The organism is Streptomyces sp. N35, from assembly GCF_016464295.1.
Lineage (GTDB): Bacteria > Actinomycetota > Actinomycetes > Streptomycetales > Streptomycetaceae > Streptomyces.
Genome location: NZ_JAEIMH010000032.1, coordinates 1 through 57,671 on the forward strand (window position 1 = coordinate 1; position 57,671 = coordinate 57,671).

The window sequence follows — 57,671 nt, forward strand, 5'->3', positions numbered from 1 at the left end:
CCGCTGACGGTCCTGATGACAGCCTCGGCCGCGACGACCTCGGCATGCCCCGGTCCGACCTGAGCGCGCGGCCGTCCACCCTGGCGGGCCGGAGCCCCGCCTACTACGCCGCACTGGCCGAGGCCGGTGCGCGGCGCCTGGACCGCTGCGCCGAGCAACTCGCGGCCTGCGCACGCCAGTCCGGATGGAACCACGACAGCTTCGGCGAGGCCTGCCGGATGACGCTGCTCGAACATGCGAAGCGCTGCGCGCGAGCGGCGGCCGACACCCGTAAGGCCGCCGAGTGGCTTGCGCGTTGAACCCATCCCTCGCGGCCCGGACGACCGCGATGGTCCCCGGGGCCCCGGCAACCCGCGCTACCCGGCTACCAGAACGGCGTGGCCCGGCGGCGCCGGTCACGGTCGACCATGCCCTGCACGGTGAACCAGACCTCGTCGCACAACCGCCGTGCCACCGCGGCCCGTTCGGCGTACGAACCGGGGCAGGCGGGTGCCTGGATCGGCTCACCGAAGGAGATCAGCCACTTCGCGGGCAGCGGCAGCGGCGTGGTGACCGGGACGTAGGGCAGCCCGAACCGGCCGGCCAGGCCCGCGATCTCGCCGAGCTTGGGATACGTCTCCTCCGCGCCCACGATCGACACGGGCACGACCGGCGCCCCGGTCAGCACCGCGGCGCCCGCGAACCCGGGGCTGAACGGGCGCAGCCGGTAGCGCCGCGAGAAGGGTTTGCCCACCCCGTCGAACCCCTCGGGGAACAGCGCGACGAGCTCACCCGCGACCAACTTGTCGCGGCCCAGAGACGGGTCGTCGGTGACGATGCGGTGCCGTCGTACGTAATCGGCAAGGAGCGGCACGCGCAGGACGAGCTCCGACGCGTAGAAGTGCACGGGGCGGGCGAGCCTGTGCAGCAGCAGGTGGTGCAGGACGAAGCCGTCGAATCCCCAGGCCCCCGAGTGGTTGGCCGCGAGCAGTGCCGCACCGGAGGCGGGGATGTTGTCGAGGCCGCTCACCTCGATACGGAAGTAGTCCTCCGACAGCCGCCGGAGCAATTCGCCCACCCGGTCCGGCACCGTCATGTGGCCCCGCTTTCAGATGAAAAGGTGAGAAACCAGGGCTAATAATGTCACGCCGCTTGTTCTTCGACTATCCGCACAAACACCCATACAGACCCTAAGGCGTGCCCATGAGTACCTCCGCGACCCCCACGACCAAAGACCTGATCACCGGCCTCCTCGTCGACAAGTTCGAGGTCGATCCGGCGCGGGTGCAGCCCGGCACCCCGATGACGGAACTGCTCGTCGACTCGCTGATGGTCGTCGAGATGGCCATCTCCCTCAAGGACGAACTCGGCGTCGCCGTCACCGAGGAGGAGATCCGCGACCTCGCCTTCGCCGAGTTCTCCGACCGCGTCGACCGAAAGCGCGTGCTGTGACCCGCAACGGCTCCGTCGCCGTCACCGGCATCGGTCTGGTCACCGCGGCCGGATCCGATTCCGCCGCCACCTGGGACGCCGTCCGCGCGGGCACCGCGACCGCGGCGCCCGACCCGGAGCTGAGCGGACTGCCCGTGACCCTGAGCTGCCGCGTCCGGGGCGCCGCGGACCTGCCGCTGCGTCAACGCGGCGCCGTACGGCTCGATCCCGGCGCACGCATGGCGCTCGCGGCCGCGAGCGAAGCGCTCGACCGGGCCAAGCTCGACCCCGCCGAATGGGACGGCTCCCGCGTGGCCGTGGTCACCGGCGGAAGCCTCGGCGGGATGCACGCCGGGCAGCAGGCCGCCCGGCGGTTCACGGACGACGGTCCCGCGGCCGTCTCGCCGTACTTCCTCACCGGCTATATGCCCAACATGGTGTGCGCGACCCTGGCCCTGCACCTCGGCGTCACCGGCCCCACGTTCGCGGTCAACACCGCGTGCGCCTCGGGCGGTACCGCCATCGGTGTGGCCCGCGACCTGCTCACGTCCGGGCAGTGCGACATCGCTGTCGTGTGCGGCGCCGAAGCGGCCGTCACCCCGCTCGTCGTGGCCGGGTTCACCCAGCTCGGGGCCCTGTCCGATGTCGCCTCCCGGCCGTTCGACGAAGGACGCGACGGGTTCGTCATCGCCGAGGGCGCCGGTGTGATCGTGCTCGAACGTCCCGAGCACGCGGCCGCCCGTTCGGCCCGCGCGCTCGCCCAGCTCCTCGGCCACGGCCTCAGCAGCGACGCCCACCACCTCGTCAGCCCGCACCCCGAGGGCCGCGAGGCCGAACGTGCCCTGCGCACCGCGCTCGCCGACGCCGGCCTGACCCCGTCCGACGTCGGCCACGTCAACGCGCACGGCACCTCGACCCCGCGTGGTGACGCCACCGAGGCGGCGCTCATCGCGCGGGTCCTGCCGCACCGCCCGCCCGTCACCTCGGCCAAGGGCGCCCTCGGCCACACGCTCGGCGCGGCCGGCGTCATCGAGGCGGCCCTGACCGTACTCGCCCTGCGCGAGGACGTGGTGCCTCCGACGGCGGGTCTGGTCCGCCCCGATCCCGCGTTCGACATCGACCTCGTCACCGGACGCGCCAGGTCCCACACCTCGCCGATCGCCGTCAGTACGTCCTTCGGCTTCGGCGGCCACAACGCCGTCGTGGTCCTGGCCCGCGGCTGACCCTCCCCCACACGCGAAGACGCCGCCGGGTTCCGAGAACCCGGCGCCGTCCCGCTGTCCGTCAGCCGTTACGCGGAGAGCCGCTCCCTGCGTGCGGCCGCCCACCAGATCACCGCGCCGGACGTCAGCAGGGCCGTGAGCAGCGCGCCGATCAGCGCCCAGTCACCCGCACCGGTGTCCGCGAGGTGCTTGCCGTCCTTGTCCTTGTCGGGACCGTCCGGGTCCGGCGGCGGCGGGAACGTGTTGGTCACCGTCACCGTGGCCGAGCCGGTCACGTCCACCGCACCGCCCTTGGGCGAGTAGGAGACCGTCGCCTCGGCGGGGACGTCCACCTCCTTGACCGTGCAGTGGGCACCTTCAGGGACCGTGACCGTGCGCTTGCCGCCGGCCGGGAGGCTGAAGGCCCGGTCCCCGGCCGCGAGGGCCACGTCGCCCTCGGCCGTCGTGCAGACCAGCGTGAAGGAGTACGAGCCGGCCTCGTCCTCGCCGATCACCTTCTTGTTGATCACGAGCTTCGCCGCGTCGAAGGTGTTGGTCGCCGTGATGGTCGCCTGCGTGCCGCCGTCCTCCGTGACGATCACCGCGGTACGCGGCGTGCCGTGGTCGACGACCACGCTGTCGGCGCCTCCCGTGTCGACCTCGGAGGCCCAGCAACGGGTGTTGACCGGCAGCGGCTTGACGGTCACCGGCTTGTCGGCCGTCACCGTGTACGTCCTGCTCAGGATCTGAGCGGTCGGCTTACCCGCTTCGTCCGGCAGCGAGCAGGTGACCTTGACGTCGAAGGCACGGTCCTTCGCGTACGAGGCGGCGTCGCCGTCCAGCTCCTTGACCAACTGCAGCGAGCCGAAGCGGAAGGCGTTGGTGATACGGGCCGTCTCGACGGTCGTCGTCCCCATGCCGGGTTCGATGGTGACCTCGGCCGGGTTGTCCTTGGTGTGCGTGGCCTCGCCGCCGCGCGCCGAGGTCTCCCACACCTCGCACTCCGCGCCCGCGGGGATGCCCGTGAGGGTGACCGGCTTGTTCGCCGAGACCATGTAGTCCGCGTCGATCACCTTGCGCGGCAGTCCGCCCTGCGGGTGGATGACGCAGGTGACGTGGAACGGGAACGGGACTCGGGCCAGGACCGGGTCGAGTACGTCGGGGCTGGACCCGATCCGCTTGACCAGCTTCAAGTCGCCGTAGGCGAGGGCGACTCCGACCTGGATGGGTTCGTTGGGCTGCAGAACCCGGGGGCTGCCCGCACGGTCCGTGGTCTCGTTGTGGGCGTAGGAGTTCCAGGCGATCGTCGGGTCGCCGTTCTTCTTGACGTCGAGCGGGGTGTCCATCGCCCAGCTGATGTCCACCGTCTCGCCCGGTGCCATGGCCGGGGAGAACACCAGGTCGTACCGGGCTCCCACGGCCTGCGCGCTGTACGCGTCGTCCCAGGTGGAGGTCGGGCACCGCGGTGCGCTCGAACCCGCGCCGCCCATGTCGAGGTCGTCGGTGCACAGGGGCTCGGAATTCTCGTACGAGACCGTCATCGTGCCCGGGCCGTCGAGCTGCGGCCGGGAGGCGAGCGTGGGGCGCTTGTCCCAGGCCGTGCCGCGGGCCTGGTCGAGGATGACGCCCTTGTCGCCCTGCACCGGGAAGCGGTCGACGATCCGCATCGCGGTACCCGACTCCGTACCGGCGTTCTGGATGCGCATCAGGTAGTGGTACTCGTCGCCCGGATCGACCAGCGCGATACAGGGGTTGGCGGTGTAGCGGCGGCCGGCCGCGTCCGTGGTGGTCAGGCAGGAGGAGTCGCCGACCGGGACGGTCTTCTTGTCGCGGGTGTTGAACCAGCCGAGCGAGTCGTTGCCGGAGACCCACTTGCGGGCGGCGAAGGCCGCGCCCGACTTCGCGGTCAGGGTCGCGGTCGCCGTGCAGTACAGGCCGCTGCCGAAGGCGCCGTCCGTCTCCGAGGCGGCCTCGCAGGCGAGGTCCGGGTCGGAGGAGGTGGCACCGGTCTTGTTGGTGACCACGTCACCGGCGTTGATGCCGGGTTCGAGCTTCACGTGGATCTCGATGGTGAGGGTCGCGCCCGGGGCGAAGACCCAGGGCTTGCCGTCCGCGTCCTTCGAGAAGTCCCACGTCAGTCCGGAGATGCGGTCGCCGGACGTGGTCTGCGTGAAGTCCGGGGCAGGGACGGGCTCGGTGCCGTCCGGGACCGCGGTGTTGATGACCTTGTACGGTTCGCCGTTGTCGCCCGCGAAGGTGTCGACGAACTCGATGCCCTCGGGCAGCGCGTCCTTGACGACCAGGTTCGGGACGTTCGCCGTACCGGTGTTGGTGACCTTCAGGTAGAAGGGCGCGTCCTCACCAGGGGCGAGAACGGTGTCGGGGACCTTGCTGATGGTCAGCCGGGGCGTGCCCTTGACCAGGTCGAGGGTGGCGCTCACCGGGTCGATCGCCTTGGGCTTGTCCGCGGGCTGCAGCTTGGTGAGGAACGATCCGCTGACCGTGTCCTCCAGGTGGCTGGGGACCGGTTCGCCGTTGGAGCGCAGGGATTCACGGGGGCTGACGTCCAGGACGAGGATGCCGGAGCAACTGCTGCTCGCGCACTCGGGCTTGATGACGTACCCGTCGTTGGTGGTGCTGGTGGAGCTGTATGTGACGCGGATGCCGGTGACGTCGGCGGGGTTCACGCCGGCGGGCAGTGCGGCCGAGGAGGACGGGGTGCCGTTCACCCAGGCGCCGTTCACGTACGCGTCGATCTGTACGCGGTTGGCGCCGGCCGGCATCTGGTTGGACTTGACGGAGACGAGGTCGACGGCGTCGAAGAAGTCCCCGTCGCGGTCGGTCATCTGCAGGGTCTTGGCGGACATGTTGCCGGTGTTGGCGATGGTCAGCGCCATATCGGCGTGCTGGCGCGGCAGGCCCGGCACGTACTCGGGCAGCGAGCCCGGGCTGATCGACTTGTTCAGCGAGGCCGAGTCGGACGCGGGCGCGGTGTCCATCGAGGGACCGCAGACCGGGGCGCCGGGCGTGTAGTCGCCGCCCGCGTCGATCGAGTAGCAGTTCTGCAGCGTGGTGCCGTCGGGCACCCCGGGGCGCCGCTCGGCGACGACGGTCAGGGTGAAGCCGCTCTGCGGGGCCAACTCGCCCTGGTAGCTGCCGCGGACACCGGTGGCCCGCTCGAGCAGGGCCGTGTCGCTCGCGTCGTACGCGACCCAGGCGCGCGCGCCGCCCCCGGCGGGCGGGGCCCACAGCTCCATCTTCACGGGGGCGGCCGCCGGGCTGGCGGGGTGCCCGGGGTGAACTGGAGGACGAGGAGGGGGGGGGTGGGGGCGGGCGTCCCGTCCGGGCCCCCCGCCGGGTCGGTGACGACCGGGGAGACCAGCGGCTTGTTGCCGTTGTTGGTCACCTTCAGGTTCATCGTGATCGGCTGGTCGGCCGGGATCTCGTGCTGCGAGGAGTCCTTGGTGCCGCTGCCGGAGGTGTTGGGCGCCTCGATCGGCAGGTTCTTGCAGGCGTCGCCGGAGGCGGTGCCGCTGCCGTCGGTGCGGCCCGCGTCGCCCTTGTACGAGGCGCAGTTGTCGACGCCCGGGCTGGTGCCCGAGGGCAGGTCCTGCGCGGTGACGTCATCGGTCAGCGTGCCGTGCAGGTCGAGGCCGGCGGTGGCGCCTTCCGCGATGGTCGGGTTGCCGTCCGCGTCCACGCCCGTGTAGGTCACCTCGACCTTGGTGACGGTGGTGCCGCGCTTGGCGACGTCCACGGTCGTGTTCTCCGTGTACGTCTGCTCGAAGGTGGACCCGTCGGCGTACGTGACGGTCAGCTTCGCCTCGGTGGCGCCCTCGGGGAAGCGCAGCCGCACCTTGTCGACGTCGAGCTTGTCGAACTCGCTGGTGGTGTCGGCGGACGGCTCGGTGATGGTGATCGACTTCACCGGGAACGGCGAGGCGTTCTTCACGTCGACCTCGGTGCTGACCGGCGAGTTCTCGCCGAGCACCGCGTGCTCACCGGTCTCCTGGGCGAAGTCCCCGTCGGTGTCCGGGTAGAAGCGCTTGGTCGGCTGGAGCACCAGGATGTCCGGGAGGATGTCGTACGGGGCGCAGGCCTCGGTGCCTTCGACCTCGCCCTCCGTCTTCTCCTTGACGGCGGGGGTCGCGCAGTTGTTGACGGTGATCTTGTCCGTGGGCCGCAGCGGGGAGCCGTCGGAGCGCTTGGTGTCGCGGAGCTTCATCTCCACGTCGACGGTGCCGCCGGTCTCGTCGTACGGGAGCGGGTCACCGTTGCTGTTGGTGAAGACGACCTCGAAGCCGACCACGTCCTCGGGGTCCACACCGCGGGGCAGCGGCAGTTCACCGGGCGCGGTGATCGCGGCGCCGGTGTGGGTCCTGCCGTCGGCGGTCGTGACCACGAGACGGGCGGTGTCGGCGCCCTTGGGGAACGCGGTGACCGAGGCGCTGACGAAGTCGAAGTTCTCGAAGGTCTCCGCGCTGGTGTCGGACACCGACAGCTCGCCGACCTCGGCGGACGAGGAGGAGTTGTTGCGTACGCCCAGGGTGATCGTGCTGGTCTCATCGCTGCCCGCGACGGCCGAGCCGTCCTTCCAGGTCTTGGTGGTGACGGGCTTGACCACGCGCGGGATGGTCACCGTGACGTCGGTGTCGGCGGTCGCGGGGTCGGCGTTGTCGGCCTTCACCTCGGTCGTGTTGGTGATGACCGTGCCGTCTTCGAGCGGGGTGTCGGCCGGCACGCGCATGCCGATCTCGATGCTGCCCGCCTGGCCCGCCCGCAGGCCGGTCTTGCCGGCGGGGTTCTGCAGGGGCTGCTTGTAGGTGACGGTCAGCAGCCGGGTCGACTCGTCATAGGTGACGTCCCGGCTGCTGGTGGACTGCGGCAGGGTGGTGACGTCCAGGCCCTCGGGCAGGGTGTCGGTGACGGTGAAGTCCACACAGTCGACGGTCAGTCCGGAGCACTGGCCGGTAAGGGTGTAGATGAACTCGTCGCCGGGCTCCAGCGGATCGCCGCCCGTGTCGTTGGTCTTGGTGATGCTGACAGCGCTCCGCGGATCGTCGGGCGGCGCCGGCACCGCGGGCACAGCGGCCGCCTGCGAGCCGTAGAGGACCGCGAGCGCCGTCGTCGTACTGAGAGACAGGCGTGAGAGCCCGCGGAGATGTCCCGGCATGGAGGTCCTTCGTCCGGCTGCCTGATGCGATTGCTCAAGGCAACGTAAAGACCTGCGCCAGGACGGGCGGCAGTCCCACGCCACAGATCTAACGATCCCTCAGCGAGATGCGGCCGAATGCAGCAGCCTTCCACCCGATGGGGTGGCGGGCGTCAACTGCGGGGTGACTCCTGCACCGTGCACGTGTCGGTGTCCGCCGGACACCAGTGTGTACGGCCGCCGACCAGGTGGAGTTCGAGGTCGGCGTCGCGCATGCCGTGGCGGTCGAGCGCGGTGCGCAGGGCGGCGGGGGCCGGCTGCGGCGGCAGGCCGAGGACGCCGATCACGATGATGCCGTTGCGGGCCTCGACGGAGGCGATCTGCCACTTGCCGGTGGCCGCCCACGCCTCGGCGACCGGCCGGGCGCCGGCGGCGAGCGAGCGGTCGCGGGCCACGGTCACCGTGCCCGTGGTGAGCGGGACGGCGATCAGGACCACGACGCCGAGGATGACGGGCAGGGTGCGGCCGCTGAACTCGCCGACGTGCAGGCCGGCTTCGGAGGCCGCGTCCCGTACCCCGTACACGAGGAAGACGATGGTGCCGGTGGCGACGATCGCGGCCACGTTGGTGGCGAAGAGCAGCGCCGACTCACCGGCGTCGTGGTAGCGGTGCGCGGTGATCAGCAGGCCGGTGACCACAAGGGGCGGTACGAGGGAGATCGCGATGGCGACGCCCGGCAGGGTGTCCGAGATATCGGTGCGCACCAGGGCGAACGCGCCGACCGTGCCGGTGGCCAGGGCGGCCAGCAGATCGATCAGGCGGGGGCTGATCCGGGACGAGACCTGGCTGTTGGAGGCGAACGCGTCGGGCGGCGAGACGATCCAGCCGAGCAGCATGCCGATCACGACGACGGCGCTCGCGCCGAGCAGGACGAGCAGCACGCTGCGCAGCACGTGGTCCCGGTCGGCGAGGACCAGGGCGAGGGCACTGCCCAGGATCGGGGTCATCAGCGGGGCGACGATCATCGCGCCGATCACCGTGGCGGTGGAGTCGCCGATGACGCCCGCGCCGGCGATCACCGAGGCGAGCACGAGCAGCGCCCAGAAGCGGGTGGAGGAGGGGCTGCGCAGGGAGCGCTCGATGAACAGCGCCTCGGTCATCCGCCGGGCGGCGTCCGCGTCGACTCGTGCCATGTCCGGGTGTCTCCCTTCTGTTCCGTACGGTGCGGGCACCCGCTCAGGGCGCGTTCGGCAGCACGGCCTGCTGATCGCGCGCCGGTACGAGCTGTGCGGCGACCAGGGCCACGACCACCGCGATCACGATGAGCGGCATCTGGTTGTGGGCGTCGTTGCCGAGCAGCAGCACCGTGAGCACGGAGGCGCTCAGGGGCAGACCGGTGACGACCGCGCTCGCGGCCGCCATGCCGAGCGCGAGCCCCGGTGTGGCGCCGAGCCCCGGCAGTCCCGAGCAGGCGATGCCGATGGCGCCGCCGAGCAGGATCGCCGGGAAGATCGGGCCACCGCGCAGGCTGCCGAGGCAGAGGCTCCACGCGAGGCCCTTGCACAGGAACAGCAGGAGCAGCGCCACCACGGACCAGTTGTGCGGATCGGCGGCGAGTGCCCCGAGGGCCGACTGCCCGGAGAGCGCGGCCTCTTCCGGAGAGCGGTCCGTGAGCAGCGCGTACAGCGTGAGCAGCACTCCGGCCCCGAGGGCGCACAGGACGATGCGGAAGGCGGTCCGCTCGCCGAGCCAGCGCTCGACCAGGTAGCCGAGGCCGCGCAGATAGGCGACGGCCACGCCGATCAGGGCGGCGACCGGTACGCCCCACAGGAAGTCACCCGCGTCGGGCGTCATGTCCGGCGGCACCTTCGGCAGATGGAGCGCGCCGATCGAAAGGCCGGTCCAGTCGCCGAACCCGGTGAAGACCAGCGCCCCGGTGGCGCTGGCGATCAGGCAGGGCAGCAGCAGCATCACGGGCGCCGCGCCGCCGAGGCCCGCGCTCTCGACGACGAGGGTGGCGGCGGTGATGGGGCCGCCGAAGATGCTGGAGATCGCGGCGGTCGAGCCGGCGGTGGCGAGCAGCATGGGCGCCTTCGCGGCTACCGGGCCCTGCCCGGCCTGCTGCTTCATTCCCCTTACGGCGAGCAGCGCGAGGCCGCCGCCGATCGCCATCAGGGGCGCCTCGGGGCCGAGGACGACACCGAGCGGCAGGGCGGCGAGCGCGGCGAGGACGACGCTGGGCAGGTCGAGCGGTCCGATCGGTGCACCGCCCAGACCGTGGACGGGGACGTGGCCGCCGTGGCCGCGCATCCGCGTGATGATCGGCGCGAGGATCAGGCCGGCGAGCAGCAACGTCGGCAGCGCCCACCACCAGGGGGCGCGGTCGTAGCCGAGCTCTTCGGGGAGCTTCTCCCAGACCAGGTGCTGCAGTTCGTGCTCGGCGGTCAGGAAGAGGAAGCACGCGAGGGCGACCGGGATGCCGATCAGGGCGCAGAGCAGCAGCAGCCGGAGGTAGCCCGGGCTGAGCAGCGTGCTGCGGAGCAAGGCCGTGCCCTTCTCGGTCGAAGGGCTCTGCTCCGAGGTGCTGCTGTCCACGTCGTCACTCCCCTGATCGGACATCGGCCGCCGGTCGGAAACAGCCGGTGGTCAGGGACCGGCTGCCGGAACCCGGCTGTCAGGCGAGGAACTTCTCCTTGGCCTTCGCGAACTCCTCCTCGGTGAGCGCGCCGCTCTCCTTGAGCTGGGCCAGCTTGGCGAGTTCGTCGGTCTTCGACGGCCCGGCTGCCGCGCCGCCCTCGGTGCCCGCGGCCTCGCGTACGTACTCCTTGAAGGCGGCCTCGGCCTTCTTGGCCTGGGCGACATCGCGTTCGCCCATGGAGCGGCCGCGGGCGATCACGTAGACGAAGACACCGAGGAACGGCAGCAGGATCGTGAAGATCAGCCAGCCGGCCTTGCCCCAGCCGCTGAGGGAGTCGTCGCGGATGATGTCGCCGATGATCTTGAAGAGCAGGAAGAACCAGAGCACCCAGAAGAACAGCAGGAGCATGGTCCAGAACAGGTTGAGCAGCGGGTAGTCGGCGGCGATGGTCATGGCGCTCTCCTTTGGTGGGCTGTCAGGAAACCGGGGTCTTCGGGGGGTCCGCGGGCTGCGCGGTCCCGGTGTCGGTGTCGATGCCGCCGGAGGGTCCGGCGAGGAAGTCCACGACGGCCAGCGCGAACAGCAGCGCCAGTGCCAGGCCGATGACGACCAGGCCCGTGGGGTAGCTCCAGAGCAGATACGTGAGGACGGCGGCCGCGATCAGGACCCAGACGATCCACTTGCGGTGTCCGGCCACCCAGGGACCGACCGGTCCGAGGTTCATCCCCGCGCGGTCCGCGGTGCCGCGTACGGCGCCGATGCCCGAGAACCACAGGTTCCGTACGAGCCCGGCCCGCCGGCCCGTGCCGGTCAGCCAGGTCGCGAGGGCGACGATGACGCCGAGGGCGACGGTCATCCGTACGGTCGTGCGCAGGAAGTGGGTCAGCGCGTCGTAGACCGCACCGGCCGCGGGCTGCGAGACGCCCTCGGGAAGGGCGTCCAGGTAGACGGGCCGGAAGACCGTGAGCGCAAGACCGAGCAGGGCGACGGTGACGGCCACGCACAGGGCGGCGGTGACCACGGCGCGGCGGCGGTTGCGGGCGAGCAGGACGCCGCCGGCGATCAGGAGCAGGGCGAGCACGGGCAGCCAGTTGCCGACGAGCTGGAGCAGCCGGAAGCCGGTGCGGGCCTTGGTGATGTCCTCGGACTTGGCCACGGCGAAGTCCGTGTGCACCTCGGGGATCTTCTCGGCGAGGGTGAGCCCGTTGTCGACGAGGCGTTGCTTGACCTCCTCGACGACGGGTGCGAGATCGACGGTGACCGTGTTCCCGTCGAGCTTCACCGCGCCGCCGCCGTCGCCCGTGAGGGCCTTGTTCATGGCGGCGTGCGCCTTGCGGTTCAGCTCGGTCCACAGCGTCTCGAAGGCGTCGGAGGCGACGACGTCGCGGGCCTTGTCGTTGACGAAGCTGCGGACGGCGTCCTCGAGGGAGTTGCCGAGCTTGCCGAGGGCCTTCTCCAGGAGCGGGCGTTCGTCGCTCGCGGCCGAGGAGAGGAGGTCGTTGAGGTCGATGTGGTCCATCGCCGCGTCGGTCACACGGGCCGCCACGGCGTTCTGGACGTCGGGGTCGGAAGCGAGCGGCTGCACGGTGGACACGTAGCGGTCGGTGTCGCCGATGACGCCGGAGGCCCAGGCGGCCACGACGCTCAGGGGCGCGAGGAGACAGCCGAGGACGATGAGGACGGTCGCGAGCGTGGAACGGCCGCGCCGCCGGGGGCGTCCGGCCGGCTGCGCCTGGGCCTCGGCCTCGAGCGCCGCGACGCGTGCGCGCAGGCGCGCGACTTCGCCGTCCGCGCTCGTCCTGCCCGTCTCATCCGGCACGTGGCCACCTCCAGGTCGTAACGGACAGCGAAACCCGGGGGCGGGGTGGCAGCGATCCGCACGCGGCCGTTCGAGTGAACGCGGAGGTCACGCGGAGGCGGCAACCTGCGGGCCCCTCAGCGGCGACCGGAGTACGTCAGCAGTCCCCAGCCCCCACCCGTGAGGTCCTGATGCCGCAGCTCCCCCCGCCCGGCCGGCGCCACCGCCGCCGTCCGAGACATCTGCTCGCCGCGCTCGTCGCGACCGCCGTGCTCGGTGGCGCCGGGTCCTTCGCCGTCGACCGGTTCGCGAGTGCCGCCGCGGACGAGCCGTCCGCGCCCGGGAACAGTGCCGCGAAGGCGCGCGCCGCGGCGCGCGTCGCCGGACGGCTCCGCCGCGGGCTGGTCGCCCGGCCGGCCTCCGGTGGGGTGCTGGTCAGCTGGCGGATGCTCGGGGACGATCCGGCGGCCGTGACGTTCCGGCTCTATCGCGGCGGCTCGTTGATCGAGGAGACAGCGAAGACCAACTTCCTCGATACGAGCGGCAGTTCAGGCGACTCGTACGAGATCCGGGCGGTCGTCGGCGGTGTGGAGCGGCCCGGCGGGAAGGCCGGGGTGTGGAGCGCCGGGCGCAAGGACATCCCGCTGCGGAAGCCGGCCGGCGGCACCACGCGCGACGGGGTGGCCTACACCTACGCGGCCAATGACGCCTCGGCCGCGGATCTCGACGGCGACGGACAGTACGAGCTGGTCCTCAAATGGGCGCCGTCCAACGCCACGGATGTGGCCAACTCCGGTACCTGTACGGGTCCGACGGTCTACGACGCGTACGAGCTGAGCGGCGAGCGGCTGTGGCGGATCAACCTGGGCACGAACGTGCGCAGCGGTTCGCACTACGACTCGTTCCAGGTGTACGACTACGACGGCGACGGCAAGGCGGAGCTGGCCGCGCGGACCTCGGACGGTTCCAAGGACAGCGCGGGCACCGTCATCGGGAGCGCGACCGCGTCCCATCTGGACGGCAACTGCGCGGTGTTGAGCGGGCCGGAGTATCTGTCGGTGTTCAACGGACAGACCGGCCGGGTCATGGATTCCGAGCCCTTCCAGCCGGCGCGCGGATCGGTCGCCGACTGGGGTGACACCTGGGGGAACCGGGAGGGCCGGCTGCTGTCCGCCACCGCGTACGTGAGCGGGTCGCGGCCGAGCATGATCTTCAGCCGGGGGATCTACGAGCGGATCGCGATCGCCGCGTACGACTGGAACGGCTCGCAGATCTCCCGCCGCTGGACCTTCGACACCAACAGCTCCAGCAATTACGGCAAGGGCTATGACCGGCAGGGCAACCACAACCTCGCCGTCGCCGATGTGGACGGGGACGGCAAGGACGAGATCCTGTACGGCGCCATGGCCGTGGACGACGACGGCAGCGGGCTGTGGACCACGAAGCTGGGGCACGGCGACGCGCTGCACGTCGGCGATCTGGATCCGGCGCGGCCCGGGCTCGAGTCCTTCAACGTGCATGAGCACACCGACTCCGCGTACGGCTTCGAGATGCATGACGCGCGTACGGGGCAGATCCTGTGGGGCAGCCGCACGGGGACGGATGTGGGGCGCGGGATCTGCGCGGATCTGACGCGTGCGCACACCGGGGCCGAGTGCTGGTCGAGCGGCGGCGGTCTGTACGCCGCGAACGGTACGAAGATCAGCGACGCGGTGCCGGGCTTCGGTGGCGGCGCCTCGTACAACTCCGCGATCTGGTGGGACGGCGATCCGCACCGCGAACTGCTCGACCACCGCTGGTCGGGGTCGGCAGGGTCGGGCTACGGGCAGATCCTCAAGTACGACGGCGACAGCGAGCTGACCCGCATCTGGGCCGACACGGACGCGCGCTCCAACAACTGGACCAAGGGCAGCCCGGCCCTGAGCGCGGACCTGCTCGGTGACTGGCGCGAGGAGATGCTCTGGCGCAACGCCGACTCCACCGCGCTCCGGCTCTACACGACACCCCATCCCACCGAGTACCGGCTGCCGACGCTGATGCACGACCCCGTGTACCGGCTCGGGGTGGCGTGGCAGAACACGGGCTACAACCAGCCGCCGCAGGTGAGCTACTACCTCGGCAGCAAGTAGGGGCGCGCACGAGGGGCGGGTGGCCCGGCCACCCGCCCCTTCGAGCTGTCCTCAAGTTCCCTGGCAACGGACCTGGTTGTGACCATTGACACCTCCCCGAACGCATCGGTTACTGTCACGCCAGCATTTCGAACGTGTGACGAAATCTCGAACAACCGGGAAGGTCAACTGCCGTGCGCATCACCGGCATCAGCACCCACGTAGTCGGCACCCCTTGGCGCAATCTCACCTATGTACAGGTGCACACCGACGAGGGCCTCACCGGCGTCGGCGAGACCCGGATGCTGGGACGCACCGACGCGCTCGTCGGATATCTGCGCGAGGCCGCGGCCAACCACATCGTCGGCTCGGACCCGTTCGCGATCGAGGACCTCGTCAAGCGCATGAAGTACGGGGACTACGGGCGGGCCGGCGAGATCGTGATGTCCGGTATCGCCGTGATCGAGATGGCCTGCTGGGACATCAAGGGCAAGGCGCTGGGCGTACCGGTGTGGCAGCTGCTCGGCGGCAAGGTCACCGACAAGGTGAAGGCGTACGCGAACGGCTGGTACACCACCGAGCGGACCCCGGAGGCGTACCACAAGGCGGCGCAGCAGGTCATGGCGCGCGGGTACAAGGCGCTCAAGATCGATCCGTTCGGCACCGGGCACTTCGAGCTCGATCATGAGCAGAGCCTGTACGCCGTCTCGTTGATCGAGGCGGTACGGGACGCGATCGGGCCCGACGCCGAGCTGATGCTGGAGATGCACGGCCGGTTCTCGCCTTCCACGGCCGTACGGCTCGCCAAGGACCTGGCTCCGTTCCAGCCGGCCTGGCTGGAGGAGCCGGTGCCGCCGGAGAACCTCAAGGCCCTGGAGAAGGTGGCCGCGAAGGTGGACATCCCGATGGCCACGGGTGAGCGGATCCACGACCGCATCGAGTTCCGCGAGCTGTTCGAGAGCCAGGCCGTGGACATCATCCAGCCGGACGTCGGCCATATCGGCGGCATCTGGGAGACCCGGAAGCTGGCCGCGACCGCCGAGACGCATTACATGCTGATCGCGCCGCACAATGTCGGCGGTCCGGTGCTGACCTCCGCCTCGCTCCAAGTCGGCTTCAGCACCCCGAACTTCAAGATCCTGGAGCACTTCAACGACTTCGCCGACGCGGAGATCAAGAAGGTGGTCAAGGGTGCGCCCGAGGTGGTCGACGGCTACTTCCACCTCAGCGACGCACCTGGTCTCGGCGTCGAGCTCGACGTCGACGCGGCCGCCGAATTCCCCCAGCAGCAGGCCCGGTTCGACCTGTGGGCCGAGGGCTGGGAGAAGCGCGATCCGGCCGGGGCCGACCGGTGACGCACGAAGCGGTCGTCCTGGAGGGGCCCGGCGCGTGGCGTCTGGAGCGGCCGGCCACCGAGGGCCCCGCAGCCGGTGAGGTGCGCTGCCGGGTGGACGCGGCCGGGATCTGCGGCAGCGACCGCGAGCTGTTCGACGGCAACCGGCCCGAGGGCTATGTCCGTTACCCCGTGACCCCCGGCCACGAGTGGGCGGGCACCGTCGAGGCCGTGGGCGCCGGAGTCGATCCGGCGCTCGTCGGACGCAAGGTGGTGGCGGAGGGCTTCCGCAACTGCCAGACGTGCGAGCGGTGCCGGACCGGCGAGACCAGCCTGTGCACGGCCGCCTACGACGAGACGGGCTTCACCCGGCCCGGGGCCTTCGCCGCGTACGTGACCGTGCCGGCCCGGCTCCTGCACCTCCTGGACGACGCGGCCGATCTGCGGGCGGCCGCCCTCCTCGAACCCGCGGCGGTGGTGGCCTCCGCGGTCATGAAGGGCGCGCCCCGCCCGGCCGAGCGGATCGCGGTGGTCGGCGGCGGAACCCTCGGGCTGCTCGCCGTACAGCTGCTCGCCGCGTACACCCCGGGCGAACTGGTCCTGATCGAACCCAGGCGGCAACGGGCCGAACAGGGGCGGCAGTTCGGAGCCACCGGACATCTGCACCCCGCCGAGGCCGAGGCACAGGCCGGCCGCTTCGACCTGGTCGTGGAGACCGCCGGCGTCGCGCGCTCGGCCGCGCTGGCGGTCGCCCTGACCCGCCGCGGCGGACGGGTCGCCCTCACCGGCATCCCCGCTCCGGGCGCGCAGGGCGTCGACCCCGTCGCGCTGGCCATGCGGCAGACCACGGTGTACGGCGTGTTCGGAGCACCGTCGGCGGCCTGGTCGTACGCCGTGCGCGCCTTCGGCTCCGGCGTCCTCGACCCGGCGCCCCTGATCACCCATGAACTGCCGCTGAGCGCCTACGACAAGGCCGTCGCCTTGGTCGGCAGCGGGGACCCGGAGGTCGGGAAGGTGCTGCTCAGGCCGTAAGGCCTGACCGGTGGACGCCCGCGCCCACCCCGTACGCCCCTCTCCCCTCCCTCCATCCCTCTCTCCACCCCTCCTCCGACCTCCGAACGTCGCCCGAGATTTCGAACAACCGAAAGGATCGCCGTGCCCCACTCCCCCGGAGAACCGGCCCTGAGCCGCCTCGGCTTCGGCGCCGCCGAGCTGCGCGAGGCCGACAGCTCGCCGTATGCCTTTCCCGACGGCGGGTGCTGGCGCACCGAGATACCCAGCGTCGAAGGGCCCGAGGCGCTCGCCGTCGTGCTCAAGGAGAGCGAACAGCTCGACGTGCCCATCCACCGCGTCAGCCAGGGCAGCGGCATCTGGATGCTCACCGACGGCGAGATCGCCGAGATGGTCGCGGCCTGCGCCGAACGTGACATCGAACTCTGCCTGTTCACCGGCCCCCGCGGCACCTGGGACGCCGGCGCCGCGACCCGCACCCCCTCCGGCGGCGCGGGCCTGCGGGCGCGCGGCCATGATCAGCTGGCCGGCTGTGTCGAAGACGCGGTACGGGCCGCCGAGTTGGGCGTGAAGTGCCTGCTCGTCGCCGACGAGGGCGTCCTTTGGCTCCTGCACCGGATGCGCGCGCAGGGCGTGCTGCCCACCGACACCACCTTCAAGGTCTCCGCGCTCGTCGGCCCGGTCAACCCTGCCTCGTACAGCGTCTGGGAGCGCCTGGGCGCCGACTCGCTCAATGTGCCGTCCGACCTCAGCCTCCAGCAGCTCACGGAGATACGGCGGGTCAGCAGCGCCCCCGTCGACCTCTATGTCGAGGCGCCCGACGACCTCGGCGGCTATGTGCGGATGTACGACGTCCCCGAGCTGATCCGCAGGGCCGCGCCGGTCTATCTCAAGTTCGGTCTCAGCAAGGCGCCCGGGATCTATCCGTACGGCGCCCATATGCGCGACACCGCGCTGGCCACCGCACGCGAGCGGGTCCGCCGCGGCCGGCTCGTCCTCGATCTGCTCGCCCGCCTCGGCGCCGACTCCGGGATGTCACCGCTCGGTTCGCGCCTGCCCGGTGCGCTGCGGCGCTTTCCCCTGCCGCAGGACCCCGAGGCACGGGACTGATCCGCCCTCCCCCCACCGACCCCGCATACGTACGCCCCGAGAGGACCCACCGCCCATGCGCAACCACCGCAGTACCCGCATCCTCACCTCCCTCACCGCACTCGCCGCGCTCACCGCCCTGTCCGCCTGCGGCCAGGACAGCGAGGGCGGCTCCAAGGAGCAGAAGTCCGGTGACGCCAAGGGCGGCACCGTCGGGATCGCCATGCCCACCAAGTCCTCCGAGCGCTGGATAGCCGACGGCAAGAACATGGAGAAGGAGCTCGAGGCCAAGGGCTACAAGACCGATCTGCAGTACGGCGACGACAAGGTCGAGAACCAGGTCGCGCAGATCGAGAACATGATCGCCAAGGGGCACAAGGCCCTGGTGATCGCGGCCATCGACGGGTCCTCGCTGACCGACGTGCTCGGCCGCGCCAAGGAAGCCGGGATCCCGGTGATCTCCTACGACCGCCTCATCCGCGGCACGGAGGCCGTCGACTACTACGCCACCTTCGACAACCACAAGGTCGGCGAGCTGCAGGCCCAGTACATCGTCGACGCCCTGAAGCTGGACGAGAAGAAGAGCGAGAAGTTCAACGTCGAGCTGTTCGCGGGCTCGCCCGACGACAACAACACCAAGTTCTTCTTCGACGGCGCGATGGAGACCCTCAAGCCCTATATGGACAAGGGCCAGTTGGTGGTCAAGTCCGGGCAGAAGGGGCTCAACCAGGTCACCACGCTGCGCTGGGACGGCGGCACCGCGCAGAAGCGGATGGACGACCTGCTCAGCAAGAACTACGGCACCGATGACGTCGACGCGGTCCTCTCCCCGTACGACGGCATCTCGATCGGCATCCTGTCCGCCCTGAAGGGCGCCGGCTACGGCAGCGGCGGCAAGGCCCTGCCGGTGGTGACCGGGCAGGACGCCGAGCTGGCCTCGATCAAGTCGATCATCGCCGGTGAGCAGACGCAGACGGTCTACAAGGACACCCGCAAGCTCGCCAAGCAGGCCGCACAGATGGCGGACGCGATGCTGACCGGGGGCAAGCCGGAGACCAACGACACCAAGTCGTATGACAACGGTGCCAAGACCGTCCCGTCGTACCTCCTCGACCCGGTCAGCATCGACAAGACGAACTACCAGACGCTGGTCGACGAGGGCTACTACACCGAGGGCCAGCTGAAGTGAGCGCGCCCGCCACCGACACGCACGAGGTGCGGGCCCCGGTCCTTGAGATGCGGGCCATCTCCAAGACCTTCCCCGGCGTCAAGGCGCTGTCCGGGGTCGACCTGAGCGTCGCACCCGGCGAGATCCACGCGGTCTGCGGCGAGAACGGCGCCGGCAAGTCGACGCTGATGAAGGTGCTCAGCGGGGTTCATCCGCACGGGAGTTACGAAGGGGAGATCCTCTTCGAGGGGCAGAGCTGCGCGTTCAAGGACATCGGGGCCAGTGAGCGGCGCGGCATCGTGATCATCCACCAGGAGCTCGCGCTCGTCCCGTATCTCTCGATCGCGGAGAACATCTTCCTCGGCAACGAGCACGCGAGCCGCGGCATCATCTCCTGGAGCGAGACGCTGCGGCACGCCTCGGCGCTGCTCAAGCGGGTGGGTCTCGGGGCCGAGAAGCCGCAGACCCGGATCGCCGATCTCGGCGTCGGCAAACAGCAGTTGGTGGAGATCGCGAAGGCGCTCTCCAAGCAGGTCAAGCTGCTGATCCTGGACGAGCCGACAGCGGCCCTGAACGACGAGGACAGCCGGGCGCTGCTCGATCTGATCCTGGAGTTCAAGGCGCAGGGGATCGCCTGCATCCTCATCTCGCACAAGCTGAACGAGGTGCGCAGGGTCGCCGACCGGGTCACGATCCTGCGCGACGGCCGCACCATCGAGACGCTCGACGCCGTCGAGGCGAGCGAGGACCGGATCATCCGCGGGATGGTCGGCCGCGATCTCGACCACCGCTTCCCCGAGCGCACCGCGTACGAGGGCCCGCACTCGGTGGCGCTCGCCGTCGAGGACTGGACGGTGCGCCACCCGATCGACCATGAGCGCAAGGTGGTCGACTCGGCCTCGCTCGAGGTGCGGCGCGGGGAGATCGTCGGGATCGCGGGGCTGATGGGCGCGGGCCGCACCGAGCTCGCGATGAGCGTGTTCGGCCGCTCCTACGGGGTGTACGACGGGGGTCGTGTCCTGGTCGACGGCCGGGAGGTCTCCACCCGTACGGTCCCGGACGCCATCAAGCAGGGACTCGCGTACGTCACCGAGGACCGCAAGACCTACGGCCTCAACCTGATCGACGACATCAACCGCAACATCTCACTGGCCTCGCTGCCGAAACTGGCCCGGCGCGGAGTGGTCGACGAGCACGCGGAACGGCGGGTCGCCGAATCCTTCCGCACCTCGCTCAAGATCAAGGCGCCCACGGTGTACGAGACGGTGGGCCGGCTCAGCGGCGGCAACCAGCAGAAGGTCGTGCTCGGCAAGTGGATCCACGCCGACCCCGAGGTGCTGATCCTCGACGAGCCGACCCGTGGCATCGACGTCGGCGCCAAGTACGAGATCTACACGGTCATCGACCAGCTCGCGGCGCGCGGCAAGGCGGTGCTATTCATCTCCTCCGAACTCCCCGAACTGCTCGGCATGTGCGACCGCGTCTACACCATGGCCGCCGGCCGGGTCACCGGTGAGGTGGCGCGGGCCGAGGCCACCCAGGAAGTCCTCATGCGCCAGATGACCCAGCACGCAAGGAACGAGTCATGAGCCCCGTCACCACCGACCAACCCCCCACACCGAGCGCCCCGTCGAAGGACCGCTCCGGCGCACAGCTGACCGGTGCGCTGATGGCGGCGATGCGCGGCAACATGCGTCAGTACGGGATGCTGATCGCGCTCGGCCTGATCGTCGTCCTGTTCCAGATATGGACCGACGGCACGCTGCTCATGCCGCGCAACGTGTCCAACATCGTCCAGCAGAACAGCTACATCCTGATCCTCGCGATCGGCATGATGATCGTCATCATCGCCGGCCACATCGATCTCTCGGTGGGCTCCCTTGCCGCGTTCGTCGGTGCGATCGCCGCGGTCCTCATGGTCGAGCAGGGCTGGTCCTGGCCGCTCGCGCTGGCCGCCTCGCTCGTGATCGGGGCGATCGCCGGTGCGTGGCAGGGCTTTTGGATCGCGTACGTCGGGATCCCGTCCTTCATCGTCACGCTCGCCGGAATGCTGCTGTTCCGGGGCGCCACGCAGATCGTCCTGGAGGGGCAGTCCATCGCCCCGTTCCCCAAGGGCTTCCAGAACATCAGCCAGGGCTTTCTGCCCGAGGTCGGTCCTGACACGAACTACCACAACCTGACGCTGTTCATCGGCGCCGCGGTCGCCGTTGTGGTGCTCTGGCAGCAGTGGCGTGACCGGCGCCGCCAGCTCGCGTACGAACTGGAAGTGCTTCCGCTGAAGCTGTGGGTCGCCAAGTGCGCGGCGATCGCGGCCGCGGTGATGGTGTTCACGATGCTGCTCGCCAGCTACCGGGGCGTCCCGATCGTGCTGCTCATCATGTCCGGGCTGCTCATCGCGCTGGGCTTCGTGATGCGCAACGCGGTGGTCGGGCGGCATGTGTACGCGCTCGGCGGCAACAAGGCCGCGGCCAAGCTGTCCGGCGTCAAGGACAAGCGCGTGACCTTCCTGGTCTTCGTGAACATGGGTGTGCTCGCCGCCCTGGCCGGCTGTGTGTACGCGGCCCGGCTCAACGCGGGCACCCCGCAGGCCGGTATCAACTTCGAACTGGAGGCGATCGCGGCCGCGTTCATCGGCGGTGCGTCGATGTCCGGCGGCGTGGGTACGGTACTCGGGGCGATCATCGGCGGTCTGGTGCTCGGCGTGCTCAACAACGGCATGTCGCTCGTGGGCATCGGCACCGACTACCAGCAGGTGATCAAGGGGCTCGTGCTGCTCGCGGCGGTCGGGTTCGACGTGTGGAACAAGCGGCGGGCGGGTGCCTGACAGCCTTGCTCGCCGAAGCGCGCACGGGGCCCGCGGGCCGGGCGGCCGGGCGCCCCCCCGCCCCATGGGTCCCGGGGCGCTTCGACTCCCGCGTCCTCGGGCTCAGCCCGCGAAGGGCGCCTGGGGCAGACCGAGGCCCGCGTCCCGTACGACGAACAGGGAGCCCGCGAGCGGGTGCGGATCGCCCACCGCCGCCGTCGTGATGTAGAGGTCGGTGAGCCCGGGGCCGCCGAACGCGCAGGCCGTGGGCCGCCCGACGGGCAGCTCGACCACGCGGTCCAGGGTCCCGTCCGGCGCATGGCGAAGGACCGCGCCGCCGTCCCACAGCGCCACCCAGACGTACCCCTCGGCGTCCACGCACAGGCCGTCGGGGAAGCCCGTGTCGATCCGGGCGAAGGGGCGGCGGTCCGTGGCCCGGATGCCGTCCATCGTGAAGACGTCGATACGGCCCGTCGGCGAATCGGCGTAGTACATCAGCGAGCCGTCCGGGCTCCACCCCGTGCCATTGCTCACGGCCACGTCGTCGAGCACCGTCGTCGCGGTGCCGTCGGCGGCGATACGGGTGAGGGTGCCGCCGCCGGGCTTCTCGTCGTAGCGCATCGTGCCGTACCAGAGCGCACCGTCCGGCGCGACGGCCGCGTCGTTGCCGCGCCGGCCGGGGACCGGGTCGCGGTGCAGCCAGCGGAAGGCCCCGTCGGCCTCGTAAAGCCCCACGCCGTCACGGAGGTTGACCACCGTGCCGCCACCGGCGCGCGGTTTCGCGGCGCCCACGTGCTGCTCGGTGAGCTGTACGGTGCGGCGCCCCGAGACCGGGTCGAAGCCATGGATACGGGAGTTGAGGATGTCGACCCACAGGAGCCGCTGACCGGCCGGGTCCCAGGTCGGTCCCTCCCCCAGCCGGGCCCCGGCGCGCAGGGCGACCTCCACGCGCGTCACCGGCGTCCCCGTCCGAACCCGAGCCGCTCGGAGAGCTCCTGGGCGCCCTTGGCCGCGAGCTCCGTCAGCTCCTCCTGGCGCTCGTCGCTCCACCGGATCATCGGTACGGAGATGCTGAGCGCGGCCACGACCTGGCCCGCCGCGTTGCGTACCGGGGCGGCGACGCAGGAGACATCCGGGTTCGACTCCCGTTCCTCCACGGCGATCTGCTGCTCGCGGATGCCCGCGAGATGCCGCAGCAGGGCATCCGGCTCGGTGATGCTCCGGTCGGTCAGCGCGGCGAGGGGCTCGGCGCTCTCGACACGGGACCGCAGGTCCTGCTCCGGCAGCGTCGCGAGCAGCATCTTGCCGACGGCCGTGCAGTGCGCGGGAAGCCGGCGGCCCGCGGCGGACACCATCCGTACCGCGTGGGTGGAGTCGACCTTGGCGACATAGATGACATCGGTGCCTTCGAGGATCGCCACATGGACGGTCTCGTCGCAGGTCTCGGCCACCTTGCGGGCCACCTCGCGGCCCTCGGCGGCGAGATCGAGCCGCTCGCCGTAGGTGCTGCCGAGTTGGTACGTGCGCACACCGAGGCGGTAGCGGCCCGTCTGACCGGGTACGGAGTCCAGGTACCTGCGGGCTGTCAGAGTCGCCACCAGTTCGTGCACAGTGGTACGCGGAAGCCCCAGCTTGCGGGTGATCTCGGGGGCGGAGAGGGTGTCGTCCGGCCCGAGGAACAGCTCGAGAATGTCCATGGCCCGGGTCACAGCCGGCACGAGGCGTCCCATACGTCTCCCCTTCCCTCGCCCCCTCCGGTGGTTGTCCGGGATTTCGGGCGGCTTTCGAAACTCCGGACAAGCCTAGCGGCGGAACGAGGGTCTGAGAAGAGCGGGGCGGCGGCCTGGACGGGCAGGTCAAATACCGCCGCCTCGCGGCTACTTGGCGTACAGGAGCGTCCCGAACCCCAGCTGGTCGAAGCCGCCGCTGTTCGGCCCGTAGTCCCCGCCGCCGCCCTCGGCCCGGCCCTTCTCGGCGATCGCGGTGATGTACGGGACGGACAGGCGCCGCCTGCGCGCGTAGTGGAAGTGGAGCAGGTCCCAGACCGGGCGGGCCTGGCCGCGGGCGACGTCCGAGATCACGGTGTGCTCGCGGTGGGCGCAGTTCCGGCCGGTGCCCCAGGTGTACTCGGTGAACGGCACGTCCTGGCCGAGGTTGTACTTGGCCACGTACTGGGCGGCCTTCATGAAGCGGTTGTCGTCGTACCCGTAGAGGTCGTCGCCCTGGTTCCAGGCCATCTCGCAGAGCGCGCCGAGCTGGCCCATGCCCATCATGGTGTGGCCCTGGTCGCGGCCGGACTCCTGCCACTGCGCGAGCCCTTCGTCCTCGTACACGAAGGGGATGGCCTTGGCGAACGCGCCGTTGCCCTCGCCGGTCTTCAGATACGTGAGGGCCTGGTCGTAGAGGGCCTCGTCGTCGCAGAAGATGCCGATCGCCATGAGCGAGGCGAGGGTGCACAGGTCCCAGTTCGCCCAGTAGTTGGTGATGCAGGCGTCGTTGTGACCGGACAGGAACTGCTGGTTGAGGGGGAGGAAGGCGGTCTTGAGCATGTTCTGGAAGCGGGCGAGCTCGAAGCCGGGGTAGTCGCGGACCAGCTCCGCCGCGTTGGCGAACTGCCAGCCGTAGAGGCCGGCGGCGAGGAAGCGGTCCGCATTGCCGGTGACCGTGGTGAGCGTCGCGGACCAGGCGTTGAGGATGTCGCGGGCGCGGTCGCCGTGCTCGCGCGAGCCGGCGATCTTCCAGCGCAGGGCGTTCTGGTAGGCGGCGTGGATGTCGCGGTAGAGCTGCACGTAGTTCTGGCCGGTGCCGCCGCGCACGACGGTGGCGACCGGGCGCGGGGTCCAGGTGGACTGGGCGTGCGGGTTGGCGGTCAGGCGCTGCCAGCCGGTCAGCCACGGGTCGGCGCCGGCGGCGACCTTGACCTTGGCGCGGTTGAGCTCGCCGTGGGCGTTCATGAGGCCGGGGTGCGAGAAGGTGCGGGCCTTCGGGGTGGGCGCCGCACCGGCGCGCGGTCCGCCGCCGAGGACCCCCGCGGGACCGGCCGCGGCTCCGGCGGCGGTGGGGCCCCCGGCGGTGCGCCGCAGGGTGCGGCGGGGGGGGGCGCCTCTGTGGGAGTTGTGGCGAGGCATGAAACGTCCTGTTTGTGGGGGGATGGGGGCGTGGGGGATGTACGGGATGGACCGGACGGATCCGCACCCCCGCGCGTCCCAGCGCGAGGGCACGGATCCGTCCGGCCACCTGGGGGTTGCCGCCACCCCACGGAAGGTTGCCGGGGTCAGCAGACCTTTCCGGCGCCCGCCTTCGCGGCCAGCTTCCCGGCCAGCGAGCGCGGATCGTCGACCTTGGTGCGCAGCGTGGGCGTCCAGCCGGCGCCGGACTGCAGCTGCTCGGCGGGGATCTCCGCGTTGTGCACGGCGATCAGGTCCGTCGCCCGCCCGTTGACGTAGTTGCCCTCGGCCGTCAGCGGGGCCTCCTTCCACTTCTTGAGGATGAGGCCCGCGCCCACGCCCGCCGGCAGCGAGAAGGAGTTCTTCTCCGCATGGATCCGCGACTCCATACCGACGCCGAAGCTGTACCCGTACTTCTGGCCGGGCTTGACCTCGAAGTGGTTGTTGTAGATGTCGACCTGGCCGAAGCGGACGCGGGGCGCGCGCTCGACGACGTTCGTGAAGCGGTTGTGGTGCAGCGTGACCTTCAGCTTGCCCGCGTCGGTGGCGGCCGCGCTGTCGCTGTTGCCGATCATCAGCGTCTTGTCGTGGTCCTCGAAGGAGTTCCAGGAGGCGGTGACGTGGTTGGCGCCGCGCACGATGTCCAGGAGGCCGTCGTGCTGCTGGTAGGTCTGCCCGTAGTACGAGGGCAGTGAGCTGTCGGGGTAGCGGCCGTCGGTGAAGGTGTTGTGGTCGACCCAGACATGGGTGGAGTTGTAGACCACGAAGGCGTCGTACTCGGAGTTCCAGGCGCCGGTCGCACCGTCGGTGGGGTCCCACTGCGGGAAGCAGTCGAGGGGGCTCTCCACGGTGAGATTGCGGACGATGACGTTGTCCACGTCCTTGATCTGGAGACTGGCGCCGACGATCCCGGCGTCGCGGCCCACGCCGATGATCGTGGTGTTGGACGGGACGAAGGCCTTGATGGCCTTGTCCTGAGCGGCGGCCGACGCGGCGCGCAGCTCCTCCTGGGGACCGCTGACCGGGGTGTCGAGGCCCCAGACCGCGGGGTCGTAGTCGGCGAGGTACTTCTCGAAGTCGTAGCCCTCGGCCTCGAAGGCCTCGCAGCCGCTCGCGGTGGCGTTCAGGGTGCCGCGCACCTTGATGATCCTCGGAGCCGTGCCTTCGTGGGAGAGAGCGGTACGGAACTCCTCCCAGGTGTCGACGGTGTACACGTGCTCGCGGGCGGCCTTGGACCCACCGGTGGTACCGGCACCTTCGGAGCCCCAGCCGTCACCGGCGGGGAGGGTCGCGCGGGCGGGGTCCGGGCTCTTGGGGTGCGCCTGAGCGGGGGCGGCTCCGGTGAGGCCGAGGGTCACGGCGGTGGCGGCCGCCAGGAGGGCGGTACGTCTGGCGGTACGTCTGGCTGTACGGGACATGACGGGCAGCTCCTTGTCAGTTCACGGGTGCGGGCTCGCGGGGAGTGGAGCGTCAGTTCGCGGGCACGGTCGGCCAGGTGATCCACGAGGTGGGGATCTCGTCGTCCAGGCGGCGCAGTTCGCGGGCGGCCAGGACGCGGGTGCGCAGCAGTTCGCCGGCGACCATGCGGGCCACCTCGACGGCGCCGAGCGGGCTGAAGTGGGTGTTGTCCTGCTTCTCGGGCGTCCAGTTGAAGTACGCCTTGGCCGGCTCGGCGCCGAGCTTGTCCCACAGCTCGATGGACAGCGCCTGGATGTCGAGGAGCGGGACGCGCTGCTCGGTGGCGAGCGCCGTCATCGCCGCCGGGTACTCGCCGTGCGACGGCGCCGCGTGGCCCGCGGCGTCGAACTTGCGCCGCTCCACGGAGGTCGCGAACACCGGCCGCGCGCCGGCCGCGCGCGCACCGTCCACGTAGCGGCGCAGATAGTCCTGGTACGTCGACCACGGCTCCGTGTAGCGGACGGGATCGGCGGCCTTGGAGTCGTTGTGGCCGAACTGGATGAGGAGCAGGTCGCCGGGAGCGATCGCCTCGAGGATCGCGTCGAGGCGGCCCTCGTCGAAGAAGCTCTTCGAACTGCGGCCGTTCGTCGCATGGTTGGCGACGGTGAGCCCCCGGCCGAGGAAGAAGGGCAGCGCCATGCCCCATCCGGTCTCGGGTGCGGCGTCGGTGTACTTCTGGGCGGCTGTGGAGTCACCGGCGATGTAGAGGGTGCGGTGCCGGCGGCCCTTGGCGGCCCCGGAGGCGGCGGAGGCCGCACCGGCCCCGGTGGCCACGGTGGCCGCCGCGAGGACGGTGGCCGCGACGAGCTGTCTACGGGTCAGGGACATGTCCTGGTGCCTCGCTTTCGCAGAAGGGATACGAGAGGGGGCGGCCGCACCCCTTGCGACGCGGCCGCCCCGTACCGCGGAGAAGGAGCCCTACTGCTGCTGCTTCCACTCCGCCTGCGCCTCGTTCAGCTGCTCGGCGAGGGTGTCCAGGAAGTCCTTCGCCGACATCTTGCCGAGCAGGACCTTCTGGAAGTTGGGCTCGTTGTCGGCCTTGGAGAGGGAGTTCCAGTCCGGCAGGTAGTACGGCAGCTGGACGACCTTGACCTCGCCGCTGTTGAGTACCTCGGCCGCGAGCTTGGTGGCCTCGGCCTGCTGTATCCAGTCGTCACCGGCCGCCTCGGTGTTCGCCGGAATGGCGCCGGCCGACTCGTTCCACTTGCTGTTGGACTCGTGGCCGGCGGCGAACTCCATGAACTTCCAGGCCGCGTCCTTGTTCTTGGACGACTTGAACAGACCGAGACCGTCGACCGGGTTGGAGACCTGGACCCGGGTCCCGTCTTCCTGGGTCGGAGCCGGGATGCCGCGGAACTTGCCCTCGAGCGCCTTCAGATGGTCCTGGTACGAGCCGAGGTTGTGGCTCAGCATGCCGATCTGGCCGCTGTCCCACTGGGCGACCATCTTCTTGAAGTCGTTGTTGACGTCGGCGGACGGCGTCGTCTTCTTGTAGAGGGCCGCGTACTTCTCCAGGGCCTCGACGTTCCTCGGGTCGTTGACGGTGGTCTTGTCGCCCTCCCAGAACGAGGTGATCCCCGACTGCCCGTAGGCCGCGTCGAGCGCCTGGGCGATGGAGCCCTCGCCGCCGCGGATCGTGTAGCCGAACTTGTTCTTGCCGGCATCGGTCAGCTTCTCGGCGGCCTCGTAGAACTTCGGCCAGGTCGAGGGCTCTTCGAGATCCGCGGCCTCGAACAGGTCGGTGCGGTACCAGAGTGTGCCGTTGTTCGCGGAGGTCGGGACGGTGTACAGCTCATCGCCGCCGCCTGCGGCGCGCACGCTGTCCACCATCGTCGGGCTCAGCTTGCCCTTCAGCGGGCCCTTGTCGATACGGTCGCCCACCGGATCGAGCGCGCCCTGCGCGACGTAGCTGGCGAGCATCGCCGTGCCCATACCGCCGACGTCCGGCAGGCCGCCGCCCTGGAGGGCCGTGTCGTACTTGGACTGGACCGACTCGGACGGGATACCGACGTACTTGACCTTGATGTCCGGGTTGGCCTTCTCGAAGTCGGCGATGATCTCCTTCCAGATGTCGGTGCGCACACCGCCGTTGTTGTCCCAGAAGGTGATCTCGCCCTTGCCGGAGCCCTCGTCGCCCTTGTCGCCTGCCTTGCCGCTTCCGTCGTCACCGCAGGCCGCGGCGGTCAGGGCGAGCACGGTGGCGAGGGCGAGGGCGCCGGCGCCGCGGCGCCCACGTCCGGTGCGGAACGGGTTACTGCTCATGATCGGCTCTCTTCGTGTCGAGGGTGTGGCCTTGCGGGTCGGGTGTGGGGGGCGAGGGGCGGCGAACAGGAGTTCACCGCCGGGGACTTGGGGCTCAGCACGGGTTCCAGCCGCGCAGATAGTCGGCGCGCTCGAAGTCGTCGGCGAGCGCGGGATCGAGGTGCGGGCGGTCCGGTCCTTCGGGTGCGGCGCCGGGACCGTAGTTGCGGTGCTCGAAGAAGCGGGCCTCACGCCAGGAGAAGCCGCTCATGTCGGTGTAGGGCGCGGCCTTGATCGCCGCGGGCAGCTTCGTCTCGCGGATCACCAGCTGGCCGATCGCGTCCGGGTTGCCGCCCGGGTGCCAGGGGCGGGCGAGGTGGAAGCTCCCGTCGGGGGCGTCGCTGATCACCTCGGAGTCGGTGATGAGCATCCCGTACGGGTTGTCCTTCCAGGTCGAAGGGGCTGCCAGCCAGCCGTTGTTGGTGGTGGAGCCACGGCTGATGGCCTTGATCACCGAGTCCTCGATGACGGTGCTGGCCCGCCCGTAGATGAAGTCGACATCGCCCTCGATGTAGGAGTCGCGGATGTAGACCCGGGAGACCTCCGTGAGCGCCGGGGTGTCGGTCATCAGGGTGTCCTGGTTGCCGAGGAAGGCGACGTCCTCGAAGAACTGCCGGTCCCCCGTGGTCTTCACGGCGAGCGCCTGCTCCCCGCTGATCTCGTGCGCGGCCTCGTCGAAGTCGTTGACGAAGGTGAGGTTGCGGGCGGTGAAGTCGTCGCCGCGCACCATCACGGTGGCGCTGCCCGAGGAGCCCTGCGTCCCGCCCTCCGGCTTCGGCTCTCCCGAAGGGGTGTCGAAGACGATCACGGTGTCGTCGCGGTCGCCGCCGGTGCCGACGAGGCTGATGCGGTGCTGCTCGTCACCGATTCTGACCTTCTCGCGGTACGTGCCGGGCGCCAGCTTGATCGTCACGGGCCGGGTGTTGCCGGCGGGGACCGCGTCCACGGCGGCCTGCACGGTGGGGTACTGGGCGGGGACCTTGAGGACGGCGGGGCGGACGCCCTTGCCGGAGGCGGCGGCGGACGCGGGGAGCGTCGCGGCGCTCGCCAGCAGGACGGTCATGGCGCCGACTGCGGCCACTCGGCGGTGTTTACGTACGGTTTTCGGCATCACGGCTCCTGAAAAAGGCATGCGTTGTACGGGAGTTGGCGTGCGTGAGGTGGTGCAGTCGTACGCGAGGGCGGCCGAACAGGTGTGGGCTGCGCGGACGGCCGGCCCTCAGGCGGCCCGTATCCGGAAGTGCGTGAACACCGCGGACCCGGTGCCCTCAGAGGCCTGCGCCGAGCTCTCCGGAGCGAGCGCGAACAGTCCGAGCAGCGCGCCCACCCACCTCCAGGGAGCGGCCACGAACTCGGGCCCTGCGGCGCGGAATCCGTCCCCGGTGTCGGCGAGGAAACGACACCGGCCGCCCTCACCCGCCTCGATCCGCAGCCGTGCGCCGGCCCCATGGGCCAGGGTCCTGGCGTACGCGGCGTCCCGCTCGTGCACCGCCACCGTCTCCCCGAAACGGTGCACGAGCGAGACGGCCCCGTCCGCGCCCCGCTCCAGGCCCACCCATCGGTAGGCGTCGCCGAGCAGTACGAGCCCGGCGCGCGCACCCGGCGCGCTGGAGTGGAGGTCGAGGTCGACGGTGATGGTCGCGGGAGCGCCGGGCAGCCGCTGCGTGAGCACGCTCGGCACCCGCCGCAGATCGCCGGCCGCCTCTGTCGGCACGCAGCCGAGCCGCAGCCCGTCCGCGGAGCCGTGTCCGCCCCCGGCCCAGGAGGTGTCCGGGTTGCCGGTCCACTGCCACTGCGGTCCGAACCGCCCGCCGGGGAAGTCGTCGTCCATGTCCGGTACGGAGAGCGGCTGTTCGGGCAGGTCGGGCTTCGGGTGGACGGCGACGGGCGCTCCGCCGTCCCCGATGACCGGCCAGCCGTCGGTGCTCCAGCGCATCGGCTGGAGGTGGACGACCCGTCCGTAGGCGCCGCGCTGCTGGAAGTGCAGGAACCAGTCCTCACCGTTGTGGGTGCGCACCCAGCCGCCCTGGTGGGGGCCGTTGACCTGGGTGTCCCCCTGGGACAGGACGATGCGCTCCTCGTACGGGCCGAAGAAGTCCCGCGACCGCAGCGCCCCTTGCCAGCCGGTCTCCACTCCCCCGGCGGGCGCGAGGATCACGTACCAGCCGTCGTGCCGGTAGATCTTGGGCCCTTCGAGGGTGAACCAGCCGGGGATGGCGTCCCCGTCCACGATCACCTTGCCCTCGTCGAGCAGCCCGGTGCCGTCGGGGCGCATCCGGTGGCCGGTGAGCCGGTTCTTCACGCCGGACCGTGAGCGCGCCCAGCCGTGCACGAGGTACGCCTCGCCGCTCTCCTCGTCCCACAGCGGACAGGGGTCGATGAGCCCCTTGCCCTCCTTGACGAGGTGCGGGGAGGTCCAAGGGCCTTCCATGGACGGGGAGTTCACCTGGTGGATCCCCTGGTCGGGATCGCCCCAGAAGATCCAGAACCGTCCGTCGTGATGGCGCAGGGACGGCGCCCAGACCCCGCAGTCGTGCCGGGGCACGGCGAAGGACTCCTCCGGTACGAGGCGGTCCAGGGCGTGCCCGATCAACGTCCAGTTGACCAGGTCACGGGAGTGCAGCAGGGGCAGACCCGGGACGCGGCCGAAGCTGGACGCGGTCAGGTAGTAGTCCTCGCCGACGCGCAGCACGTCGGGGTCGGACCAGTCGGCGTTCAGGACCGGATTGCGGTACGTGCCGTCGCCGAGGTCGGCGCCGAAGGCGGTGTTCACCGGCCCACCGCCTCGGTGGCCTCGCCGACGAGCTCGGCGGCCGCGTCCTTGCCGACCCGGCCGTCGGCGACGACGGTGAGGATCCGGCGGACCAGCGTCTTGCCCGCACCGAGCGGGAGCCGCTCGTCGAAGGCGAGCGAGGAGCCGACGCCGGGGTAGCCGGCTGCCCGTACGAACCAAGGGTCCTTGCGCGTACGGTCGGTGCCCGCCGCGAAGACCAGCGACCAGGTCGAACCGGCGAACGCCACCCAGTCGGCGCGGGTGCCGTGCACCTCCACCTCGCCCTCGGCCCGCGCGGTGAACACCCGGGGCGCGATGGCCTCCTTGGGCGCCCGCCAGAAGAAGCCGCCGTACGCGGCGCCGGAGCGCCCGTTGGTCTGCGGGCTGCCGAAGCTCAGCGCGGAGCCGGTGGCGTTGAGGAGCGAGAACGTGAAGTCGAGGACCCAGGCGCCGGAGCCGAGCTGCACGGCGGCGACGGTGCGGTGCTCCCGCAGCAGGACCTGCCCGCCGCCGGTCGTCCAGTCGAGCTCCTCGACGAATCCGTCCTCGTCGCGCAGCGAGTACCCGGTGTGCACCTGCGTGCCGTGGTTGTCGAGCTCGGTCGGTCCCCGGCCCGGCACATAGGTGGTGCCGCCCCAGAAGTTGTGCCCCTCGACATCGGGGATCGCGACACCGACGCCGAGGTGGTGCAGATGGTCCTCGGGCCGCTCCTCGGTGACGAGGGTGCCGGCGAGGGTGCGTACGGGGTGCAGGTAGGGGCGCGGCGACAGGCGCTTGGGGACCTCCGGATAGGTCCGGTAGCGGGCCACCTTCAGCTCGCCGCACTGCAGGTCCAGATCGCCCAGTACGTCCATGGTCATCGTGCCTCCACCTCCGTCTGCCGGGAGTTCGGCGACAAACCGGGTTCCGTGCCCGGGGGAACCGGCGCCGGGACCGTGGCCCAGTCGGCGCCGAGCTCCGAGTACAGGGCGAGCCGCTCGGCGGACTCGGCCGTGAGCGTGTCGATCCCGGGGACGACGCGACGCCCGTCGGGCGCGAACCGCCAGGCGGAACCGGGGAGTTGCCGTGGTGCGGGAGCGAGCCGGATCGCTTCGAGCGCGCGCATGAACGCCCCGGCCCGCTCCGGCGGCACCAGGAGCTCGGTGCCGTCGGTGAGGTGCTCGACGAGGTTCTCCAGGAGGTCGATCCGCCCGTAGTGGATCTCCTCGGGGCCGCAGTCCGGCCGCTGGAGCAGTACCAGGTCCTCGCGGTAGTAGAGGGTGACCCGGCCGCGGGTGCAGTGCACCATCACGTACGGCTCCGCGCTCTGTTCGGCGCACAGCGTCGCCGCGACGGTGATCCGGCGGCCCCGCGCGGTGGTCAGGCGCAGACAGGAGGTGTCGTCGGCCTCGATGCCGTACGCGTGGAAGAGCTCGGTCTCCACGCCGGCCACGTCCTCGGCGAGCGTGGAACCGTCCAGGGCGAGCGCGGTGGCCAGGGCGTGGGCGAGCGGATTGGTGAGCACTCCGTCGATCACGTCGACGCCGTCCAGGCGGCGTCGTCCGGCCCAGCGGGCCCGCTGCCAGTACGCCTCGTCGCGGCACCAGTTGCCCGCCGCGCCGATCCCGGTGACCTCGCCCAGTTCACCGGCGGCGAGCAGGGCCCGGATCGCGGGGATGGCGCGCGAGCCAAGGGACTGGAAGCCGATCTGGCAGGCCACACCGGCCTCCCGTACCCCGTCCTGGATCCGCCGGAAGTCGGCGTACGAAGCCGCCGGGGGCTTCTCCAGGAGCAGATGGACACCGCGCCGGGTGCAGGTCAGCGCCAGGTCGGCGTGGGTCGGGATCGGGGTGCACAGGATCGCGAGCTGCGCGCCGGTGGCATCCAGCAGGGCGGCGAGATCGGCGTCCTGCCGTACGCCGTCGAAGCCTTCGAGCTCCGCGGAGGTCAGCGGCACGGGGTCGCAGATGCCGACGAGTTCGACCCGGCCCTGCTCGGCGAGGCGGCGCACGTTGCGCAGATGCCAGTTGCCGTGGCCACGTGCGCCGGCGAGTACCACCTTGAGGGCGCTCATCCCTTCACCGCCCCCGAACTGAAGCCGGTGATCAGCCACTTCTGGATGAACGCGAACACGATCACCACCGGGACGGCCGCGATGATGCCGCCTGCCGCGAGTGCTCCCATGTCCACGCTGTCCGCGCTGAGCAGGGTGTTGAGGCCGACCGGGATGGTCTGCTTCTCCTGGACGCTCAGGAACATCAGGGCGAACAGGAAGTGGTTCCAGGCGTGCACGAAGGCGAAGGAGCCGACGGCGATCAGGCCCGGGCGGAGCAGTGGGAGCACCACCGTGAGGAAGGCGCGCAGACGGCTGCAGCCGTCCACCCAGGCGGCCTCTTCGAGGGAGTACGGAACGTTCTTGATGAAGCCGCTGATGAGGATCATCGACAGCGGCAGCTGGAACACCGTCTCCGCGATGACCACGCTGACAAGCGAGTTGATCATCTGGAGCTCGGCGAAGATCTGGAACAGCGGGACCAGGAGCAGCGCGCCCGGCACGAACTGCGAGCACAGCAGCGCCAGCATGAAGCCCCGCTTGCCCTTGAAGTCGAAGCGGGCGAGCGCGTAGCCACCGATCAGCGCGACCACGGTGGTCAGGATCAGGGTGGCGACACCGGTCCAGACGCTGTTCACGAAGTACGTGCCGAAGCTGCGCTCGGTCCACACCTTCGCGAAATGCTCGCCGGTCATCGGCCAGGGCACGAGCGAGGTCGATCCTGCCGGGCGCAGGGCGAAGAGCAGGATCCAGTAGAAGGGGATCAGGGTGAAGAGGAGATAGATGCCGAGCGGCAGATAGATCTGCCAGCGCGGTGCCTCGTCCCAGGCCCTGCGGCGCCTGCCTGTGCCGCGGGGAGTCTTCGGGGGCTCCACGGTCTTCACCTTGGTGTCCGCCGGGGCTATTTCGGTGATCACTTCTGGTCACCTCCGAACTTGCTGAGGCGCAGATAGAGGAACGAGAAGAAGAGCAGGATCACGAAGGCCACCGTGGTCAGGGCCGAGGCGTAGCCGAAGTTGTGGGCGTCCACGCTGGTGTTGGCGACATACAGCGGCAGCGTGGTGGTCTCGCCGGCCGGGCCGCCGCCGGTGAGCGTGTAGAGGAGGTCGACGTTGTTGAACTCCCATACGCAGCGAAGCAGCGTGGACAGGACGATGGCGTCCTTGAGGTGCGGCAGCGTGATGTGGAAGAACTGCCGGATGCGGCTGGCTCCGTCGACCTCGGCGGCCTCGTAGAGGTCCTTCGAGACGGACTGCAGGTCGGCGAGGATGAGGATCGCGAAGAACGGCACGCCTCGCCACAGGTCGGCGACGATCGCCGCGGGGAAGACGGTGGCGGTGTCCGACAGCCATGAGGTGCCGTACGTGCCGATCCCCCAGTCCGCGAGGTAACGGGTGATACCGGTCTGGGAGTTGTAGAGCAGCACCCAGATCACCGAGGTCAGGACGCCGGACACGGCCCAGGGCGAGAAGACCAGGGCACGGCCGAGGCCCCGGCCCACGAAGGTCTGGTTGACGATCAGGGCGAGCGCGAGCCCGAAGAGCAGCTGCAGTCCGACCTCGACCACGACCCACTTGGCGCTGAACAGCAGCGTGTCCCAGAACAGCGGGTCGTCGGTGAAGATCTTCGTGAAGTTCTCGAAGCCCGCGAAGCCGTTGCGCCAGGGCTTGGTGGGGTTGAAGTGCTGCAGGCTGTAGTAGAAGACGCTGATCACCGGGTAGGCGATGAAGCCCAGCATCAGCAGGCCCGCGGGCGCGATCAGCAGATACGGGAGCCTGCGCGGCGTCACCGACTTACGGCGCTTCGGGGGCGGTTTCGCCACGGCTGCGGCTTGGGCCATGACCGGGTCTCCGTTCTGGGCGGTTCTCGCAAAGGCATGTTCGGTATTTCGAAGCGCTTCGCGGACGTCGTTCGACATCTCGGGCAGTTACGGGAGGTGCAGCGGCTCTCAGCCGGCGTAGGGCTCGGGATTAGCGCCCTGGCGGGCGAGGAAGCCGAAGTCGCAGCCGGTGTCGGCCTGCGTGATGTGCTCGGCGTACAGGGCGCCGTAGCCGCGCTCGTAACGCTCGGGCGGCGGGCTCCACTCGGCGCGGCGGCGCTCGAGCTCGGCGTCGTCCACGTCGAGGGAGAGCGAACGGGCCGCCACATCAAGGGTGATGAGGTCTCCCGTACGCACCAGGGCGAGCGGTCCGCCGACGTGCGACTCGGGCGCGACATGCAGCACGCACATGCCGTACGAGGTGCCGCTCATCCGGGCGTCGGAGATCCGCACCATGTCCCGTACGCCCTGTTCGAGGAGGTACTTGGGGATCGGCAGCATCCCGTACTCGGGCATGCCGGGGCCGCCCTTGGGACCCGCACCACGCAGCACGAGGACGTGGTCCGCGGTGATGCCGAGCGCCGGGTCGTCGATGGTGCGCTGCAGGGTGCGGTAGTCGTCGAAGACGACCGCGGGTCCGGTGTGCTTGAGCAGGTGCTGTTCGGCGGCGATGTGCTTGACGACGGCGCCGTCGGGGCACAGGTTGCCGCGCAGTACGGCCACTCCGCCTTCGTCCGCGACCGGGTTGGTGCGCGGCCGGATCACCGCCTCGTTGTGCACCAGGGCGCCCGCCACCTGCTCGCGCAGGGTGGCGTGGGCGACGGTGGGGCGGTCGAGGTGGAGCAGGTCGGTGATCCGGGAGAGGAAGCCGGGCAGGCCGCCCGCGAAGTGGAAGTCCTCCATCAGATACGGGCCGCCTGCGGGCTGCACGTTGGCCAGGACCGGGACCGTGGGCGCGATGCGGTCGAAGTCGTCCAGGGTCAGGGTGACCCCGGCGCGGCCGGCCATCGCGATCAGGTGGATCACGGCGTTGGTGGAGCCGCCGAGTCCGAGCACGGTGGTGACAGCGTCCTCGAAGGCCTCACGGGTGAGGATGTCGCCGGGCTTGAGGCCCTCCCGGATCAGCGGGACGATCCGCAGTCCGGCCGCCGCGGCCATCCGCTCGTGCCCCGAGTCGACCGCCGGGATGGAGGACGCACCCGGCATCGTCATCCCGAGCACCTCGGCGGCGGCGGTGAGCGTGGAGGCGGTGCCCATGGTCATGCAGTGGCCGGCCGAGCGGGCCAACCCGTTCTGCAGCTCGCCGAGTTCGCAGTCCCCGAGCCGGCCCGCGCGGTGCTCGTCCCAGTACTTCCACATATCCGTCCCCGAGGCGAGCGTCTCGCCGCGCCAGTGGCCGGGCAGCATCGGACCCGCGGGGACGAAGATCGCCGGCAGGTCCGCGGACGCGGCGCCCATGAGCAGCGCCGGGGTCGTCTTGTCGCAGCCGCCGAGCAGCACCGCACCGTCCACCGGGTACGAGCGCAGGAGCTCCTCCGTCTCCAGGGACAGGAGGTTGCGGTAGAGCATCGGGGTCGGCTTCTGGAAGGTCTCCGAGAGTGTGGAGACCGGGAATTCGAGGGGGAAGCCGCCCGCCTGCCACACCCCGCGCTTGACCGCCTGGGCGCGTTCGCGCAGATGCTGGTGGCAGGGGTTGATGTCCGACCAGGTGTTGACGATCGCGACGACCGGCTTGCCCAGGTGCTCCTCGGGCAGATAGCCGAGCTGGCGGGTACGGGCGCGGTGGCTGAACGTGCGCAGCCCGCCGGCCTCGTACCACTGACTGCTGCGCAGCTCTTGGCCCTTGTGCTCATCCGGGTTCGGGTGCCCGTCCCGGCTGGTGTGCTCGCTCACAGCGACCACTCCCCGGCTATCGCCGCGACCTCCGCGCGGACCGCGGACGGCAGCGGGCTGCTCGGCGGGCGCACGTCGCGGCGGCACAGGCCGAGGGAGGCGAGGGCCTCCTTGACCACGGTCACGTTGTACGCGGAGCCGTCCTCGGCCCGCAGTTCCTCGAAGCGGCGGATCTGCTCCCAGACCTTCATCGCGGCCGGATGATCGCCTGCTCGAAGCGCTTCGATCATGGACAGCGACAGCGCCGGCGCGACGTTCACGAGCCCCGAGGTGAAGCCGCTCGCACCCGCGGAGAAGTACGAGGGCGCGTACGACTCCGCGAGACCCGCGACCCATACGAAACGGTCGAGACCGGCGTCGCGGGCGAACGCGGCGAAGGTCACCGGGTCGGGCACGGCGTACTTCACACCGATCACGTTCGGGCAGGCCGCGCCCAGCTCCGCGAGGCGCCCCCCGGGCAGCCGCGCCGCACGGATGTACGGGACGACGCCGAGCTCGGGGACGGCCTCGGCGATCGCGTGGTGGTAGTCGACCCAGCCGTCGGCGGACACATAGGGGTGCACCGGCTGGTGGATCATCACCATCCGCGCGCCGGAGTCCTGGGCGTGCCGGGCGGCGTCGATGGCCGTGGGCACCTCGTGGCCCACGCCGACGATGAGGACCGCCTCACCCTCGGTCGCCTCGGCCGTCAACTCGACGACGGCGCGGCGCTCTTGGGGGTCGAGGGCGTAGAACTCACCGGTGTTGCCGTTCGGCGTGAGCGTGCGCACCCCCGCGTCGATGAGGCGCCGCAGCAGGACGCGGTGCGCCGGGGCGTCGATCCGGCCGTCCTCGCCGAACGGCGTGACGGGGATCGCCACCACGTCGGCGAGCGCGGTCCGCTGGGCGGTGAAGTCGGGGGTGCTCATGCGCGATGGTCCTCTCCGGCCTTACCCGCGGCGGCGGGCCCGTCCGTGCTGTCGGGGCCGTCCTGCCCGGGAAAGGCGTGCCGTACGAAGTCCGCGATGTGCGCGTGCAGCGCGGCGGCCGCCGCATCGGCGTCCCCGGCGCGGGCCAGGCGCAGGATCTGCACGTGCTCGGCCGCCTCCTTCTCCCAGGAGGGCCGTGCCGCCCAGGCAACCGCGGAGACCAGGGCGGCCTGGTCGCGGACCTCGTCCAGCATCTTGCCGAGCAGCGGGTTGCCGCAGGGCAGGTAGAGGGCGCGGTGGAAGTCCCGGTTGGCGAGGCTCCGTTCAGCCGCGTCCGCCGCGGACTCGGACCGTGCGAGCGCCTCGGCGGCCTCCTCGAAGTCGGCCCTGCGGGTGATGGCCCGGCGCAGCGCCTCGGGTTCGAGCAGCAGCCGCACGTCGTAGATCTCGTGCGCCATCTCCGCGTCGACCATGCGCACCGTGGCGCCCTTGTACTGGCTCATGAGGACCAGGCCCGTGCCGGCCAGGGTCTTCAGCGCCTCGCGTACCGGCGTCTTGGACACACCGAAGCGGGCGGCCAGTTCGGTCTCCACCAGGGCTTGGCCGGGGACCAGCTGTCCGCTGAGGATGCCGTGTTTGATCGCCTCCAGGACATACTCGGTCCTGGACGGGATCGGGCTGGGAGCTGCGAAGGTCATGAAGTCTCGGCTCTCGCTGTCTGAGATGGGGTGCCGTTCGTACATCGCGTATCTCGTATCGCATATGGCGTATCGCGTATGGCGTCTCGTATATGACGTACGAAATATGACGAGCTGAAGCTAGAGCGGAGCCGGAGCGTCGTCAACGCTTCGGACAGAACTTCTTTACGAGTACGCGCAGTTGTGACCCGGCACCCTCCGGGCACCCGACGGCCAACGCGCCCGGGCCCCCGGCGCACGCGAAGGTGCACCGGGGGCCGAGCTGGGTGGTTGCGGTCAACCGGCCTTCGCGGAGACCTACTTGTAGATCAGGTCCGCGGCGGTGTAGCGGCAGTACGTGCCGTCCGGGCCCGAGCCGATCTTCTTGGGCTCGGCGCCGGTGTTGTTGCCCTGGAAGCGGTCGCACGGGGAGATCTTCTTGCCGCTGTCACCGTGGATACGGACGTTGCGCAGGGCCGCGGTGTCGCCGTAGTTCTGGTTGATGCCGACGATCGAGGTGGCAGGTGCGGTGATGTCGACATCGTTGATGATGATGGTGCGCTTGTACTGGGTGGAGCAGTTGCCGCAGGAGCGCACCAGCTTGCCGAAGTCCGAGACCTGGAACTTCGAGACGACCAGCTTGCCGGCGCCGTTGAACTGCAGCACCTTGTCGCTCGCCTTGCGGGCGCCGCCGCCGTAGACCGTGTAAACGGACGAGGCGGACTTGCCCTTGAAGGTGGCGGCATCCTCGCCGACGTCCTCCCACCAGACGTTCTGCAGGGTGCAACTGCCCATGCAGTGCACGCCGTCGGCGGCCGGCGAGCCGATGATGACGTTCTTGAGCACGGCGCCGTCGGCGAGCTTGAAGATCGGGTCCTGGCCCTCGGCCTGGTCGCCACCGCCGAGTGCGCCGCTGCCGTAGTAGCGCTTGTAGCCGCCGTCGAGCGTGCCGGAGACCTCGACCGACTGGCTGACGGCCTGGCTGCCCTTGGCCGTCGGCCAGGCGGAGGCGGCGCCCGCCGTGGACAGCATCGCGGTGGCGCCGAGCGCCCCACCGGTCAGCAGAACCGCCCCGGCCCCGGCGAACAGGGCCCGCCGACGGGTGATCCGGCGACGGTGCCGGGGACGGGTTTCCTTGCGTGAACTCATGCCACGTTTCCTTGCGTGGGGGTGCGTTGACACAAGGAGGTGGTCACGGGGCCGGGAAAGGTTGCCGCGATCGGGGCCGGGCAGCTAGGACCTGCGGGCGAAGTCGCCCTTGACGTGTGCCCGTTCGCCCTCCGCGGCCGCCTCCGCCGTGTACGAGTCGTCCTTCGCGTCGCGGCCGCCCTGCTCGTGGTCGTACTGTCCCGCGAACACATGGCGTCCCGCCGGGACCGTCTTCCCGGACTGGAGCGTCCACCGGTAGATCAGGAAGTCGTCGGTCTCCTCGACGTCGGAGACGAAGTCCTCCGCCGGCAGCGTCCGCCATTCGCCGGTGGACTTGACGCCCTCCGTACGCGCGATCCGCAACTCGACCACCAGGGACGTGAGCGGCTTCGAGCTGTCCACCGTGACATCGCTCTGCGCCCAGAAGTCGTTGCTGTGCGGGTTGACCGAACCGTCCGACCACAGCGGCCCGTCCGTCGTCCCGGACGCCCCGGTCGTCGGCGGCCGGGTGGACTCGGACGTGGACTCGTCGGGAGTGCTCGCCGGCTCGGACTCCTTGTCCGAGGGCGAGTCGGGCGTACGGGACGGATCCGGGGACGCCGAACCCTGCACCGTCGCCGTCGGGTCCGCGGTCGGTGTGCCCGGCTGCGGCGCCGAGGTCACAGCGGACGGGCCCGGCTTGTCGTCCCGCATCGCCGCCGTCGCCGAGATACCCGCGACCGCGAGCACCCCCGCGACCCCCGCCGCCGCACCCGCGACCCGCAGCCAGCCGCGCGCGGGCGGGCGTGGGGCGCGGCCGGTGACGACGGTGTCCTCGGACATGCCCCGTTCGATACGGGCCCACATGCGAGCCTTGTCCGGTTCATGCCGCTCGGCGGCCGACCGCAGTTCGCGGCGCAACTCGTCCATCAGTGCCCGACCTCCCGGGCAGGGGCGACGGGGCCCGGCGCCTGAGGGCTCCGGTTCCGCTCCACCGCCCGCAGCAAGGTCGTTCCCTCTTCCTCGGAGCCGAGCAGCCGCTGCAGCTCGGCCACCGCCTTGGATGTCTGGCTCTTCACCGTACCCACCGATATCCCGAGCGCCATCGCCGTATCGCGTTCCGACAGATCGAGCGCATGGCGGAGCACCACGCAGGCCCGTTTACGGAAGGGGAGTCTGCGCAGCGCGCGGCGCACGTCGACCACCGCGGCGACATCCGGTCCCGCGCTGTCCTCGGTGTGCCGGGACCAGTACAGCGCGACCCGGCGGCGCTCGCGTACGGCGCTGCGGATCCGGCTGCGCGCCATGTTCGCCACGACCCCGCGGGCATACGCGACGGGATGGTCGGCCGCGCGGACCCGGTCCCAGCGGTCCCAGACGGCGAGCAGGGCGTCGGCCGCGAGGTCGTCGGCGGCCTCGGCCTCACCGGTCACGAGGTGGGCGAAGCGGGCGAGTTCGGCGTGGTGGCGCTCGAAGAAGGCATGGAACTCGACGGCAGGCTCTTCGGGGGCTATGCCCACTTCCGTCCGCTCCCTTCCTGCTCAGCGCGTCGCCGGGGCCTCTTCTGCGGCTGCGGGGCGGTGAGCATAGCAATCGGAGCTCACACGTCCGCAAGGGCGACGGAGGGTGCGCGCGGGGCCGGAAATCCGGGTCCAAGTTTTTTCGGAACCGCGGCAACTTCCGGGCCGTCGGCGGCAACTGAGCCGTAGCAACCCGTGCGTCCACGCGCGCGGAGATGCCGGTCTTGTCCGCTGTTCTGTGGTTACGGGTTCAGTGGTCAAGGGTTCGGTGGTCAAGGGTTCGGTGGTTACCGGCGGAAGTGTGTGCCCGGTCTCAGACAGGTGCCGCACCCGAGCTGGCGCGGTCGGTGAGGTGCGGGGCGAGGAGGTCGAGGGTGCGATGCTCACGGCCCTCGAGCCGGTCGACCACCCGCTCCACCGCGCGGCGGCCCATCTCCTGCGCGGGCAGCGCGACCGAGGTGAGGCGGACGGAGGCCTGGGCGGCCACCTGCTCGGGGCAGATCGCGACGACCGAGACGTCCTCGGGAACCGCGCGGCCCTGCTGCCGCAGCAGGCTGAGCAGCGGTTCGACGACCGCCTCGTTCTGCACCACGAGACCCGTGGTGCCGGGCCGCTCGTCGAAGATCCGGGTTATCTGCGCGGCCATCGCGTCATACGAACCTTCGGTCGGCCGGTGCAGCATCCGCACCCCCAGCTCACGGGCCGCGGCGCGGGCGCCCTCCAAGGTGCGCTCGGCGAACCCGGTATGCCGTGCGTACACCGCCGGCGCCTCGCCGATCAGGGCGATCTCACGGTGTCCCAGCTCGGCGAGATGGGCCACGCAGCGCGCCCCTGCGGCCGCGAAGTCCAGGTCCACACAGGTCAGTCCGGCCGGGTCGGCGGGCTGGCCGATGAGCACCGCCGGGGGTGCGATCTCGTCGAGCAGCGGCAGCCGTTCGTCGTCCAGCTCCACGTCCATCAGGATGAGCGCGTCCGCCGACGCGCTGTCCGCGATCCGGCGCACGGCCGCGGCGCCCTCCTCGCCGGTGAGCAGCAGCACGTCGTAGCCGTGGGTGCGGGCGGTGGTGGCGACCGCGAGGGCGATCTCCATCATCACCGGCAGATACATGTCCGTCCGCAGCGGCATCATCAGCGCGATCACATGGGACCGGTTGCCGGCCAGCGCCCGGGCGCCCGCGTTGGGGTGGTAGCCCAGCTCATGGATGCTGCGCCGGACCCGCTCCCTGGTCTCGGTGGAGATGGCGCGCTTGCCACTGAGCACATAGCTGACCGTGCTCGGCGAGACCCCCGCCCTGCGGGCGACTTCGGCGATGGTGACCATACGGGCCCTCCCCCTGGCCGAATCGGCGAACCGCTTCGACTCGTTGCTATCGATCTGAGCGGGATCACAATCCGCCGCAACTTTATGGGCACGTCGCAGGAGCGTCCAGGGAGGGTCGAAGCGCTTCGACTTCTGTCTGCCCGGCTGTCGGCTGACTGCTGTCCGCTGTCCGCTGTCGGCTGTGTCGGATGCGATGCGCCCCTGCCGCCCTCCCACCCCATCATCCAGGGCGCAGGTGCCCGAGGTCAGCCATCCGGCCCAGCCCGTCACCCGCACGACCACCTCATGCCGCTCCCCGCATGCGGACGGAGCCTGTAGGCCCTTGGCTCAAGGGGATGGAGCGCGGGTGCCAGGCGACCGCGGCGGACAGGGTGCCGCCACCCCGGGCTTCGCTGGAGGCATACGCATGCGGACGCAGCGGAACGTGCGACGGACCGTCGCCACAGCAGCCCCGGTCGTAGTGCTCGCCGTGCTCGCGGGCGGCGCCGCACTGACGCTGATGCCGAAGGACGGGGCCGAGGCGGGCAAGAAGGGTGCGCAGCCGGTCGCGGGCGGCAACGCGGCCGGTATCAAGGTCACCGTCAACGGCTCCACCGTGCAGGCCACCACCTCGGCCTGCACCAAGGGCGGCCGCGCCTCCCTGATCGGCGGCGGCAACGCCAGCTTCGCGGGCGGCCAGCAGGCCCTCCTCGCAAGCGGGTCGGCGACCTGGAGCAACGTGAACCCCGGCACCTACACCGTGGCCGTGGTCTGCGCCGGCGGCGATGCGGCCGGTTCGCAGCGGGTCACCATCTCGGGTTCCTCGGCGACCTCGCCGACCAGCCCGGCCACCGCCCCCACGACCGTGCCCACCACACGTCCGACCGCCCCGGTCGTCACGCCCACCACGCCCGCCACCCGTCCGCAGGTCATCCCGCAGGGCCGGGTGCGGGCCGGGCTCGGCGGCGGCGCTCCCGAGCGGGTCGACACCTCGGCGCAGATCGCGGGCGGCGCGGCGCTCGCCGTCACAGCCGGCGTCGGCGGCGCGCTCCTGATCCGGCGCCGCAACCGCCGAGCCGCCCTCACGCACGGATCCGCGTAAGCCTCGTATCTCCCGGTCCGTCCGCGCAGGCCTCGTGACTCCCGGTCCGCGCAGGCCTGGTAACTCGAGGTCCGCGCAGGCCTTGTAACTCCCGCGGCTGCGCGACCCCGTCCAACTCCGCTCCCCACACCCCCCGTAGAAGCAAGCAACGTACGAAGGTGCCCATGCCCTCCTCCGGCCGCTTCCGTCTCCCCGGTGTCAAGGCTCCGCTCGCCGGCACGACCGCCCTTGCGGTGCTCATCGGGGCGTGGTTCGCGGCCGAGGGGGTGCGGAAGGCGGATGCCGTCGAGGCTCCGCCGCGGATCGCCGTACCGGCTCCGCAGCACGTACAGGCACCCGACGTCCCCGCGCTCGCCCCCTCCCAGCCGCTGACGATCCGGATCCCGGCCATCGGTGTCGAGTCGATGCTGGTCGGTCTCGATGTGCTGCCCGACGGTTCGCTCGACGTGCCGTCTCCCCTGACGCCCCAGCTGGCGGGCTGGTTCCAGCAGGGCACCACCCCGGGCGCGGCCGGCACGGCGCTCGCGGTCGGGCACTACGACTCGGCGACCGGCCCCGCCGTCTTCTACCACCTGTCGCAGCTCGGCCCCGGGCACACGGTCGAGGTCGACCGCGCCGACGGACGGACCGCGGTCTTCACCGTGGACTCCGTCGAACTGCACGACGGCGGCGCCTATCCCGACAGCAAGGTGTACGGCACGACCGGGCGCCCCGAGCTGCGCGTGATCACCTGCGGCGGGCCGTATCAGCCCGGGGGCCCTGGCGTACAAGGCGGCTACCAGGGCAATACGGTCGTCTACGCGCACCTGACGGGCGTGCGCTGACGCACCCCTCGCGACCGCGACCGGCCGCACCGTGGGCCGGAGTCAACGGACCGCATGCGTGCTCCGTGAGCCGGAGTCAACGGGCCGCCCCCTTGAGCCGGAGTCAACCGGCCGTACCCGTAAGCCGGAATCAACCGGCCGCCCCCGTAAGCCAGTCGACCACGTCCACCGCCGAGTACGGCTCGCCGCGCGGGCTGAGGTCGGCCAGGAATCCGAGGTCCTGGCCGAGGGTCACCACCGGGGGTTCGACCGTGCCGCCGGGGCGGCGCGAGCCCAGGCCGACCGTGGCGAGCAGCCCGTTGCAGAGGCAGACCTTGCCCTCGGCCTGCGCCGTGTCGCCGCCCTTGCGGGCGAAGGCCGCCGCGGGTTCCGCGGCACAGCGGTAGCCGAGTGCGCCCTTGGGGGTCCGGTAGGGCGTGCGCAGATAGCCGAGGTCGCAGACGCGACGCCGGTCCGCCTGTACGGAGGGCTCGGAGAGGGTTCCCGGCAGGGCGACGACCTTGAAGGGGAACGATGTCGGGGAGGCCGCCGCGTCGTTGCGCACCTTCAGACTCCCCTCCCGTGCCCGGGACTTGACCTGATCGCGCAGCTCGGCCGCCATTCCGGAGTCCTCGCTGAGGGCGAAGGCGCTGCCGATCTGCACCCCGGCCGCACCGGCGGCGCGGGCCGCCGCCAGGCGCTCGGGGTGGGCGGTGCCGCCCGCGAGCCAGAACGGGATGCCCTGGTCGCGCAGCGGGGCCATCTTGGCGAGGTCCGGGACGTCGCGCGGCCCGTAGACGGGGTCTCCGTCCGCGTCGAGCTTGAGGGCACCGCGCGGCGGGGCGCTGTGCCCGCCGGCGCCGTGGGTCTCGATCACGAAGCCGTCGGGCCGCGTGGCCTCGTCGCGGGCGAGATACGAGGCGAGGACGGGCAGCGACACAATGGCGACCACATCGGGACGCCGCAGCCCGGCCCATACGTCCCCGACCGCACCGGTACCGTCCGCAGCCTCCGGACGCGGCCCGATCTCGACGCTCTGCACCCGCCGGGCGCCGCCCGCACCGCCCCGCACCGCGCCGGACCCCGCCCCGCCGCACTCACAGGGACCCTCTCCCCCGTCGCACCGCCCGCCTGCGCCGGGCTCCGCGGCCGCCGCGCCTCCGGCCAGCAGGGACCGCGGGTCGAAGCGGTGCGCGTACGGCTCCGCATCCCCGTCGACGGTGAGTTCCACGGTCACCGGCTCGCCGCGCGACAGGCGCGTGGCGAGTTCCGGGACATGGGCGGGCACCCCGGCGCCGACCAGGACGTAATCGACGCCCGCGAGGATCGCGCCGAACAGGCCGGGGGCGACGGCGAGTTGGACCTTCGCGAGGTAGTTGACGCCGACGACGCCCTCGTGGCCCTCCTTCGCCAGCCACACCTCGACGAAGTTGCCGAGCACGGTGAGCAGTTCGCCCGCCTCGCCGCGCTCCGCCCGGAGCATCGGCTCGGTACGGAAACGCTCGCCCTCGGCGAGCCCGCCCGGCACGTAGTACCGCTCGAGCACGGCGGCCGCGAGCTCCGGCACCGGAAAGGCGGCGAGCGCGCGGCGGACGTCTCCGCCGGGGTCGCCGAGCTGGAGCCTGCGGGCGAGGACCGCGTCGAGCGCGGTGCCGGAGACGACACCGAGCTGGCCCGCACGGGAGACGGCACGCGCGAGCCGCCAGCCGGAGACGCCCACGCCCATGCCGCCCTGGATCACCTGGGGCGGCGCCCCGTCGGCCGTGACCTCGGGTGCGCGGAGCGGAGCAGTCGGCATGTCGTCCTCGATCGGTGTCGCCGTCGTAACTTACGGAACCGTAAGTTCGCTGCTCCCAGCGTGTGCCACCCAGGGCGCGGCCACGGACGGCGAAGGTCCCGACTGCCCATGACGAAAGGCCCGTACGACTCCGGCCCGCACGCCTCCGGCCCGCACGACCCGATCAGTCCCCGTACAGCGCGGCGATCTCCCCCTCGTAAGCCCGCATCACGGCACCCCGCTTGACCTTCATCGAGGGGGTCAGGAGCCCGTTCTCCTCGCTGAACTCGCCCTCCACGAGCCGGAACCCGCGGATCGACTCGGCCCGTGAGACGGCCTCGTTCGCGTAGTCCACGGCCCGCTGCACGTCCGCGATCATGCGGGGGTCGCGGCAGACGTCCGCGAGCGGGGTGTCGGCCGGCATCTTGCGTACGGACAGCCAGTGCGCCACCGCGTCCGGCTCCAGGGTGACCAGGGCCCCGATGAACGGCCGGTTGTCGCCGACGACCAGGCACTGGCCGATCGGCGGGCGGCTGCGGAGCCGGTCCTCCAGGACGGCGGGTGCGACGTTCTTGCCGCCGCTCGTGACGAGGATGTCCTTCTTGCGGCCGGTGATCCGCAGATAGCCGTCGCCGTCGAGCTCGCCGAGGTCGCCGGTCGCGAACCAGCCGTCGTCGAGGACCTCGTCCGTGGCCCGCTCGTTGTTCCAGTACGCGCCGAACACGATGCCGCCGCGGATCAGCACCTCCCCGTCCTCAGCGATCCGGATGGCCGTACCGGGGACGGGCAGTCCGACCGTTCCCGGGCGCGGGCTGAGCGGAGGTGTGATGGTGGCAGCCGCGGTGGTCTCCGTGAGGCCGTAGCCCTCGTAGATGATGATTCCGGCGGCGTAGAAGAAGAGGTTGAGCCGGGGGTCGAGGGGTGAGCCGCCGCTGATCGCGTAGCGCAGCCGGCCGCCGAGCTCCTTGCGGATACGGCGGTAGACGAGCAGGTCGTACAGGCCCCAGGCGAGGTACGTGCCGAGCGAGGGGCCTTTGCCGGTCCCCAGGAATTTCTGCAGATACGCCTCGCCGAAGCGCACCGCGATCCGGTCCGCGCGCTCGAACGAGGCGCCGCGGCCGATCTTCTCCGCGGTGGCGCGTCCCGTGTCGTGGATCTTCTCGAAGAGGTAGGGGACGCCGACGATGAACGTCGGGCGGTAGGAGCGGAGTTCGGGCCGCAGCTCGTCGGGCTTGATGCTCGGGCAGTGCGCGATCTCGATCCGGGCGAGGAGGCAGGCGATCTGGATCGCGCGGCCCAGGATGTGCGCGAGCGGCAGGAAGAGCAGGGTCGAGGCGATCTGCCCGGTGACCTCCTGGAAGACCGGGTGCAGAAGCTCGACCGTGTTGGCGGCCTCCGCGTGCAGATTGCCGTGCGTGAGCACACAGCCCTTGGGACGGCCGGTGGTGCCGGAGGTGTAGCAGACCGTGGCGATGGTCTCGGGGGTGAGGGCGGACCGGCGCTTGTCCACCTCCTCGTCGGATATGTCCCGGCCCAGCGTGGCCAGTTCGAGGATCGCGCCCGCGTCCAGCTCGAAGAGCCGCGCCTTGTCGCCGATGGCCGTGCGCACGGTCGCGAGGTTCTCGGCCGTCTCCGCGATCACGATGCCTGCACCCGAGTCCTCGGCGATCCAGGCGATCTGGTCGGCGGACGAGGTGGCGTACACGGGCACGGACTGGCCGCCGGCGGCCCAGATCGCGAAGTCGAGGACGGCCCATTCATAGCGGGTACGGGACATCAGGGCGACGCGGCCGCCCGGTTCGAGTCCCGCGGCGATCAACCCCTTCGCTGCGGCGGTGACTTCACGCGCGAAGGTCTCCGCGGTGACCGCCCGCCACTCGCCCGCCTCCTTGCGCCGGACCACCACGGCGTGGGGGTCCTCCCGCGCGTTGACGAAAGGAATGTCCGCGACCGAGCCGCCGGGCTGCGCGGCGACCAGGGCGGCCACGCGCGCCTCGCGGACCACTCCGTCCTCGCGGAGCAGCTCGGTGCGGGCCCTGGCCGCGAGATCGCTGTGCTGTTTCGCCCGCTTCAGATCCTTGCGTACGCCCATGGTCGGCTCCGTGTGTCCGCTGGTCACGACGAGTGGTGCGGTGGTGCCAAGTTCTTTACGCAGGTGCGCCGAGCGCCTAGCCCGGGAAGAGTCGAGCGCCTTGCCCGGGAGGTGCCAAGTTCTTTACGCATGGGTCAACTTACCGATGCGTAACGCGAAATCAATGCCTCCGACAGGGGGCATCGCGTGCACCCGTCAGGCCCACACCTCCGGCGCGCCCGCGCCGCCCGGGGCCCGCCCCGGGTGAGGGTCGGAGCATGGCCACGACGTACGCACCCACCCACACGGTGGAGTTCACCGAGGACGGAGCCCGGCCCCGGCGCGGGCTGCGGGCGGCACTGATCGCGCTGCCCGCGCTGGTGATCCTGGTCGCCGGGTTCCAGCGGCGCTGGATGTCCGACGACGCCCTCATCTATGTCCGCACGGTCCGGCAGATCCTGGCGGGCAACGGCCCGGTGTTCAATCCCGGCGAACGCGCCGAGGCCTCCACCGGCACGCTCTGGCAGTGGCTGCTCGCCGCGGCGGGAGTGACCGGCGTGGACCTCGCGCAGGCGGCCGTCTACGGCGGGCTGCTCCTGACCGCCGCCGGTTTCGCGCTCGCCGCGTACGGCTGCCTGCGGCTGTACGGGAGTTCGGCGACGCTGCCGCTGGGCGCGCCCCTGCTGCTCGCGCTGCCCCCGGTGTGGGACTTCGCCACCTCCGGTCTGGAGACGGGGCTCGCCACGTGCTGGCTCGCGGGCGGCTGGCTGCTCCTGGTGACCCGGCCCGCCTCGGTGTGGACGTCGGTGGTGCTCGGCCTCGGGCCGCTGGTCAGACCGGACTTGGGCCTGGTGTCGGCGGTGTTCCTCGGCGCCCAGTGGCTGCTCGTGCGACCGGGAAGGCGGCGCACCCTGGCCGGTCTTGGGGCGGCGCTCGCGCTCCCGGCGGCGTACGAGATCTTCCGTGCGGGCTATTACGGGCACCTCGTGCCGCTGCCGGCCGTCACCAAGGAAGCCTCGCAGAGCCTGTGGGCGCGCGGGTTCACGTATCTCGGCGACTTTGCAGGACCGTATCTGCTGTGGGTGCCCGCGCTGTTCGTGCTCGCGGCGGTGCTGCCGGCGCGTACCGCGGTGCGGGTGCCGTGGGTGCCGGTGCTCGCGCCGGTCCTCGCCGGTGTTCTGTGCTGGGTGTATGTGATCAAGGTCGGCGGGGACTTCATGCACGGCCGGATGCTGCTTCCCGGCCTGTTCCTGATGCTGCTTCCGGTCTTCCTCGCCCCCGCGAGCCGCGCGGCCGCGCTGGCCTCGGTGGGGGTCGCGGTGTGGGCGGCGGTGTGCGCGAGTGTGCTGCGGATCGATTACGAGGGGCGGGTCGGTCCGGGCGGCATCGCGGACGAACGCGGGGTGTACGTGGTGCAGAACGCCGATCCGCATCCGCTGCACCACACGTTCGCGGGCGCCGACTGGCACGCCCGCTACGGCCGTGCGGCGCGCACCGCAAAACCGCCGGCGCTGCTGTTCCCCGGGCCCGTGCGGCTCACGGCCGGGGCTCCCACCGTGACCGGTGTCTACCCGGTGCTCGGCCACAACGGCACCTCGGTCCCGCTGGACGGTGCGGCCCTCGACCCGATCGGTCTGGCGTACCCGCTGGCCGCGCACTCCCGGCAGGTCCAGGGCGGACGGGTCGGGCACGACAAGCATCTGCCGGACGCATGGGTGATCGCCGACCGCGGCACGGGGGAAGCCAGTGAACTCCCGTCCGCGGTGGACCCGTTGCAGGTCCGCGACGCCCGTCACGCCCTCAGCTGCGGAGCGCTCGCCGAACTCCGGGCCGCCACTCAGGCACCGCTCACCACCCACCGGTTTCTCGCCAATCTCACCGGCTCATTCCAGCGCACGGGCTTCCGCTTCCCGACCGATCCCGCCCAAGCTGTACGGGAGTTGTGCGGCCGGCCCTGACCGGATCCGCACAATCCCTCACCGCAGGCACAGGTTTGGCATGCACAGCGCCACGCCATGATGTTTCACGGCACCCCTCGTACCGCCCAGGGGACGCCGTCACGCACCGCGCACACCTCATTGCCCGTTCCCCACCTGGGCCGTACACCCCGCCTTCGCGCGGGTGTGCGGACCGGTCGGTCAACGAAAGGTCAGGTGCTCCACTCATGGGTTCGTCCTCCCGCAGACTCGGCGCGCTGTTCGTGCCGGTCCTGCTCGCCGCCGGCATCCAGTTCGCCGGCTCCCCCGCCCACTCCGCGCCCGCCGCGGGCGAAGTCCGGTACGCGCCGGAGTCGTCGGCCGTCGACGGCAGCTGGATCGTCGTCCTCAAGGACGGCTCCGCGTCCCGCGCCGAGACCGCTTCCGCCGCCCGCTCGCTGACCGGCGAGTACGACGGCAGCCTCACGCATGTCTACGGCAGCGCGGTGAAGGGCTTCGCCGCGAAGCTCTCCAAGGCCGAGGCCAAGGAGCTCGCCGCGGACCCCGATGTCGCCTACGTCGAGCAGAACGCGCGGGTCTCCATCAGCGAGACCCAGCCGAACGCCACCTGGGGCATCGACCGAATAGACCAGCGGGACCTCCCGCTCTCCACGACGTACACGTACAACACCAACGCGTCCAATGTGACGGCGTACATCATCGACACCGGCATCCGCACCTCGCACAGCGACTTCGGCGGGCGCGCGAGCATCGGCACCGACACCGTCGGCGGCGGTCAGAACGGCCAGGACTGCAACGGGCACGGCACGCATGTGGCCGGCACCGTGGGCGGCAAGAACTACGGAGTCGCCAAGGGCGTCAAGCTCGTCGGCGTACGCGTCCTCGACTGCAACGGCTCCGGCACCACCGCCGGGGTGATCGCGGGCGTCGACTGGGTGACCGCCAACGCCGTCAAGCCGGCCGTCGCCAACATGAGCCTGGGCGGCGGTGCCAACACCTCGCTCGACAACGCCGTGAAGCGCTCCATCGCCTCCGGTGTCACCTACTCGCTCGCGGCCGGCAACGGCAACTTCCTCGGCTGGCCGCAGAACGCCTGCAACTCCTCGCCGGCCCGGGTCCCCGAGGCGATCACGGTGGGCGCGACCGACCGCAACGACCGGCGGGCGTCGTTCTCCAACTACGGCACCTGCCTCGACCTGTTCGCGCCCGGCGTGAGCGTCACCTCGGCCTGGATCACCAACGACACCGCGACCAACACCATCAGCGGTACGTCGATGGCGGCGCCGCACACGGCCGGTGTCGCGGCCCTCTACCTGGCCAACAACCCGGGCGCCGCGCCCGCGCAGGTTCGGGACGCGCTGGTGAACGGGGCGACCAACGGCAAGGTCCAGGACCCGCGCACGGGCTCCCCGAACAAGCTCCTCTACTCGCTCCTTTAAGGCACTTGGGCGGTGCGGAGGGCCCTGCGCCCTCCGCACCCCGCCCACCGCCTACAGCTCCCCCTCCGGCTCCCCGCCCCCGTCACCGTCCCGGTCCGGCGCGGGCGCCAGGCCCAGAAGGCGGCAGGCCTGCTCGAGAGAGGTCGCGAGGTCCCGTACCGCGGCGTCACCCGTCGAGGTGGCCAACTGCTGCGCCTCGCGGCGGAGTTCCGGCAGCGACGGCGCGCCGGGCAGGGAGCCGCCCGACTTCGGCGCCGTGTCGTCCTCGGTGCACTCGGTCTCCGACTCGCACGGCCGGTAGCCCGACTCGGTCCGCAGTCCGTCCGCGAAGTACCCGGCCACGGCGGCGACTTGGAGCGAATCGTCGGCGCCTGCGCCCCACAGGGGCTTGTTCAGCGCGGAGGCCTCGATCTGCTCGGACTCCTCGGACGGGGAGCGGCTGTCGGGGTCGAGCCAGCGGACGCTGGCGGTGGCGACATGGCCGCTGTCGGCGCCGTCGCGCAGCTTGACCGCGTAGAGCGCCGTGACGGTGTGCCCCGGACCGACCTCGCCGCCGTCCACGCGGTCGTCGCGGAAGTCCTCGTCGGCGACCTCGCGGTTCTCGTAGCCGATCAGCTTGAACTGCTTGACCGTCTGCGGGTCGAAGGCCACCTGCGCCTTGGCATCGCGGGCGCGCAGCTCGATATGGGCGGGCAGGTCGTCGCAGAAGACCTTCTCGGCCTCGTCGAGGCTCGAGACGTATGTGGTGTGCCCGTCGCCCTTGTTGGTGAGCCGCTCCATCAGCTGATCGCCGTACTCGCTGCCCACCCCGACCCCGAACAGCGTGATGCCGTGCTCCTTGCGCTCGTCCTCGATGCGCTCCAGGATCCCGTCGGCGTCCGTCTCGCCGACGTTGGCGAGCGCGTCGGAGAGCAGCACGACGCGGTTGGTGGAGCCGGGGACCTTGCCGTCCACGGCGGTGTCGTAGCCCTCCTCCACACCGGCCGCGACATTGGTCGAGTCGGTGGGCTCCAGGTCGTCGATCACGTCGTGGATGCGGTCCTTGTTGCCGCCGATCCGGGTCATCTCCAGGACGGTGTCGGCCTCGTCGCTGAAGGTCACGATGGCCACCGAGTCGTCGGAGCGCAGCCGGTCCGTCATGAGGTCGAGGGAGTCCCGTACAAGATCGAGCCGGCCGGGCTCGGACATGGACCCCGAGATGTCCACGACGAAGGTGAGGGCCGCGGGCGGGCGCCGCTCGCCGTCGCCGCCACGGGTGGCCAGGCCGACCCGCAGCAGGGACCAGTCGGGGTCCTGGGTGCGGGCGCCGTCGACGCTCACGGAGAAGCCGTCGCCGTCGGGCCGTTCGTAGTCCTGCCGGAAGCTGTTGACGAACTCCTCGGGACGGACGTTCGCCGGGTCGGGCAGCCGGCCCTCTTCGAGCGAGCGGCGCGCGTAGCCGTACGAGGCCGTGTCCACATCGAGCGCGAACGTGGAGAGGAAATCGGGTTCGGGTGCGATCTCCCGGCCCTCGCTGTCCTTCTGCGCCCCCTCGGCCCCCTCGGTTCCTCGCGGCTGGTCCGGCGCGGGCATCGGCGCGCTGTCCGCCTTGCCGCCGCCCTCGCTCGCCCGGTTGCCGTCGCTGCCGCCCCCGGCACCGCAGCCGGTGGCGAGCAGCGCCCCGGCCATCGCCAGGGCGAGCGCCCCGGACCGTACTCCTGTGCCTCGCATCAAGTGCCCCCTCGGTCATCGGTCTTGTGACTGTGACGCAGGGGACTTCAGGAATGTGCGGTCCGGCCTATTGCGGAAGAGTTGCGATGCGGCAACGTCGGTCGCGGGCCGATAACGAAGATCCCGACCCGGTCACACCCCGGGAACGGACCGGTCACCCCAGTCGCGGAACCATCACGTCCGCCCCCGGAGTCCGGTCACCGCGGGTTCGCCGCTCGTCTGACGCCGCGAACTCGCACCACACCGTCTTGCCGGGATCCCGCTCCCCCACGCCCCACTTGTCGGCCAGCACGTCCACGATGCGCAGGCCGCGGCCGGCCTCGTCGGCGGTCTCGGGGATTCTCGGGTCCCCGGCACCGCTGTCGTGCACCTCGATACGGAGTACGTCGGCGTCGCGGGCCATCCGCAGCAGGAACCCCCGCCCCGGCGGCACCCCGTGCAGCAGCGCGTTGGTGGCGAGTTCGCTCACACAGAGCAAGGGGTCGTCCGGGGCGGGCCAGCCCCAGTCGGCGAGCGCGTCGCGGGCGAAGTGCCTGGCGACGGGGATGGACTGGCGTTCCCGGCGGAGGAACTTCTGGCGCACGAGGGGGAGTTGGGGTTCTTCGTTCATGGGACGAGGGTTGCGGAGCGTGACTATCGTGGAACAGTCAGTCGGCTCATACCCGTGAGCTGTATGACCTCGGGCCGGGTCGAGCAGGGGACGGTGGGGGAATTGACGGACATGGCTGTCAGGAAGCGCCCCCGGAAGAACGCGTCGGCGATGCGGATGGTCGGCGCGCTGGTGGCGCAGTTCCGCAGGAACGCCGGTCTGACGCAACGGGAGCTGTCGGCGCGGCTGGTGGTCGCGGAGGTGACGATCGCCTCCATCGAGCAGGGGGTTCGGCCGCTGTTGCCGGATCTGGCGGAGGCGCTGGATCAGGTGCTGGGTAGCCAGGGAGCGCTGGCTGTCGCCGTGGCCAACATGCCGGAGATCGACCAGTTCCCGCTGTGGGCGGAGTCGTATATCGAGCATGAGCGCGACGCTCTCGCGCTCTCCAAGTACGACGCGCTAGCCATCCCAGGACTTCTACAGACGCCCGGATACGCCCGGGCGGTGCTGCAAAACCGAGTCCCTGCTTACGACTTGGACGAGGTCGAAACAAAGGTGGCCGCCCGCGTCGGACGCCAGGACATCCTGCATCGCAGGGTGCCACCGACGATCAGCTTCGTAGTCTGGGAGCCCGCGCTGCGTATGGCGTTCTGCGATGAGCAGGTGCGGGACGAACAGGTGCGCCATCTGTGCACGATTACCGAACTGCCTGGCCTCACACTGCAGTTCCTGCCGCTCGACGCCCCAGCTCACGCCGGCCTCGACGGCCCCTTCACCTTGCTGGAGACGCCCGAACACCAGCACCTCGCCTACACCGAGACCCAGCGCGGCAGCCAGTGGGTCTCCGAGCCTGATGAAGTGTCCATCCTGGCGCGCAAATATGCGATGCTGCGATCGCAGGCCCTCTCCCCAGCGGATTCGAAAGGCCTGCTGGACCGGCTGCTAGGAGAGCGATGGGCACCGCATTGAACTGGTTCAAGTCGAGCTACAGCGGTAGCGAAGGCGGCGACTGCCTCGAAGTCGCCTACGACTGGCGCAAGTCCACCTACAGCGGCAGCGATGGCGGCGAGTGCCTGGAGATCGCCACCCACCCCGCCGCCATCCACATCCGCGACTCCAAGCGCCCCGAGGGCGACACCCTCACGGTCACCCCCGAGACCTGGGCCGCCTTCACCGCGTACGCGACCAGCTGACCCCACCGCAAGCAGCGCCGCTCAGGACACGATGTCCTTGCGCGAGAACGCGCGGAACGCGAGCGCGATCAGGACCACGGCGTACGTGACCGACACCGCCGCGCCCTGGAGCATCCCGCCCCACTCCAGCTTGGGCTGCAGCGCGTCGATCCACGCGAACTGCCAGTGCGCGGGCAGCACATCGCGCCAGTTGCCCAGTGCGGTGACCGCGTCGAGGACATTGCCGACGATGGTCAGGCCCACCGCGCCGCCGACCGCGCCGAGCGGTGCGTCGGTCTTCACGGAGAGCCAGAACGCGAGGCCCGCGGTGACCAGTTGGGACAGGAAGACGTAGACGACCACGATCAGGAGCCGTCCGGCCGACTCCCCCGCCCCGATCCCGCCGCCGGTGGGCAGTTGCAGGGGCCCCCAGCCGTACGCCGCCGTGCCCACGACGAGTGCGACCAGGGGAAGCAGCAGCATCGCCGCCGCACTGAACGTGAGCGCCACGGCGAGCTTGCTCCACAGGAGCCGGGCGCGCGGCACGGGCGCGGCGAGCAGATAGCGCAGCGAGGACCAGCTGGCCTCGGAGGCCACGGTGTCGCCGTGGAAGAGGGCGACGGGCACCACGAGCAGGAATCCGGCCGAGACGAACAGGCAGGTGGCCGCGAAGTTCACGCCCGATTCGGTGGCCGTCTGCATCAGCGTCGGGCCGCGCTCGGCGTTCCCGTCGGGGGTGCCGCCGATCGCGAAGGCCGCGACCAGGATGAACGGCAGAATCGTCAGGATCCCGGCCATCACCAGGGTCCGGCGCCGCTTGAGCTGGCGCAGCGCCTCCACCCGGAAGGGCAGGGTGCGCCGGGCGCGGTAGCCGGGCGCGGCCTCGGCCGGCTTCACCTCAGTGCTCATGCCGAGCCTCCGATCAGGTTCAGGAACGCGTCCTCGAGGCGGCGGTGCGGTCCGACACCGGTCACCGGTACTTCGAGGCGCAGGAGTTCGGCGAGCAGGTCGGTCACGCTCGCGCCGTCGAGGCGTACGAGCAGACCGCTCTCCGCGATCGCCGCGGAGCCGATGCCGGGCAGAGAGTCGATCTTCTCGGCGACGGCCTCCGGCACGGGCTCGGCCGTGGACACGAGGAGCGTCTCGCCCGAGCCGACGATCTCGGCGACGGGGCCGGCCTGCACGAGCTGTCCCCGGTCCATGACGACCAGATGCGTACAGGACTGCTCGACCTCGGAGAGCAGATGGCTGGAGACGATCACGGTGCGCCCGGCGGCCGCGTACCGGATCATCACCTCGCGCATCTCGCGGATCTGCGGCGGGTCGAGTCCGTTGGTGGGCTCGTCGAGGATCAGCAGGTCCGGCAGGCCGAGCATGGCCTGGGCGATGGCGAGGCGCTGGCGCATGCCCTGCGAGTACGTGCGCACGGCGCGCGCGAGGGCGTCGCCGAGGCCGGCGATCTCCAACGCGTCCTCGATACGGGCGTCTTCGGCCGGACGGCCGGTCGCGGCCCAGTACAGCTCCAGGTTCTCGCGCCCGCTCAGATGCGGCAGGAAGCCCGCGCCCTCGACGAACGCGCCCACCCGGGACAGCACCGGGGCGCCCGGCCGGATCGCGTGCCCGAAGACCCGGATCTCTCCGGCGTCGGGGGTGATCAGGCCCATGAGCATGCGCAGGGTGGTGGTCTTGCCCGCACCGTTCGGTCCGAGCAGCCCGAGGACCTGGCCCTTCTCGACGCGGAAGCCGAGGTCCCGTACGGAGTAGCGTTCGGACTTGCCGTACTTCTTGCTCAAGTCCGTGATCTGGAGCGGCACTTCGGCGAGTGCGGGGTCGGCGGGCGGAGCCGCCACCCGGCGGCGTGCGGTGAAGAGCAGTCCGGCCGCGAGCACCACGCCCACCAGCGGCAGCGCCCAGACCCAGGCGGGGAGCGGCGCGGCGGCGGTCTTCACACCGGGCGCCGTGGGCACGCTCAGGTCGTCGAGCAGCGTCACCTTGTACGTGGCGGGCTCGACGGGAGAGGCGTAGCCGAGGTCGGTGGAGGAGAGGGCGAGGCGCAGCTTGTGCCCGGACTGCACCTCGTGGTCGATCGCGGGCAGCGTGAGGTCGACCTCGCGGCCGTCCTCGGCGTCGGTGACCCGGATCGGCGAGACCAGCTGGGAGGGCAGCACCTGCTGCTGTCCGTCCGGCCCCACGTCGTACACCTTCGCGAAGAGCACCGCCTCGCCGGAGTCGGACTGCACCCGTACCTTCGCGGTGGGCGAGCCGGTGATCTGCAGGTCCTTGCCGAGCGGCGCCGAGTCGAAGGCGGCGAACTGGCCGGGGAAGTCGAGCGAGAGCCCGCCGAGCCCGAGCGAGGACAGCTGGGAGAGGCCGCCGCCGAGGC

48 protein-coding genes (1 of these 48 running past the window's edge) are annotated in these 57,671 nt (G+C 70.9%); 16 read left to right on the plus strand and 32 right to left on the minus strand.

All coding sequences use genetic code 11. The annotated features are described in order from the left end of the window. Window positions 1–299: hypothetical protein (locus JAO81_RS19035; RefSeq protein WP_233415591.1), on the plus strand; the 299-nt coding region annotated here is incomplete at its 5' end. Between the two features lie 65 nt (window positions 300–364). Here the strand turns inward: JAO81_RS19035 and JAO81_RS19040 are convergent. Further along, window positions 365–1,075: a 1-acyl-sn-glycerol-3-phosphate acyltransferase gene (locus JAO81_RS19040; RefSeq protein WP_199549074.1), complete on the minus strand. Its 711-nt coding sequence runs from the start codon at window positions 1,073–1,075 to the stop codon at window positions 365–367. Window positions 1,076–1,182: 107 nt separating this feature from the next. On the opposite strand from JAO81_RS19040, the gene JAO81_RS19045 reads away from it, so the two are divergent. Both JAO81_RS19045 and JAO81_RS19050 read left to right on the plus strand, forming a co-directional pair. After that, window positions 1,183–1,431 carry an acyl carrier protein gene (locus JAO81_RS19045; protein ID WP_199549075.1) on the plus strand — a complete coding sequence of 83 codons (249 nt, stop codon included), beginning with the start codon at window positions 1,183–1,185 and terminating at the stop codon, window positions 1,429–1,431. After that, on the plus strand, window positions 1,428–2,633 hold the full coding sequence (locus tag JAO81_RS19050; protein WP_199549076.1) for a beta-ketoacyl synthase: 1,206 nt from the start codon (window positions 1,428–1,430) through the stop codon (window positions 2,631–2,633). Before JAO81_RS19045 ends, JAO81_RS19050 begins: the two co-directional genes overlap by 4 nt. A 68-nt stretch (window positions 2,634–2,701) precedes the next feature. Here the strand turns inward: JAO81_RS19050 and JAO81_RS42565 are convergent, their stop codons facing one another. From JAO81_RS42565 to JAO81_RS19075, 6 genes are all read right to left on the minus strand, one after another. Further along, window positions 2,702–5,869 carry a DUF5979 domain-containing protein gene (locus tag JAO81_RS42565; protein WP_233415596.1) on the minus strand — a complete coding sequence of 1,056 codons (3,168 nt, stop codon included), beginning with the start codon at window positions 5,867–5,869 and terminating at the stop codon, window positions 2,702–2,704. Window positions 5,870–5,871: 2 nt separating this feature from the next. Continuing rightward, window positions 5,872–7,785, minus strand: coding sequence for an isopeptide-forming domain-containing fimbrial protein (locus JAO81_RS42570; RefSeq protein ID WP_233415592.1), 1,914 nt, complete (start codon window positions 7,783–7,785; stop codon window positions 5,872–5,874). Window positions 7,786–7,937: 152 nt separating this feature from the next. Further along, on the minus strand, window positions 7,938–8,957 hold the full coding sequence (locus JAO81_RS19060; protein WP_199549077.1) for a TIGR00341 family protein: 1,020 nt from the start codon (window positions 8,955–8,957) through the stop codon (window positions 7,938–7,940). 43 nt (window positions 8,958–9,000) lie between these two features. After that, window positions 9,001–10,359: a chloride channel protein gene (locus tag JAO81_RS19065; protein ID WP_307813477.1), complete on the minus strand. Its 1,359-nt coding sequence runs from the start codon at window positions 10,357–10,359 to the stop codon at window positions 9,001–9,003. A gap of 79 nt (window positions 10,360–10,438) precedes the next feature. Next, the gene (locus JAO81_RS19070; protein WP_199549079.1) at window positions 10,439–10,855 is read right to left on the minus strand and encodes an SHOCT domain-containing protein; all 417 of its coding nucleotides are present in this window, start codon (window positions 10,853–10,855) and stop codon (window positions 10,439–10,441) included. A 22-nt stretch (window positions 10,856–10,877) separates the two neighbouring features. Beyond that, window positions 10,878–12,221 (minus strand): hypothetical protein, encoded by a 1,344-nt coding sequence (locus JAO81_RS19075; protein WP_307813478.1) that lies wholly within the window; start codon window positions 12,219–12,221, stop codon window positions 10,878–10,880. A 170-nt stretch (window positions 12,222–12,391) separates the two neighbouring features. On the opposite strand from JAO81_RS19075, the gene JAO81_RS19080 reads away from it, so the two are divergent. From JAO81_RS19080 to mmsB, 7 genes are all read left to right on the plus strand, one after another. Continuing rightward, the gene (locus JAO81_RS19080; protein ID WP_199549080.1) at window positions 12,392–14,329 is read left to right on the plus strand and encodes a rhamnogalacturonan lyase; all 1,938 of its coding nucleotides are present in this window, start codon (window positions 12,392–12,394) and stop codon (window positions 14,327–14,329) included. Between the two features lie 173 nt (window positions 14,330–14,502). Continuing rightward, the gene (locus tag JAO81_RS19085; RefSeq protein WP_199549081.1) at window positions 14,503–15,663 is read left to right on the plus strand and encodes a mandelate racemase/muconate lactonizing enzyme family protein; all 1,161 of its coding nucleotides are present in this window, start codon (window positions 14,503–14,505) and stop codon (window positions 15,661–15,663) included. Beyond that, window positions 15,660–16,673 (plus strand): alcohol dehydrogenase catalytic domain-containing protein, encoded by a 1,014-nt coding sequence (locus tag JAO81_RS19090; protein ID WP_307813479.1) that lies wholly within the window; start codon window positions 15,660–15,662, stop codon window positions 16,671–16,673. Before JAO81_RS19085 ends, JAO81_RS19090 begins: the two co-directional genes overlap by 4 nt. Window positions 16,674–16,796: 123 nt before the next feature. Further along, the gene (locus JAO81_RS19095; RefSeq protein WP_199549083.1) at window positions 16,797–17,762 is read left to right on the plus strand and encodes a U32 family peptidase; all 966 of its coding nucleotides are present in this window, start codon (window positions 16,797–16,799) and stop codon (window positions 17,760–17,762) included. 55 nt (window positions 17,763–17,817) lie between these two features. Then, the gene (gene chvE / locus JAO81_RS19100; protein WP_199549084.1) at window positions 17,818–18,930 is read left to right on the plus strand and encodes a multiple monosaccharide ABC transporter substrate-binding protein; all 1,113 of its coding nucleotides are present in this window, start codon (window positions 17,818–17,820) and stop codon (window positions 18,928–18,930) included. Between the two features lie 26 nt (window positions 18,931–18,956). Then, window positions 18,957–20,498, plus strand: coding sequence for a multiple monosaccharide ABC transporter ATP-binding protein (gene mmsA / locus JAO81_RS19105; protein WP_199549138.1), 1,542 nt, complete (start codon window positions 18,957–18,959; stop codon window positions 20,496–20,498). Continuing rightward, window positions 20,495–21,733 (plus strand): multiple monosaccharide ABC transporter permease, encoded by a 1,239-nt coding sequence (gene mmsB / locus JAO81_RS19110; protein ID WP_199549085.1) that lies wholly within the window; start codon window positions 20,495–20,497, stop codon window positions 21,731–21,733. Before mmsA ends, mmsB begins: the two co-directional genes overlap by 4 nt. A gap of 102 nt (window positions 21,734–21,835) precedes the next feature. On the opposite strand, the gene JAO81_RS19115 is transcribed toward mmsB, so the two are convergent. The 19 genes from JAO81_RS19115 to JAO81_RS19205 all read right to left on the minus strand — a co-directional run bounded on the left by JAO81_RS19115 (window position 21,836) and on the right by JAO81_RS19205 (window position 42,709). After that, window positions 21,836–22,669: an SMP-30/gluconolactonase/LRE family protein gene (locus tag JAO81_RS19115; RefSeq protein ID WP_199549086.1), complete on the minus strand. Its 834-nt coding sequence runs from the start codon at window positions 22,667–22,669 to the stop codon at window positions 21,836–21,838. Then, window positions 22,666–23,442 (minus strand): IclR family transcriptional regulator, encoded by a 777-nt coding sequence (locus JAO81_RS19120; RefSeq protein WP_199549087.1) that lies wholly within the window; start codon window positions 23,440–23,442, stop codon window positions 22,666–22,668. Before JAO81_RS19120 ends, JAO81_RS19115 begins: the two co-directional genes overlap by 4 nt. 147 nt (window positions 23,443–23,589) lie before the next feature. After that, window positions 23,590–24,840, minus strand: a complete 1,251-nt coding sequence (locus tag JAO81_RS19125; protein ID WP_199549088.1) for an alginate lyase family protein — start codon at window positions 24,838–24,840, stop codon at window positions 23,590–23,592. 146 nt (window positions 24,841–24,986) lie between these two features. Then, the gene (locus JAO81_RS19130) at window positions 24,987–26,297 is read right to left on the minus strand and encodes a polysaccharide lyase family 1 protein (protein ID WP_199549089.1); all 1,311 of its coding nucleotides are present in this window, start codon (window positions 26,295–26,297) and stop codon (window positions 24,987–24,989) included. Window positions 26,298–26,349: 52 nt separating this feature from the next. After that, the gene (locus JAO81_RS19135) at window positions 26,350–27,165 is read right to left on the minus strand and encodes a rhamnogalacturonan acetylesterase (protein ID WP_199549090.1); all 816 of its coding nucleotides are present in this window, start codon (window positions 27,163–27,165) and stop codon (window positions 26,350–26,352) included. 90 nt (window positions 27,166–27,255) lie between these two features. Beyond that, the gene (locus JAO81_RS19140) at window positions 27,256–28,599 is read right to left on the minus strand and encodes a sugar ABC transporter substrate-binding protein (RefSeq protein ID WP_199549091.1); all 1,344 of its coding nucleotides are present in this window, start codon (window positions 28,597–28,599) and stop codon (window positions 27,256–27,258) included. 94 nt (window positions 28,600–28,693) lie between these two features. Further along, a complete protein-coding gene (locus JAO81_RS19145) occupies window positions 28,694–29,749 on the minus strand; it encodes a pectinesterase family protein (protein ID WP_374194315.1) in 1,056 nt (351 codons plus the stop codon). A 108-nt stretch (window positions 29,750–29,857) separates the two neighbouring features. Beyond that, complete coding sequence (locus JAO81_RS19150) at window positions 29,858–31,411, minus strand: glycoside hydrolase 43 family protein (protein ID WP_199549093.1); 1,554 nt, start codon at window positions 31,409–31,411, stop codon at window positions 29,858–29,860. Further along, window positions 31,408–32,265 (minus strand): PmoA family protein, encoded by an 858-nt coding sequence (locus JAO81_RS19155; protein ID WP_199549139.1) that lies wholly within the window; start codon window positions 32,263–32,265, stop codon window positions 31,408–31,410. The genes JAO81_RS19150 and JAO81_RS19155 overlap by 4 nt, the downstream gene beginning before the upstream one ends. Before the next feature lie 2 nt (window positions 32,266–32,267). Beyond that, entirely contained in the window at window positions 32,268–33,464 is a 1,197-nt protein-coding gene (locus JAO81_RS19160) for a Gfo/Idh/MocA family protein (protein WP_199549094.1), read from the minus strand. Then, entirely contained in the window at window positions 33,461–34,360 is a 900-nt protein-coding gene (locus JAO81_RS19165; RefSeq protein WP_199549095.1) for a carbohydrate ABC transporter permease, read from the minus strand. The genes JAO81_RS19160 and JAO81_RS19165 overlap by 4 nt, the downstream gene beginning before the upstream one ends. Beyond that, window positions 34,357–35,283 carry a carbohydrate ABC transporter permease gene (locus JAO81_RS19170; RefSeq protein WP_199549096.1) on the minus strand — a complete coding sequence of 309 codons (927 nt, stop codon included), beginning with the start codon at window positions 35,281–35,283 and terminating at the stop codon, window positions 34,357–34,359. The genes JAO81_RS19165 and JAO81_RS19170 overlap by 4 nt, the downstream gene beginning before the upstream one ends. A gap of 108 nt (window positions 35,284–35,391) precedes the next feature. Continuing rightward, window positions 35,392–37,155, minus strand: coding sequence for an L-arabinonate dehydratase (araD, locus tag JAO81_RS19175; RefSeq protein ID WP_199549097.1), 1,764 nt, complete (start codon window positions 37,153–37,155; stop codon window positions 35,392–35,394). Next, window positions 37,152–38,063, minus strand: a complete 912-nt coding sequence (locus JAO81_RS19180) for a dihydrodipicolinate synthase family protein (RefSeq protein ID WP_199549098.1) — start codon at window positions 38,061–38,063, stop codon at window positions 37,152–37,154. Before JAO81_RS19180 ends, araD begins: the two co-directional genes overlap by 4 nt. Continuing rightward, on the minus strand, window positions 38,060–38,761 hold the full coding sequence (locus tag JAO81_RS19185) for a GntR family transcriptional regulator (protein WP_199549099.1): 702 nt from the start codon (window positions 38,759–38,761) through the stop codon (window positions 38,060–38,062). Before JAO81_RS19185 ends, JAO81_RS19180 begins: the two co-directional genes overlap by 4 nt. A 297-nt stretch (window positions 38,762–39,058) precedes the next feature. Next, on the minus strand, window positions 39,059–39,889 hold the full coding sequence (locus JAO81_RS19190; protein WP_199549100.1) for a pectate lyase: 831 nt from the start codon (window positions 39,887–39,889) through the stop codon (window positions 39,059–39,061). Between the two features lie 84 nt (window positions 39,890–39,973). Further along, the gene (locus JAO81_RS19195) at window positions 39,974–40,798 is read right to left on the minus strand and encodes a hypothetical protein (RefSeq protein ID WP_199549101.1); all 825 of its coding nucleotides are present in this window, start codon (window positions 40,796–40,798) and stop codon (window positions 39,974–39,976) included. Further along, window positions 40,798–41,388 carry a SigE family RNA polymerase sigma factor gene (locus JAO81_RS19200; protein ID WP_199549102.1) on the minus strand — a complete coding sequence of 197 codons (591 nt, stop codon included), beginning with the start codon at window positions 41,386–41,388 and terminating at the stop codon, window positions 40,798–40,800. The genes JAO81_RS19195 and JAO81_RS19200 overlap by 1 nt, the downstream gene beginning before the upstream one ends. Window positions 41,389–41,701: 313 nt before the next feature. Continuing rightward, window positions 41,702–42,709 carry a LacI family DNA-binding transcriptional regulator gene (locus JAO81_RS19205; protein WP_199549103.1) on the minus strand — a complete coding sequence of 336 codons (1,008 nt, stop codon included), beginning with the start codon at window positions 42,707–42,709 and terminating at the stop codon, window positions 41,702–41,704. A gap of 406 nt (window positions 42,710–43,115) precedes the next feature. Here JAO81_RS19205 and JAO81_RS19210 point away from each other — a divergent pair, with 406 nt between their 5' ends. Together JAO81_RS19210 and JAO81_RS19215 are read left to right on the plus strand one after the other, a co-directional pair. Continuing rightward, window positions 43,116–43,790, plus strand: coding sequence for a hypothetical protein (locus tag JAO81_RS19210; RefSeq protein WP_199549104.1), 675 nt, complete (start codon window positions 43,116–43,118; stop codon window positions 43,788–43,790). 164 nt (window positions 43,791–43,954) lie between these two features. Continuing rightward, entirely contained in the window at window positions 43,955–44,614 is a 660-nt protein-coding gene (locus JAO81_RS19215) for a class F sortase (RefSeq protein ID WP_199549105.1), read from the plus strand. A 130-nt stretch (window positions 44,615–44,744) separates the two neighbouring features. Here JAO81_RS19215 and JAO81_RS19220 read toward each other — a convergent pair whose 3' ends face one another. Continuing rightward, window positions 44,745–46,391, minus strand: a complete 1,647-nt coding sequence (locus JAO81_RS19220; RefSeq protein WP_199549106.1) for a nitronate monooxygenase — start codon at window positions 46,389–46,391, stop codon at window positions 44,745–44,747. A gap of 163 nt (window positions 46,392–46,554) precedes the next feature. Then, entirely contained in the window at window positions 46,555–48,462 is a 1,908-nt protein-coding gene (locus JAO81_RS19225) for a long-chain fatty acid--CoA ligase (protein WP_199549107.1), read from the minus strand. 257 nt (window positions 48,463–48,719) lie between these two features. Here JAO81_RS19225 and JAO81_RS19230 point away from each other — a divergent pair, with 257 nt between their 5' ends. Together JAO81_RS19230 and JAO81_RS19235 are read left to right on the plus strand one after the other, a co-directional pair. Then, on the plus strand, window positions 48,720–50,399 hold the full coding sequence (locus JAO81_RS19230; RefSeq protein WP_199549108.1) for a hypothetical protein: 1,680 nt from the start codon (window positions 48,720–48,722) through the stop codon (window positions 50,397–50,399). Between the two features lie 206 nt (window positions 50,400–50,605). Further along, on the plus strand, window positions 50,606–51,817 hold the full coding sequence (locus JAO81_RS19235) for a S8 family peptidase (RefSeq protein ID WP_199549109.1): 1,212 nt from the start codon (window positions 50,606–50,608) through the stop codon (window positions 51,815–51,817). Between the two features lie 51 nt (window positions 51,818–51,868). Here JAO81_RS19235 and JAO81_RS19240 read toward each other — a convergent pair whose 3' ends face one another. Then, window positions 51,869–53,527: a VWA domain-containing protein gene (locus tag JAO81_RS19240; RefSeq protein WP_199549110.1), complete on the minus strand. Its 1,659-nt coding sequence runs from the start codon at window positions 53,525–53,527 to the stop codon at window positions 51,869–51,871. 154 nt (window positions 53,528–53,681) lie between these two features. After that, the gene (locus JAO81_RS19245) at window positions 53,682–54,137 is read right to left on the minus strand and encodes an ATP-binding protein (RefSeq protein ID WP_199549111.1); all 456 of its coding nucleotides are present in this window, start codon (window positions 54,135–54,137) and stop codon (window positions 53,682–53,684) included. A 111-nt stretch (window positions 54,138–54,248) separates the two neighbouring features. Here JAO81_RS19245 and JAO81_RS19250 point away from each other — a divergent pair, with 111 nt between their 5' ends. Then, entirely contained in the window at window positions 54,249–55,085 is an 837-nt protein-coding gene (locus JAO81_RS19250; RefSeq protein WP_199549112.1) for a helix-turn-helix transcriptional regulator, read from the plus strand. Next, a complete protein-coding gene (locus tag JAO81_RS19255) occupies window positions 55,070–55,309 on the plus strand; it encodes a DUF397 domain-containing protein (protein ID WP_199549113.1) in 240 nt (79 codons plus the stop codon). Before JAO81_RS19250 ends, JAO81_RS19255 begins: the two co-directional genes overlap by 16 nt. Window positions 55,310–55,330: 21 nt before the next feature. Here JAO81_RS19255 and JAO81_RS19260 read toward each other — a convergent pair whose 3' ends face one another. Then, window positions 55,331–56,197: an ABC transporter permease gene (locus JAO81_RS19260; protein WP_199549114.1), complete on the minus strand. Its 867-nt coding sequence runs from the start codon at window positions 56,195–56,197 to the stop codon at window positions 55,331–55,333. Beyond that, window positions 56,194–57,671, minus strand: the 3' portion of a protein-coding gene (locus JAO81_RS19265) for an alpha/beta fold hydrolase (protein ID WP_199549115.1). 1,168 nt of this gene lie beyond the right edge of the window; 1,478 of the gene's 2,646 nt are visible here — the last part of the coding sequence; its start codon lies beyond the right edge, outside the window — the gene reads right to left on this strand; its stop codon occupies window positions 56,194–56,196. The genes JAO81_RS19260 and JAO81_RS19265 overlap by 4 nt, the downstream gene beginning before the upstream one ends.

Coding starts and splice junctions, on each gene's coding strand:
- JAO81_RS19140 (WP_199549091.1), bottom strand. CDS start 28,599: ATGAGCAGTAACCCGTTCCGCACCGGACGTGGGCGCCGCGGCGCCGGC.
- JAO81_RS19235 (WP_199549109.1), top strand. CDS start 50,606: ATGGGTTCGTCCTCCCGCAGACTCGGCGCGCTGTTCGTGCCGGTCCTG.
- JAO81_RS19245 (WP_199549111.1), bottom strand. CDS start 54,137: ATGAACGAAGAACCCCAACTCCCCCTCGTGCGCCAGAAGTTCCTCCGC.
- JAO81_RS19260 (WP_199549114.1), bottom strand. CDS start 56,197: ATGAGCACTGAGGTGAAGCCGGCCGAGGCCGCGCCCGGCTACCGCGCC.
- JAO81_RS19155 (WP_199549139.1), bottom strand. CDS start 32,265: ATGGACGTACTGGGCGATCTGGACCTGCAGTGCGGCGAGCTGAAGGTG.
- JAO81_RS19190 (WP_199549100.1), bottom strand. CDS start 39,889: ATGAGTTCACGCAAGGAAACCCGTCCCCGGCACCGTCGCCGGATCACC.
- JAO81_RS19120 (WP_199549087.1), bottom strand. CDS start 23,442: ATGGGACGCCTCGTGCCGGCTGTGACCCGGGCCATGGACATTCTCGAG.
- JAO81_RS19040 (WP_199549074.1), bottom strand. CDS start 1,075: ATGACGGTGCCGGACCGGGTGGGCGAATTGCTCCGGCGGCTGTCGGAG.
- JAO81_RS19210 (WP_199549104.1), top strand. CDS start 43,116: ATGCGGACGCAGCGGAACGTGCGACGGACCGTCGCCACAGCAGCCCCG.
- JAO81_RS19240 (WP_199549110.1), bottom strand. CDS start 53,527: ATGCGAGGCACAGGAGTACGGTCCGGGGCGCTCGCCCTGGCGATGGCC.
- JAO81_RS19125 (WP_199549088.1), bottom strand. CDS start 24,840: ATGCCTCGCCACAACTCCCACAGAGGCGCCCCCCCCCGCCGCACCCTG.
- JAO81_RS19250 (WP_199549112.1), top strand. CDS start 54,249: ATGGCTGTCAGGAAGCGCCCCCGGAAGAACGCGTCGGCGATGCGGATG.
- JAO81_RS19080 (WP_199549080.1), top strand. CDS start 12,392: ATGCCGCAGCTCCCCCCGCCCGGCCGGCGCCACCGCCGCCGTCCGAGA.
- JAO81_RS19135 (WP_199549090.1), bottom strand. CDS start 27,165: ATGTCCCTGACCCGTAGACAGCTCGTCGCGGCCACCGTCCTCGCGGCG.
- JAO81_RS19255 (WP_199549113.1), top strand. CDS start 55,070: ATGGGCACCGCATTGAACTGGTTCAAGTCGAGCTACAGCGGTAGCGAA.
- JAO81_RS19195 (WP_199549101.1), bottom strand. CDS start 40,798: ATGGACGAGTTGCGCCGCGAACTGCGGTCGGCCGCCGAGCGGCATGAA.
- JAO81_RS19180 (WP_199549098.1), bottom strand. CDS start 38,063: ATGAGCACCCCCGACTTCACCGCCCAGCGGACCGCGCTCGCCGACGTG.
- JAO81_RS19045 (WP_199549075.1), top strand. CDS start 1,183: ATGAGTACCTCCGCGACCCCCACGACCAAAGACCTGATCACCGGCCTC.
- mmsB (WP_199549085.1), top strand. CDS start 20,495: ATGAGCCCCGTCACCACCGACCAACCCCCCACACCGAGCGCCCCGTCG.
- JAO81_RS19160 (WP_199549094.1), bottom strand. CDS start 33,464: ATGAGCGCCCTCAAGGTGGTACTCGCCGGCGCACGTGGCCACGGCAAC.
- JAO81_RS19220 (WP_199549106.1), bottom strand. CDS start 46,391: ATGCCGACTGCTCCGCTCCGCGCACCCGAGGTCACGGCCGACGGGGCG.
- JAO81_RS19205 (WP_199549103.1), bottom strand. CDS start 42,709: ATGGTCACCATCGCCGAAGTCGCCCGCAGGGCGGGGGTCTCGCCGAGC.
- JAO81_RS19060 (WP_199549077.1), bottom strand. CDS start 8,957: ATGGCACGAGTCGACGCGGACGCCGCCCGGCGGATGACCGAGGCGCTG.
- JAO81_RS19225 (WP_199549107.1), bottom strand. CDS start 48,462: ATGGGCGTACGCAAGGATCTGAAGCGGGCGAAACAGCACAGCGATCTC.
- JAO81_RS19145 (WP_374194315.1), bottom strand. CDS start 29,749: ATGCCGAAAACCGTACGTAAACACCGCCGAGTGGCCGCAGTCGGCGCC.
- chvE (WP_199549084.1), top strand. CDS start 17,818: ATGCGCAACCACCGCAGTACCCGCATCCTCACCTCCCTCACCGCACTC.
- JAO81_RS19070 (WP_199549079.1), bottom strand. CDS start 10,855: ATGACCATCGCCGCCGACTACCCGCTGCTCAACCTGTTCTGGACCATG.
- JAO81_RS42565 (WP_233415596.1), bottom strand. CDS start 5,869: ATGGAGCTGTGGGCCCCGCCCGCCGGGGGCGGCGCGCGCGCCTGGGTC.
- JAO81_RS19215 (WP_199549105.1), top strand. CDS start 43,955: ATGCCCTCCTCCGGCCGCTTCCGTCTCCCCGGTGTCAAGGCTCCGCTC.
- JAO81_RS19130 (WP_199549089.1), bottom strand. CDS start 26,297: ATGTCCCGTACAGCCAGACGTACCGCCAGACGTACCGCCCTCCTGGCG.
- JAO81_RS42570 (WP_233415592.1), bottom strand. CDS start 7,785: ATGCCGGGACATCTCCGCGGGCTCTCACGCCTGTCTCTCAGTACGACG.
- JAO81_RS19185 (WP_199549099.1), bottom strand. CDS start 38,761: ATGACCTTCGCAGCTCCCAGCCCGATCCCGTCCAGGACCGAGTATGTC.
- JAO81_RS19170 (WP_199549096.1), bottom strand. CDS start 35,283: ATGGCCCAAGCCGCAGCCGTGGCGAAACCGCCCCCGAAGCGCCGTAAG.
- JAO81_RS19230 (WP_199549108.1), top strand. CDS start 48,720: ATGGCCACGACGTACGCACCCACCCACACGGTGGAGTTCACCGAGGAC.